Source organism: Jeotgalibaca caeni (assembly GCF_028863945.1).
Taxonomy (GTDB): Bacteria; Bacillota; Bacilli; order Lactobacillales; family Aerococcaceae; genus Jeotgalibaca; species Jeotgalibaca caeni.
In genome coordinates this window covers 1-42,854 of record NZ_JARBEA010000018.1, presented here as the reverse complement: position 1 = coordinate 42,854, position 42,854 = coordinate 1, and the positions used below count along the sequence as shown (strand labels likewise).

Annotated in this window: 41 protein-coding genes and 2 other annotated features; of the genes, 31 read left to right on the top strand and 10 right to left on the bottom strand. The window is 43.6% G+C overall.

Annotated elements, in window-relative coordinates; genetic code table 11:
* The first annotated feature begins 437 nt into the window (after positions 1–437).
* From PVE40_RS05580 to helD, 3 genes are all read left to right on the top strand, one after another.
* Complete coding sequence (locus tag PVE40_RS05580) at positions 438–1,205, top strand: SDR family NAD(P)-dependent oxidoreductase (protein ID WP_274730901.1); 768 nt, start codon at positions 438–440, stop codon at positions 1,203–1,205.
* Positions 1,205–1,822: a sugar O-acetyltransferase gene (locus PVE40_RS05575; RefSeq protein ID WP_274730900.1), complete on the top strand. Its 618-nt coding sequence runs from the start codon at positions 1,205–1,207 to the stop codon at positions 1,820–1,822. Before PVE40_RS05580 ends, PVE40_RS05575 begins: the two co-directional genes overlap by 1 nt.
* Positions 1,823–2,003: 181 nt before the next feature.
* On the top strand, positions 2,004–4,265 hold the full coding sequence (helD, locus tag PVE40_RS05570) for an RNA polymerase recycling motor HelD (RefSeq protein WP_274730899.1): 2,262 nt from the start codon (positions 2,004–2,006) through the stop codon (positions 4,263–4,265).
* Between the two features lie 38 nt (positions 4,266–4,303).
* Here the strand turns inward: helD and PVE40_RS05565 are convergent, their stop codons facing one another.
* Entirely contained in the window at positions 4,304–4,813 is a 510-nt protein-coding gene (locus tag PVE40_RS05565) for an ECF transporter S component (protein WP_274730898.1), read from the bottom strand.
* A 162-nt stretch (positions 4,814–4,975) separates the two neighbouring features.
* On the opposite strand from PVE40_RS05565, the gene PVE40_RS05560 reads away from it, so the two are divergent.
* The 7 genes from PVE40_RS05560 (at position 4,976) to PVE40_RS05530 (ending at position 11,320) form a co-directional block, all read left to right on the top strand.
* Entirely contained in the window at positions 4,976–5,827 is an 852-nt protein-coding gene (locus PVE40_RS05560; RefSeq protein WP_274730897.1) for a pyridoxamine kinase, read from the top strand.
* A 14-nt stretch (positions 5,828–5,841) separates the two neighbouring features.
* A complete protein-coding gene (locus tag PVE40_RS05555) occupies positions 5,842–6,051 on the top strand; it encodes a hypothetical protein (protein ID WP_274730896.1) in 210 nt (69 codons plus the stop codon).
* A 12-nt stretch (positions 6,052–6,063) separates the two neighbouring features.
* Positions 6,064–6,765, top strand: a complete 702-nt coding sequence (locus PVE40_RS05550; RefSeq protein ID WP_274730895.1) for an AEC family transporter — start codon at positions 6,064–6,066, stop codon at positions 6,763–6,765.
* 95 nt (positions 6,766–6,860) lie between these two features.
* On the top strand, positions 6,861–8,681 hold the full coding sequence (gene pepF, locus PVE40_RS05545) for an oligoendopeptidase F (RefSeq protein ID WP_274730894.1): 1,821 nt from the start codon (positions 6,861–6,863) through the stop codon (positions 8,679–8,681).
* A gap of 134 nt (positions 8,682–8,815) precedes the next feature.
* Positions 8,816–9,046: a binding site (T-box leader), on the top strand.
* A 60-nt stretch (positions 9,047–9,106) separates the two neighbouring features.
* Positions 9,107–9,757 (top strand): amino acid ABC transporter permease, encoded by a 651-nt coding sequence (locus PVE40_RS05540; RefSeq protein WP_274730893.1) that lies wholly within the window; start codon positions 9,107–9,109, stop codon positions 9,755–9,757.
* Positions 9,750–10,472, top strand: a complete 723-nt coding sequence (locus PVE40_RS05535; protein WP_274730892.1) for an amino acid ABC transporter ATP-binding protein — start codon at positions 9,750–9,752, stop codon at positions 10,470–10,472. The genes PVE40_RS05540 and PVE40_RS05535 overlap by 8 nt, the downstream gene beginning before the upstream one ends.
* A gap of 17 nt (positions 10,473–10,489) precedes the next feature.
* Entirely contained in the window at positions 10,490–11,320 is an 831-nt protein-coding gene (locus PVE40_RS05530) for a transporter substrate-binding domain-containing protein (protein ID WP_274730891.1), read from the top strand.
* A 201-nt stretch (positions 11,321–11,521) separates the two neighbouring features.
* On the opposite strand, the gene PVE40_RS05525 is transcribed toward PVE40_RS05530, so the two are convergent.
* The 3 genes from PVE40_RS05525 to PVE40_RS05515 form a co-directional block, all read right to left on the bottom strand.
* Entirely contained in the window at positions 11,522–12,073 is a 552-nt protein-coding gene (locus PVE40_RS05525; RefSeq protein WP_274730890.1) for a TIGR01440 family protein, read from the bottom strand.
* 92 nt (positions 12,074–12,165) lie between these two features.
* On the bottom strand, positions 12,166–13,137 hold the full coding sequence (locus PVE40_RS05520; RefSeq protein ID WP_274730889.1) for a permease prefix domain 1-containing protein: 972 nt from the start codon (positions 13,135–13,137) through the stop codon (positions 12,166–12,168).
* Positions 13,121–13,465 (bottom strand): PadR family transcriptional regulator, encoded by a 345-nt coding sequence (locus tag PVE40_RS05515; protein ID WP_274730888.1) that lies wholly within the window; start codon positions 13,463–13,465, stop codon positions 13,121–13,123. Before PVE40_RS05515 ends, PVE40_RS05520 begins: the two co-directional genes overlap by 17 nt.
* Before the next feature lie 203 nt (positions 13,466–13,668).
* Between PVE40_RS05515 and PVE40_RS05510 the strand changes: the two genes are divergently transcribed.
* Positions 13,669–15,060: a uracil-xanthine permease family protein gene (locus tag PVE40_RS05510; protein ID WP_274730887.1), complete on the top strand. Its 1,392-nt coding sequence runs from the start codon at positions 13,669–13,671 to the stop codon at positions 15,058–15,060.
* Positions 15,061–15,086: 26 nt separating this feature from the next.
* On the opposite strand, the gene PVE40_RS05505 is transcribed toward PVE40_RS05510, so the two are convergent.
* Complete coding sequence (locus PVE40_RS05505) at positions 15,087–15,554, bottom strand: YaiI/YqxD family protein (RefSeq protein WP_274730886.1); 468 nt, start codon at positions 15,552–15,554, stop codon at positions 15,087–15,089.
* A 137-nt stretch (positions 15,555–15,691) separates the two neighbouring features.
* Here PVE40_RS05505 and PVE40_RS05500 point away from each other — a divergent pair, with 137 nt between their 5' ends.
* Positions 15,692–16,858 carry a hydroxymethylglutaryl-CoA synthase gene (locus PVE40_RS05500; protein WP_274730885.1) on the top strand — a complete coding sequence of 389 codons (1,167 nt, stop codon included), beginning with the start codon at positions 15,692–15,694 and terminating at the stop codon, positions 16,856–16,858.
* A 42-nt stretch (positions 16,859–16,900) separates the two neighbouring features.
* Here PVE40_RS05500 and PVE40_RS05495 read toward each other — a convergent pair whose 3' ends face one another.
* The 4 genes from PVE40_RS05495 to PVE40_RS05480 form a co-directional block, all read right to left on the bottom strand.
* Entirely contained in the window at positions 16,901–18,232 is a 1,332-nt protein-coding gene (locus tag PVE40_RS05495) for a hydroxymethylglutaryl-CoA reductase, degradative (protein WP_274730884.1), read from the bottom strand.
* 248 nt (positions 18,233–18,480) lie between these two features.
* Entirely contained in the window at positions 18,481–19,875 is a 1,395-nt protein-coding gene (locus tag PVE40_RS05490) for an L-cystine transporter (protein ID WP_274730883.1), read from the bottom strand.
* 54 nt (positions 19,876–19,929) lie between these two features.
* On the bottom strand, positions 19,930–21,417 hold the full coding sequence (gene thrC, locus PVE40_RS05485; protein ID WP_274730882.1) for a threonine synthase: 1,488 nt from the start codon (positions 21,415–21,417) through the stop codon (positions 19,930–19,932).
* A 142-nt stretch (positions 21,418–21,559) separates the two neighbouring features.
* Positions 21,560–22,156: a 50S ribosomal protein L25 gene (locus PVE40_RS05480; RefSeq protein ID WP_274730881.1), complete on the bottom strand. Its 597-nt coding sequence runs from the start codon at positions 22,154–22,156 to the stop codon at positions 21,560–21,562.
* Positions 22,157–22,374: 218 nt separating this feature from the next.
* Between PVE40_RS05480 and PVE40_RS05475 the strand changes: the two genes are divergently transcribed.
* Positions 22,375–23,289, top strand: coding sequence for a DMT family transporter (locus tag PVE40_RS05475; protein WP_274730880.1), 915 nt, complete (start codon positions 22,375–22,377; stop codon positions 23,287–23,289).
* A gap of 167 nt (positions 23,290–23,456) precedes the next feature.
* Here PVE40_RS05475 and PVE40_RS05470 read toward each other — a convergent pair whose 3' ends face one another.
* Entirely contained in the window at positions 23,457–23,807 is a 351-nt protein-coding gene (locus PVE40_RS05470; RefSeq protein WP_338033470.1) for a PepSY domain-containing protein, read from the bottom strand.
* A gap of 213 nt (positions 23,808–24,020) precedes the next feature.
* On the opposite strand from PVE40_RS05470, the gene pepA reads away from it, so the two are divergent.
* From pepA to hemG, 18 genes are all read left to right on the top strand, one after another.
* Positions 24,021–25,097: a glutamyl aminopeptidase gene (pepA, locus tag PVE40_RS05465; protein WP_274730879.1), complete on the top strand. Its 1,077-nt coding sequence runs from the start codon at positions 24,021–24,023 to the stop codon at positions 25,095–25,097.
* An 18-nt stretch (positions 25,098–25,115) separates the two neighbouring features.
* Entirely contained in the window at positions 25,116–25,445 is a 330-nt protein-coding gene (locus PVE40_RS05460; protein ID WP_274730878.1) for a thioredoxin family protein, read from the top strand.
* Between the two features lie 25 nt (positions 25,446–25,470).
* Positions 25,471–26,088, top strand: coding sequence for a YtpR family tRNA-binding protein (gene ytpR, locus PVE40_RS05455; RefSeq protein ID WP_274730877.1), 618 nt, complete (start codon positions 25,471–25,473; stop codon positions 26,086–26,088).
* Between the two features lie 30 nt (positions 26,089–26,118).
* Complete coding sequence (locus PVE40_RS05450) at positions 26,119–26,757, top strand: hypothetical protein (RefSeq protein ID WP_274730876.1); 639 nt, start codon at positions 26,119–26,121, stop codon at positions 26,755–26,757.
* 156 nt (positions 26,758–26,913) lie between these two features.
* Positions 26,914–28,245, top strand: coding sequence for a UDP-N-acetylmuramate--L-alanine ligase (gene murC, locus PVE40_RS05445; protein WP_420828513.1), 1,332 nt, complete (start codon positions 26,914–26,916; stop codon positions 28,243–28,245).
* A 157-nt stretch (positions 28,246–28,402) separates the two neighbouring features.
* A complete protein-coding gene (locus PVE40_RS05440) occupies positions 28,403–28,891 on the top strand; it encodes a MaoC family dehydratase (protein WP_274730875.1) in 489 nt (162 codons plus the stop codon).
* Between the two features lie 10 nt (positions 28,892–28,901).
* Positions 28,902–31,553: a DNA polymerase I gene (gene polA / locus PVE40_RS05435; protein WP_274730874.1), complete on the top strand. Its 2,652-nt coding sequence runs from the start codon at positions 28,902–28,904 to the stop codon at positions 31,551–31,553.
* A 77-nt stretch (positions 31,554–31,630) separates the two neighbouring features.
* The gene (mutM, locus tag PVE40_RS05430; protein ID WP_274730873.1) at positions 31,631–32,491 is read left to right on the top strand and encodes a DNA-formamidopyrimidine glycosylase; all 861 of its coding nucleotides are present in this window, start codon (positions 31,631–31,633) and stop codon (positions 32,489–32,491) included.
* Complete coding sequence (coaE, locus tag PVE40_RS05425; RefSeq protein ID WP_274730872.1) at positions 32,488–33,090, top strand: dephospho-CoA kinase; 603 nt, start codon at positions 32,488–32,490, stop codon at positions 33,088–33,090. Before mutM ends, coaE begins: the two co-directional genes overlap by 4 nt.
* 78 nt (positions 33,091–33,168) lie before the next feature.
* Entirely contained in the window at positions 33,169–33,669 is a 501-nt protein-coding gene (nrdR, locus tag PVE40_RS05420; protein ID WP_274730871.1) for a transcriptional regulator NrdR, read from the top strand.
* Positions 33,666–35,096 carry a replication initiation and membrane attachment family protein gene (locus tag PVE40_RS05415; RefSeq protein ID WP_274730870.1) on the top strand — a complete coding sequence of 477 codons (1,431 nt, stop codon included), beginning with the start codon at positions 33,666–33,668 and terminating at the stop codon, positions 35,094–35,096. The genes nrdR and PVE40_RS05415 overlap by 4 nt, the downstream gene beginning before the upstream one ends.
* Positions 35,096–36,019 (top strand): primosomal protein DnaI, encoded by a 924-nt coding sequence (gene dnaI, locus PVE40_RS05410; protein ID WP_274730869.1) that lies wholly within the window; start codon positions 35,096–35,098, stop codon positions 36,017–36,019. The genes PVE40_RS05415 and dnaI overlap by 1 nt, the downstream gene beginning before the upstream one ends.
* A gap of 344 nt (positions 36,020–36,363) precedes the next feature.
* Positions 36,364–38,298 (top strand): threonine--tRNA ligase, encoded by a 1,935-nt coding sequence (gene thrS, locus PVE40_RS05405; RefSeq protein WP_274730868.1) that lies wholly within the window; start codon positions 36,364–36,366, stop codon positions 38,296–38,298.
* Positions 38,299–38,311: 13 nt separating this feature from the next.
* The gene (locus PVE40_RS05400) at positions 38,312–39,499 is read left to right on the top strand and encodes an amidohydrolase (RefSeq protein WP_274730867.1); all 1,188 of its coding nucleotides are present in this window, start codon (positions 38,312–38,314) and stop codon (positions 39,497–39,499) included.
* A gap of 297 nt (positions 39,500–39,796) precedes the next feature.
* Positions 39,797–39,933 (top strand) — a sequence feature (ribosomal protein L20 leader region).
* Positions 39,934–39,959: 26 nt separating this feature from the next.
* Complete coding sequence (gene infC / locus PVE40_RS05395) at positions 39,960–40,481, top strand: translation initiation factor IF-3 (protein ID WP_274730866.1); 522 nt, start codon at positions 39,960–39,962, stop codon at positions 40,479–40,481.
* 24 nt (positions 40,482–40,505) lie between these two features.
* The gene (gene rpmI, locus PVE40_RS05390; RefSeq protein WP_274730865.1) at positions 40,506–40,706 is read left to right on the top strand and encodes a 50S ribosomal protein L35; all 201 of its coding nucleotides are present in this window, start codon (positions 40,506–40,508) and stop codon (positions 40,704–40,706) included.
* A 55-nt stretch (positions 40,707–40,761) separates the two neighbouring features.
* Entirely contained in the window at positions 40,762–41,121 is a 360-nt protein-coding gene (gene rplT / locus PVE40_RS05385) for a 50S ribosomal protein L20 (protein ID WP_274730864.1), read from the top strand.
* A 181-nt stretch (positions 41,122–41,302) separates the two neighbouring features.
* Positions 41,303–42,724 carry a protoporphyrinogen oxidase gene (gene hemG, locus PVE40_RS05380; protein ID WP_274730863.1) on the top strand — a complete coding sequence of 474 codons (1,422 nt, stop codon included), beginning with the start codon at positions 41,303–41,305 and terminating at the stop codon, positions 42,722–42,724.
* Positions 42,725–42,854 lie beyond the last annotated feature (130 nt).

The window sequence follows — 42,854 nt, the reverse complement described above, 5'->3', positions numbered from 1 at the left end:
CCTGACTGCGAGCCAATTTGAGCCGAAGGCACTCCATTACAAGGAGGAAAAGCGCCGACAAGAAGAAAAAGAAAAAGCCAAAGCGAGTTAGTCTTCGCTTTGACTTTCATTTGGTCCACCAACACTATTTGACATAGAACCCATTTAAAAAGGTTGAAGCGTATGATGATACGTTTCAACCTTTTTTTGTTGCTTCTATATTTAAATGCGTGCAAGTGAGGCTTAAAATAACCCCTCACTTGCACGCATTTAGCATTTTTGGTATAAGTGAGTCTTTTTTTAGAGCCCACTTGCACGCTTTTTGACATTTTGGTATGAGTGAGGATTTTTTTTAGGCCTCACTTGCACGTTTTGTGCTCGAATGGTAATTTGATGGAGGTTCTTCTTGGATTCCTGTATACTTAGTAAAACAACAATGAGTAGAGGAATGTGAAAGAATGAAAAAGGAAACGGTATTACTTACTGGAGCAAGTTCAGGAATTGGTCGGGAGATGGCGAAGCAATTAAGCAGAAAAGGGCACACAGTCATCCTGGTCGCAAGAAGAAGAGACCGATTAGAGGAACTTGCGGCAGAATTGCCTTCTAATAATCACATCATTACAGCCGACTTAGCAGATTTAGATGCTTGCTATGACTTGTATGAGCAGACAAAAGACATGGATGTGTCGATCCTGATCAACTGTGCCGGCTTTGGATTGTTTGGCGAATTCAGCAAATCTGATTTGGACAAAGAATTAGAAATGGTAGATGTGAACATTAAAGCTCTTCTTGTTTTAACAAAACTATTCATGAAAGATTTTATAGCGAAAGATTACGGCTATATTCTCAACGTTTCTTCTGTAGCGGGGCTGATGCCAGGTGGACCGTACATGGCTGCTTACTACGCTTCTAAGGCATATGTAACCAACTTGACGGTAGCACTCAATGAAGAACTGCAACAGCGTTCTAGTAATGTCTATATCGGCGCACTTTGCCCAGGACCTGTAGATACGGAATTTAACCAAGTTGCAGGTGCTGCTTTTGGACTGAAGAGTATTACTGCCCAAGAGTGCGCGATGTACGGAATTGGCCAGATGTTCCGTGGAAAAACGATTATTGTTCCAGGTATGCTTTTGAAAACGGCAGCTGTGTTAGCAAAAGTAGCGCCGCGTAAATTTGTGGTGAAAATGGCAGGACGTCAGCAGAAGAAAAAGGGGCAGGAATGATGAAAAATCAAAAAGACAGAATGCTTGCTGGAAAGTTGTATAAGGCTGAAGGAGCGGACTTGAAGTTGGATTATGACCGGAATCGCCGGTTAACGTACGAGTTCAACGAATCACGTCATAATGAAATGGAAAGACGGAAGCAGCTCCTCAAGCAGTTGTTAGGAAAAATTGGAGAGAATTACTACATTGAGCCTCCATTTCGATGTGATTATGGCAGCAACATCTATATTGGTGATGATTTCTATGCTAATTATGACTGCATCATCATTGATGTATGTGATGTAACAATTGGAAACAATGTTTACTTGGCGCCGCGCGTTCAGATCTATACGGCCAGCCATCCGATTGATGCGGCGGTTCGAAATATGAATGTGGAGTACGGGAAGCCCGTTACAATCGGAAATAGTGTCTGGGTTGGAGGAAACACGGTCATTAACCCTGGTGTCACGATCGGTGATAATGTGGTGATTGGTTCTGGCTCTGTCGTTACGAAAGATATTCCAAGTAATGTGGTTGTAGCAGGAAATCCTTGCCGGGTCCTGCGGGAAATCACCGATGAAGACAAAATTTATTGGGAAAAAGAAGCTTCTGAATATCATTTAGATATGAATCAATAAAGAATAAAGGTCCTCTTTCATTTGTGCGAATCAGCGCAGATGAAAGAGGAATTTTTTTTATGCACACGGTGTCTTTCTATTGCTGCAGCAATGGAAATAGAGCACGGGAAGTGGTATAATTTAATATATTGTCCAGAAACAATAAGAGTGTAATCACTCGATATAAGAAAGGAGATTACCAATGGTAGAGAATAAAGATCTGCAACAAGAACAAGAGCGGATGGATTATGTCATCTCTGTCATCGAACAGGAAGCAGGACGTCTCCAAGACGAATACGTTGATAAACTGGAGCGTCAGAAAGAATTGCTGAAGCAATCCTCTTCCATTCGGATTAACAATAGTTCCAATGAAGCCATGTGGGAATCCTCCGGTGAACTACGCGAATTTGAGCAAAATCTAACGATAAAAAGTAATGAATTAAATCAAGTCCAAACGCGCCGGAAAGTGCTGGAAAAAATGCAAGAAGACCCTTATTTTGGTCGCATTGATTATCATTCGGTGAAGCAAGAGGATGAAGAATTAGAGCAAATCTATGTAGGAATCGGCTCCTTGTTTGACGAAGGAGAGAATCTGGTAGTTGACTGGCGTGCGCCGATTTCGGCACTGTATTATGAAGCAAACGTGGGAGACAAGATTTCATTGCGTTTTGGTGATGAGCTGCAGAAGTTTGAAGTAGACTTGAAGCGCCAATTCCGTGTGAAAGAGGGAACCATTACCGGCATGATTGATACGGATAACGTCATGGGCGATCCTTATTTATTAGAAGTATTAGAAGGTGGAGCGAGTAATCAGATGGCTCCGGTTATTGCTACTTTACAAAAGGAGCAAAACTATATTGTGCGGGAAACGAAAGCGCGCAATGTATTGATCCAAGGGGTTGCTGGATCTGGAAAAACGGTGGTAGTGATGCAGAAGATTGCGTACATGCTGTATGCTTTTCGCGCACATCTGAAAGCAGAAGAAATTTTACTGTTTTCACCGAACCGCATTTTCCAAGCTTATATTTCTCAAGTATTGCCTTCATTAGGTGAGTGGAACGTAGAGGGAACGACCTTTGCGCAATTTGTTAAGCGCCGCATGCCGACATACGAGCTTATTCCAATGGATATTAGCAAAGTATCTCCTTTTACAGCAGTAAAGGGCAGCCTTGCTTTCTATCATGCTATTGAGCGTTACAGCAAGCTATTGAAGAAAAAATACTTGAAGTTTCGTGATATTGTTCTTCATGGGGAAGTTTTAATTTCTAAAGAAGAGCTAGAGGCTATGCAAGGAACCATCGAAAGCAAAGGTTCTTTATCAGCGCAGTTGGAAATTTTACGGCGGATGATTATTTCGCGTTTACGTGAATTAGAAGTAGATGCTGTGAAGTCGAAATGGGTAGACGAAGCGTTACAAAATATGGATGAAGATGATGTTCATTATTTCGAACGCCAAACGCATGATGTGACCAAACTCGAGAACACGATGCGCCGGGAAATCGTTGCGCAAGCGTTTCGAGGAGTCGAACGAAAAGTGAATAATCAAAGTCATTTGCGTATCCTTGCTCAATACATTCATTTCTTGCGTGTTGTTCCTCAATTGATGGACTTGGACGAGTTTGGTGTCTCGAGCGAAAGCTGGGATGAGCATGCTCTTCTCGTTGCAGAATCTCTGAAAGAGAAAAAATTAGGGCTTGATGATATGACTGCCTTTTATGGGTTAATCCTGCAAATGCGTGGGTTATTGAAGCAAGAAACGTATCAATATATCTGTATTGATGAGGTGCAAGACTTCACACCATTCCAATTGCAACTGTTGAAAGATCTCTATCCGCGTGCTCGTTACGTGATGGCAGGGGACTTGAATCAAAATATTTGGCAAAATAAATTAGCGACCAAAGAACTCGGCACAATTTTTGAAGAGGAAGAAATGGAAGAGCACTTGCTGTTAACCAGCTACCGTTCGACCAAGGAAATCATGGCTTTTGCTGATCAATTTGCAAGTCTTTCAGACCGCACTGCTAAGCCGATTCGTTCTCGTATGAAGCCGACTGTCTGGTTCGAGAAGAGTCCCGAATTCCGCAGCAAGCTTGAAAAAACTGTGCAAGAGCATGTCGCTCGCGGAGAACGGATTGCTATTTTAACGCCAAACTTATCTGGAATCGAAGCTTACTCCGAACAACTGAATGAATGGGGAATCGAGCACCAAGTGATTAACCAGGAAGATGATTTCTTGAGTCATCAAGTGATTATCATGCCAATCGGACTAGCAAAAGGGTTGGAGTTTGATATCGTCATCGCGGTTGGAACAGATGAAGTGTTGGCTTTCGTACAAGAGGAGAGCCGCCAACAAATCTGGTACACCATCTTTAGCCGTGCGATGCATCAACTATATGTAGTCGTTTCGGACAAAGAGTCGAAGTTGTTAGAAGGAATCGATGAAAGTACATATGAAATTGAATAGATAAAGAAAGAGGTGGAAAATAAATTCCGCCTCTTTCTTTATATATTAAATTTACTCTTAAAAATAGGTCCAATAATCCGGAATAAAAGGACAGAAACAATTGAACCAGCCAAACCTTGCAGCAAGTTTAATGGGAAGGCGGCAATCGCAGCGGCCAGTCCATATAGAAACCAATCAGTCAATAAGTAGCCGGTTGCCATCCACACGGCAGCGACGCCAACGGATAGGACCGTCTTTTTCGTCCTCATAAAAAGCCAGCCAGCGAAATATCCTTCTAACCCTTTGATAAAAAAGGTAAAAGGCATATACATGGCATAGCCAGCAATCATGTCGGCTAGGGCACTCCCAATACTGCCTACCCAAAAACCAGCAGCTGGTCCCATCACTAATGCTGCCAACATCACTACTCCATCGCCAATATTTAAGTACCCTTGGGCAAAGGGAATGGGAAAGCGAATTAACAAGGTCATTACGACCGTAAGGGAAGCAAAAAGGGCAAAGAGTACCATTTGATGGGTCTTCGAAACCTTGCCATTTGGTTGATGCATTGCATTGCACATCCTCTCGAATTCATTTTCCTTATTATAGCATGGTTCGAAGGCTGTGATGTTTTTTTTTGAAACGATTCTTCACGCACGGCCGGCATTCTTTTGGTACAATAGGAAAGTAGAGATACAGAATCGACAAGAAGAATAGGCGTGAACGACGAGATGCAACAACCAAGAGTACTTGTGCTTCAAGACATATCAGCTAGCTGCCGAATTTCCATGAATGTAGCAGTGCCCGTATTGAGCTGCTTGAACAATGCAGTGAATGTGCTGCCAACCGCTTTATTAAGCACACATACGGGAGTTAGATTCCCAGATTATACTTTTTTAGACCTTACGAGCGAAATCAAAAAAATTATCCAACATTGGAAAGTTTTATCGATTCAATTTGACGGAATTCTAGTCGGATATTTAGGATCGATTGAACAAATTAATTTGGTTCGCGAATTGAAGCGGGACTTCCTGAAAGAGGACGGAATCCTAGTATTAGACCCTGTAATGGGCGATCATGGCTTTTTGTATCCTGGATTTGATACGATGTATGTGGAAGAAATGCGCAAACTGTGCCAAGAAGTCAGTGTCTTGCTGCCAAATATGACGGAAGCGAGCCTGTTAGTCGGAAGAGACTATCAGCCAGCACCGTATACACCGGAACAGATTGAATCGCTGCTAAAAGAATTGGCAAGCTTAAACCGACAAAAGGTGATGCTTACTGGAGTTTCTTTTGAGGCAGGGAAAGTTGGCGCAGCAAGCTATGACTATGAAAATCAAACGATGACCAATGCGTTTGGGCCTCTTCAACCGGGCCTTTTTGATGGGACAGGTGATTTGTTCAGCAGCGTGATTGGCGGGTTCATGTTCCAACGTAAACCTTTGTCTTATGCAATGGAAACAGCGGTGGAATATGTGCACCGGGTAATTATGCGAACGATTGAAAGTGGAGCAGAGTTGCGTTTCGGCGTCCAGTTTGAGACGGACTTACCGTATTTAATCGAACGCTTGTATCAGAAATAAAGGAGGAGAAATAAATGGATGTAAGTGTTGTTTTCCAACAAATGATTATCTTGATGTTGATGGTGGTGATTGGATATGTTGCCGCCTCAGCACGAATTTTCGAGCAGCATTCTTCCATCAACTTCGCAACGTTGATTAACTATATTACGATCCCCGCGATGGTAATTGGTTCAACAGGAAGTGCAGGAGCTGCCGGCTCAAAAGCGGACAGCTTATTAGTATGATTATTAGCGACCATGGTCTATTTATTCACCTTCCTAATGTCTTTATTAACACCCAAGATCTTTCGGGTTTCCGCTGATGAAGTAGGAATCATGCAGTTCTTGACCGTTTTTTCGAACATTGGATTCATGGGTTTTGCCGTAATTGACTCGATATTTGGTGGCGGCGGATTGTTCTATGCTTCCATTTATAATATCCCAAATGGCTTATTGATTTTCTCGTTAGGAATTTACTTGCTCACGAAAGGGCGGACAGAGAACAAGTTTAACTTCCGCAAACTGCTCTTTATGCCGGCGAATATTGCTGCTATTTTGTCGTTAATCTTTTTTCTTTTCGATATCACCTTGCCTTCCACCATCTTGGCTACGGCTTCCAACATAGGCAATATCACGACACCTTTAGCCATGATTTTGATTGGGATGGCGATGGTGAATATTAATATTAAAAAGGCACTGACCGACGTGCGCATGTACTTATTCGGTTTCTTCCGGTTATTGATTTTCCCCGTACTGGTTTACTTTGTATTGGCAAACATCGTAACCAACGACTTGATGCTTGGCGTATTTGCCCTCATGGCATCCATGCCGGGTCCATCAATGGCCGTTACGTTGTCTACGCAATACGGTGGAAATGTAGAGTTTGCGACGAAGTATGTGTTCCTTTCAACGGTTCTATCGGTTGTGACCATTCCCATTATCAGTTTATTATTGAATTAAAAAAATAGCGTACAAAGAAATTTGTGCGCTATTTTTCTCTTTTGTATGTTAGAATTCTAATTATATTTTAAGTTTCCAGATAGGAGAATGCCTTGATGAAAGTGGAAGAAATGAAACACCGTTCGGAAGTACCGGTAGAGCTAACGTGGGACTTGACTGCTTTGTTTGCAACACGGGAAGATTTTGATAGAGCGGTTGAAGAATTGAAAGAGGCTGTGAGCCGATTTACTCAGAATTATGAAGGAACGTTACGTGATAAAGAAACCATATTGAAAGCCATGGCAGATTACGAAGCAATCTTGATTCAGTTTTCCATGACAAATCACTACTCTTTCTTGCCGCAATCAGCGGACGTAACAGATCCAGAAAATACATCCTTATCCCGGAGGATGAACAATTTGACGGCGAATTTGTCTGCAGCGCTGTCTTCATTTGATTCCGAGCTGTCCAAAGTGCCAGATGAAGTCTTGGATGAAGTTGCGGCTACAGAACCAAAATATCAGTCCTTTATTCGAAAAGTAAAAGCAAATAAGAAAATCCAGCTGGATCCAGCAGTGGAAAAGGCTTTGGCTGAACTTGCTCCGACGTTGCATGCGCCAGAAGATGTATTTGAACAAGCTCGTCTAGCGGATATGGACTTTGGCACCTTTACGGTGGACGGAGTGGAGTATCCACTCAGCTTCGTTTTGTATGAAGATCACTACATGTACCACACTGATGCAGCGATTCGTCGTGCTGCCTTTGATAAATTTTCGAGTGTATTGAAGCAGTACGAAAATGTGGTGGCGCAAGCGTACTATACGCAAGTTCAAAAAGAAAAAACGTTGGCAACCATGCGGGGATTTGATTCTGTTTTTGATTATTTGTTGTATGATCAAGAAGTAGACCGCGATATGTATCACCGTCAAATCGATGTCATTATGACGGAGCTGGCACCGGTCATGCAGAAATACATTACGCACGTCAAAGAAGTGCAAGGTCTTGACAAGATGACGTATGCGGACTTGAAAATTGACTTGGATCCAGAATATTCTCCGCCTGTTACAATCGAAGAGTCGGCGAAAATGGTGAAAGAAGCCATTGGGGTTCTTGGTGAAGAGTATACGGAAATGATTATGAAAGCTTATCCAGAACGTTGGATAGATTTTGCCCAAAACAAAGGGAAATCGACTGGTGGCTTCTGTACCGGAATTGCTGCTAACCAAGCACATCCATACATTTTGATGTCCTGGACCAATCACTTAAGCAATGTTTACACGCTGATTCATGAGCTTGGGCATGCGGGACAAATGATTCTGGCGAACGAAAACAATGCAGTCGTTGGTGCTGATCCATCGCTCTACTTGATTGAGGGACCATCTACCTTTAATGAGTTGCTCTTAACCGATTCACTGACACGCAATACAGATGACCCACGTATGGAACGCTTTGCGTTAACCAAAATGTTGGCGGACACGTATTTCCACAATTTCGTCACTCATTTACTGGAAGCTGCCTACCAACGGGAAGTCTATAAGTTAGTGGATGCAGGACAAAGCTTCGATGCGAACAAGTTGAGTGAAATCAAGCGTTCTGTTTTGGAAGCATTCTGGGGCGATGCAGTTGAAATCAATCCAGGCGCAGAACTGACTTGGATGCGTCAAATCCATTACTACATGGGCTTATATTCTTATACGTATTCTGCAGGATTGACGATTGCGACCCAAGCGTTCTTGAAAGTGAAGGCAGAAGGGCAGCCGGCTGTAGAGCGGTGGTTGGAATTCTTAGGAACAGGTGACCAGTATGTGCCTGCTGAAGCGGCAGCTGTAGCTGGAGTAGATATTACGACTGATCAGCCCCTCAAAGATACGATCCAATACTTGGATGATGCAGTGGAACGAATTTTAGTTTTAACAAAAGAAATAAAAAACGTTTGACAAAGGGAAGAAAATCATCTAGTATCATTAAAAACAAGTCGAACCTTTTTATGAAATGACAATAAGATTAAAAAAGGTGTTGACTTTATGATTGAACTCTCATAGAATACAATCATATCAAAAATTACATACATAAAAAATCAATGATGAAGAGAGTAGATTGGAATCTTTTCCTAAAGCGAGTCAGGGTAGAGTGGAAGCCTGGCAGGAAAACTCTGGTTGAAGCGCACTTCATCGATGAAGCGGTGAACCGAATAGTAGCCCCTTCCGCAGATCATGCGTTATTACAATGAGGTGGATGTGTCTTTGAGCACGTCAACTAGAGTGGTACCGCGGATAAAAATAAACTTTGACCCGTCTCTTGCGTAATAGCAGGAGACGGTTTTTTTATTGCCAAAATTTACTAAAGGGAGATTGAACTACACATGTCGATCGAGTTTTTACAAACCTATTTACCCCTGTACTTTCGTGGGGCAGGCTATACCATTGCTTTATCATTTTTCTCTATCATCTTTGGGGTTCTCTTAGGTTCACTGCTGGCGGTCATGAAAATGTCCAAGAAATCTTGGCTAAGAGGTCCAGCTAAAGCTTATATTCAAGTAGTCCGAGGCACGCCATTATTGGTTCAACTCTTTATTATTTATTACGGACTATACACAATGAACATTGAATTGCCTGACTTCATGTCTGGTGTCATTACCGTATCTTTGAACTCAGCGGCGTATATTGCTGAAATTATCCGGGCCGGAATTCAAGCGGTAGACAAAGGCCAGATGGAAGCAGCACGTTCCATCGGGATGAGCCACAACTTGGCCATGCGCCAAATCATTTATCCGCAAGCTTTGAAAAATATCTTACCTGCGTTAGGAAATGAATTTATTACCTTGATGAAAGAGTCCTCGATCATTTCGGTCGTTGGGATGCGCGATTTGATGTTCAACGCGCAAGTGGTAGCAGGAGCGACTTATCAACCGTTTATGCCGTATATTGTAGCGGCAGTGTTCTACTTCTTCATGACGTCGGTTGCTAGCATGCTGCTCACTATGTTTGAAAGGAGATTGAAGCAAAGTGATTAAGACGAAAGCACTAACCAAATCATTTGGTGAAAAGAAAGTATTAAAGGGAATCGATGAAGAAGTTAAAAATGGTGAAGTAGTTGTGGTAATTGGGCCATCGGGTTCAGGAAAGAGCACATTCTTGCGCTGCTTGAACTTGCTGGAAGAGCCAACCAGTGGCGAAGTCATTTTTAACGATCAAGTGATTAATCAAAAAGGAATCAACATTGACGGGGTTCGTACCAAAATGGGAATGGTGTTCCAGAGCTTTAACTTGTTCCCACATCTAACGGTGCTGGAAAATATCACCATCGGACCTTTGCAAATTAAGAAAATGAAACCCGATGAGGCGAAGAAAATTGCGATGGATTTACTGACCAGCATGGGATTGGTAGATAAAGCCGAGGTATATCCAAAGTCCTTGTCAGGCGGGCAACAACAACGGATTGCAATCGCCAGATCATTGGCTATGCAGCCAGAAATGATGTTGTTCGACGAACCAACTTCAGCGCTTGATCCAGAGATGGTAGGCGAAGTTTTACAAGTTATGAAAAATTTGGCCATGGATGGAATGACCATGGTTGTGGTAACGCACGAAATGGGCTTTGCCCGTGAAGTAGGGGACCGCGTTATTTTTATGGATGACGGTCAAGTGGTAGAGCAAGGTACACCAGCCCAGATATTCGACCACCCATCACATCCGCGGACACAAGATTTTCTATCAAAAGTTTTATAATAAGAGGAGGAAATAAGATGAAAAAGCAATGGATTAAAGGAATCGTAGGATTAATGAGCATGTTCACTCTAGCAGCATGTGGAGTAGAAGCAACGACAGATGAGGCAGCTGCTGGAAACAAACTGGAAGAAATTAAAGAAAAAGGCGTATTGACGATTGCCACTACCGCAGACTACCCGCCATATGAATGGCATTTAGTAAAAGAGGGCGAAGACAAAATCGTTGGTTTTGACATCGATATCGCGCAAGCAATCGCAGATGAGTGGGGCGTAGATTTAGAAGTCAAAGATATGGACTTTGATGGCTTGATTCCAGCTCTTTCAACTGGAAAAGTGGACTTGGTGCTCGCTGGAATGAACCCAACGCCTGAAAGAGCGGAGAGTGTGGATTTCACTGATATTTATGTAACGACGCTTGACACGGTCTTGATTAGAAAAGAAGATGCAGACAAATACAATTCGAAAGAGTCCTTGAAAGACGCTAACTGGGCAACACAAAAAGCGACGATTCAAGAAGAATTCCTGCAAGAAGAATTCGCTGATTCCGAACTGCAATCCGTTGGGAAATGGGGAACGGCTATTTTATCTTTGAAAACGGGTAAAGTGGATGCTATTTTGATGGTAGAAACAGTTGCAAACCAATACGCTGTTGAAAACGATGATTTGATGATTGCAAACGTAGATGACTTGGGCAGCACGCCAAACGAAGCAGCAATAGCTGTCCAAAAAGGCAATGAAGAATTCTTGGAAGAAGTAAACGGCATCTTGAATAACTTGCAAGAAGCAGGAACAGTTGACGAATTGATTTTGAAAAACGTTGAATTGATGGAAGAAAATACAATCGAGTAAGCTAAAAAGGTTCTCAGCGGATGCTGGGAACCTTTTTTTTGACCTTGCGTTGCGATAGAGCGTGGAAATGTTTGACTATCGCAACGATAAAGCTAGTATCGTTGTGATAGAGCGCGAATAAACTTCACTATCACAACGCAACGAAGTCTTGCGTTGCGATAGAAGAGCAACTAGCTTCGCTATCGCTACGATAACTGTATCTTATTTCAAACGGTCGTCATATTGTGCGCGCTCGCCGCCGATGGAGCGGGGACGAGTACGAGCTGCTGACAAAATGGCGCCGCCAATTTTTTTAACGGCTAGACGAACGGGAACTACAACCGGAACCATATGCATTCCGATAAAGGTTTGCCCGATATCGATGCCTGCTTTAGCACCCACAGATTCAACGAGCACAGGCTGTTTCATGCCTGCGTAAGCGGCTGTAGCGAAACTTCCGCCTGCTTTCACATGAGGAACGGCATTGACGATTGGATAGCGTTCTACTTTGGCGACACTTTTTTCAATCACTAAGGAACGGTTCAAATGTTCGCAACATTGAGCTGCCATATTCAAGTTGTGTTCAGCTAAAATAGCTTGTGCGGTTTCAAAAATGGCTTGTCCGATTTCTTGACTAGAGCCTGTGCCAATTTTCTCGCTCATCACTTCGCTGGAGGAACAGCCGACAACAACGATATCGCCTTCATCCAAATTGGACACTTCAATCAGCTCGCGAAGTGCACGCTCCGTTTGCTCTTTAACTTCATTTAACATGGATCACGCCTCTTTCTCCTTCATTCTTCGCTTCTATTATCATACAAAATGATGAAAAATACCACCCATTCGCAAATGAGTGGTAGACATCTTTACTTTTTAGATTGAATATTCATGATCCCTTCTGCGATCGCTGCGAAGATTCCAAACCCAATTCCGACAATCGGGAAGACAACCCAAGCTGTATCCCATGCTCCGTTGAAGAAGCCTTGGTATAAATAATAGAGCGTGGCCACAGGGAAAACAATGGATGCCACGGTTTCGGTCAGATTGTTGGTTTTCACTTTCACTCTCGTATGCGAGCCAACGGTCAGCAATTTTTCATAGGTATCATTTTGAATTCCATAATAAACGAACATGAAAACGCCGGTAGCAATGAAGCTCATCAAGAAGACGACGCTTATGATATGATCTTCTCCCAAAAACATAAACGAGAGCATCAGTACAACAACCCCTAAAATACAGAGAACAACTCCAGAAGCGATGGCATAACTGAAACGTTGTTTGAAAGAATCAAATTCGCGCTTCAAACGTGCATACGTGACTTTATCAATCTGTAAAATCTTTTTGTCAAAAGGATAGGCCGACTCGCGCATCCCGAAAATGATAAAAATACCGACTGCCACTGCAATGGTTAGAAGCATAAGGGCAATGGAAAGGAAATCTGCTGCATTGGAAGCAGAGAATACACGTTGGAAGACGCTATCTGTTAGTAAATAAATCGGCACAGCCAGAATACTCAAGAACACGCCAATCGCCATGGCAAAGGAATACTTCTGACGATGCATGATATAAGCTTCCACATCTTCATCATTCATAACAACGACATCTGAATCAACTGTTTCTTCTTCCAGCTGAATTTCGTATTCTTCTAAAATTTCATCTATATTCCCAAAGTCGGAGAGTACAGTCCCAATTGCCTCATTCTCGCTGACCCCACTTTCCTTCAGGTCATGGTACTTGTCCTCCATATTGCGCAACATCTCTTCCTTTAGTTCCTCCATTTGCGGCGTGCGCGGCAGGTTGACAAAAACAGATTCGACATAATTATAAATGGTATTCATGCAGATTCCCTCCTATGAATTTTTTCATTAAGCTTTCAATTTCTTGCCATTCTTCTACCTTTTCGGCATAAATGGTTTTCCCTAAAGGTGTAATGCTGTAATACGTTCGTGGCTTCCCAAATGTTTTTTCCGAAGGGTAGGAGCGAATGAGTTCCTTCTTTTCCAATCGGGCAAACGCAGAGTAGAGCGTTGTTTCTTTCATGACATAAGTGCCGTTCGAGATGTCTTTGATCGTGCTGGAAATTTCATAGCCGTAGGAATCTTCCTTCATCAAGAGCGAGAGGATCAGCAAATCGTTAAACCCCCGCATGACATCACTGGAAATCATCTACTCACCTCACTTTACTTCATCTGTCGTAGTAACCATAGAATACCACGATTACTACGATAGGTAAAGTAATTTGATAAATAAAAAACGTTCGTGTTTGTGAGCTTTACATTTTTATGTAAGCTGATATAATGAAGTCATCATTTACAAAAACGAAATAAAAACCGAATGTTTTAATTAATGTTCGGAAATAGGAGGAAAAGATGGAAGCCAATATGGAAAAGCCAATTGAATTGGCAAAAAAGAATGTCGCAACAGAGGGTCAAACGGACGAGACGGAATTGTATTATGGGATTGATGATACTCCGGATTTGATGACTACAACCGTGTTAGGGTTTCAAAATGTGATCACTGCTTTTGGTGGACTTGTGGCAGTTCCTTTAGTATTGGCAGGAATAGCAGGTTTTGGTGTAGCAGATACCGCTTATCTAGTAAGTGCGGCTTTATTGGTTTCCGGAATTGTTTCGATTATTCAATCAAAAGGGATTGGTCCAAAGGCGTTTCGTGTAGGAGCAGGCGTTCCAACCATTATGGGAACGGACTTTGCTTTCGTAGGGCCTGCAGCAGCAGTTATTGGCCAAGGAGGCATTGCCGCTTACTTTGGCGGAACGATGTTGGCTTCGTTGTTAGAATTTGGAATGAGTTATTTTATTAAACCATTGATGAAATTCTTCCCGCCAGTTGTAACAGGTTCGGTTATTTCTTTGATGGGGATGACGTTAATGTCTGTGGCAATGGATTGGGCTGCAGGAGGAGTAGGGGCGGCAGGATATGGCGCGCCGATTAATATCGGAATTGCGGTCGTTGTCTTTTTAATCATTGCCTTAATCAATCACTATGCCGGCAAACGTTTCGCACCACTCGCCGTCTTAATGGGAGCAGTTATTGGTTACTTGATTTGTATTCCGATGGGGATGGTCGATTTCCAACAAGTACGTGATGCTGCCTGGTTTGCATGGCCACAAGTATTCAAATACGGCATTACGTTCCGCTTGGAATATGCGATTCCGTTCTTGACCGGCTACTTGGTTACCATTATTGAAACAGTCGGGGTAATGCAGACACTTGGTCAAGTTACCAAAACAGAAATGACGGATGAAGCCATCGCAGCTGGGGTTCGTGCGGATGCAGTCGGCTCATGGATCGGACCGGTCTTAGGTTCCGGACCAGCCGCAACGTTCAGCCAAAATGCTGGGTTAATACCTTTGACGAAAAACGCTTCTCGTAAAGTAGCCATCGCAGCTGGTGTGATTATGATTTTAATGAGCTTATTTCCGAAGTTCGCAACGTTAGTATCTATCATGCCGATGCCGGTTCTAGGTGGTGCTGGAATCTTGATGTTCGGTACGGTTGCTGCTTCTGGAATTCAATCCTTATCGCGTGTGAAATTCAATAACCGCAACATGATTATCGTTGCTGCCTCGATCGGGATCGGTCTTGGTGTGGCGTTCCGTCCAGAAGTCACCGCCGCTTTACCAGGTTTCTTGAGCGGCTTGTTCTCTTCAGGAATTTCGGCTGGAACCATCGTAGCACTTGTACTCAACCTTATCTTAAAAGAAAAACCAGAAGAAGCTGCTGTACCAGAAGCAGCGTAAGTCATTAAAAAACCCTCTCATCCACGTTACTGTGGCTGGGAGGGATTTTTTGTGGCTAAGTCCAAGACTTCAATCAATAAGGTTTGAAAAGTTTGAGCATCAGCTTGCGTAAAGGGTTTTGGACCTTTTGTGCGCTTGCCGCTCTTTCTCATCTGCGCACTGAGGTAGCGGGATTCAAGCAAACGTTCAATGTTATACTGGTCGTACTGAAATCCTTTGTGATGAAGGACCGTCACACCTTTCAACAAAGCCATGGATGCAAGGCCGTAGTCCTGAGTAATCAACACATCAGAGCGTTGTGCCAACTGCATGATTTTGTAATCCGCCGCTTCCTTTTCAGAATCAACATAAACGGTTTCCACATGAGAAGGGTGAACTTTGTTGGAAAAATGGGCGAAGCTAGCGACCAAAATAACGTCCAATCCACGTTTTTTCGCTTCTTGAATGACGATTCCCTTGACTGGGCTGGCGTCACTATCAATAATAATCTTCATTTTTATCCTCCTCCTTGTTCTATTCTAACAAAAGTCATAAAGATTCGTTAATTTTTACCCTGTTTCTTGAATTAATTCCTCGAACCACTTAAGATAACTATGTACGAGATGGATCTAAGAAAGAAAAGAGGTCGAACATGAAAATCGGGATTGATAAGATAGGTTTTTATACACCACCCCTATATGTAGATATGAATGAATTAGCTGAGGTGCGCGGTGACGACCCAGCAAAATATACGGTCGGAATTGGCCAATCTCAAATGGCGGTACCACCGTTAAGTCAGGATATTGTCTCCATGGCGGCAAATGCTGCTCTCCAAATTCTGGAGGAAGAAGACAAACAAAAGATTGACCTCGTTATTGTAGGTACAGAAAGTGGCTTTGATGCTTCTAAATCAGCCGCTACGTATGTCCATCAATTACTAGGAATTCAACCAGGTGCTCGCTCCATGGAAATCAAGCATGCCTGTTACGGGGCAACTGCAGGTATCCAAATGGCGAAAGGGCACATTGCTCTTCATCCAGACCGTAAAGCGTTGGTAATTGGTACGGATATTGCTCGTTATGGGTTGGCTACGGGCGGGGAAGTTACACAAGGTGCGGGTGCTGTAGCGATGCTGATCAGCGCAGATCCACGCATTTTAGCTTTCGAAGACGAACCAGCTTATGTAACGCATGACATCATGGATTTCTGGCGTCCTGTTTATTCACCGTATGCGATGGTGGACGGGAAATATTCAAATGAGCAGTATATCGCCTTTTTCCAAGAAGTGTGGAATTTATATAAGGGAAAAAATCAACGTACGTTAGCGGATATGGATGCTATGTGTTTCCACTTGCCTTACACCAAAATGGGTAAAAAGGCATTGAGCCAAGTCTTGGCGGAAGCGGACGAAGAGAAACAAGCAGAGTTGCTTGCGGCATACGAAGCGAGTATCCTCTATAACCGAAACGTAGGAAATATTTACACGGGATCCTTGTATCTCAGCTTCTTGTCGCTGTTGGAAAATAGTACGGAGCTGGCTGAAGGCGACCGCATTGGACTCTTCAGTTATGGTTCAGGTGCAGTAGGAGAATTCTTCGCTGGAACACTTGTAGCTGGATACCGTGAGCAATTAGCGTCTGCTGATTATGCAGATATGTTTGAAAATCGCCGTAAAATCAGTGTAGCGGAGTATGAAGCAATCTTCTCCCACTCACTACCAGAAGATGGTTCAGAGCTGGCAATCGATGGGAGCGAGGATTCCTCCGCAGTTTGTTTGTCGGGAATCAACACACATAAACGGCATTACTTTGTAAAATAAGAAGAAGACAAAACGCAAATTTATGCGTTTTATCTTCTTCTTTTATTTTTTCCCGCGCAATGCAGCTAAAATTTCTTCAGCAGTAGCTAGGTTCATATTTTTTTGTTGCTTCAATTCTTGGGTGACGGCTTCGATTTCTTCGCCGGTAGCGCCAGCACTGATGGCAAGAGAACGCGCATGAAGTCCCATGTGCCCCTTTTGAATGCCTTCCGTGACTAGAGCCCGAATCGCGGAAAAGTTTTGTGCCAAGCCGACCGATGCGATAATGGACTCTAAGGTTTCTGCATCTGGGTGATCCAATAAATGATGGGTCAACTGAGCCCCAGGATGAAAGGAAATCGATCCGCCGACTGCACCTACTGGGAGTGGCAAGGTGAGGGAGCCGACTAGGTCGCCGTTTTCTGCTTTCGCCCACATAGAAAGACTGCGGTATTGACCACTGCGAGCGGCATAAGCATGAGCGCCCGCTTCGATGGCCCGCCAGTCATTTCCACTAGCCAGTACAACCGCGTCAATGCCATTCATGATTCCTTTGTTGTGCGTTACGGCCCGGTACGGATCAACCGTTGCAACCTGTGCCGCCAAAACAATGCGGTCCCGTACTTCCTCGCCGCTCAAGGTTCCTTTGGCAAGAGCTGCCGCTGGAATCCGGCAAGTCGAAGTTACCAAGCATTCGGTCGCATAGTTTGAAAGAATCCCCATCAAAGCCGTGCCTTTTGAATATTCTTCAAGTAAGGGGAGGACCGCTTCCATCATCGTATTGACGATGTTCGCGCCCATCGCCTCCATCGTCTCCACATGGACATGCACAATCAGGAAGTAGGGTGAGCCGATGGATTCATCCGCTGCAATTTCCCAAATGCGAATCGAATCAGCGCCGCCACCTCGTCGAACAATAGAAGGGTGAGCGGCATTTGCTGCCTGCAAAATCTTGGTTTCTTGTTCCTCGATGGTTGCAATAGCAGCTGCTGGATCCGGCACATTCGTAAGGATTGCTTGCCCAATCATCATCCGCTCGGTCACAGCCGTTTCGAACCCGCCATATTGCCCAAACAGTTTAGCAGCCGCACTGGCGGCAGCAATCACAGACGGTTCCTCCACTGCCATCGGAACGGCATATTCCTTCCCGTCAATCAAAAAGTTCAATGCCACGCCATACGGCAGCTGATAAGTCGCAATTTGATTCTCAATCATGCTGTTGGCCATTTCATCTGGCAATACTGCATTTTCTTCTACCGCTTTGCGAAAGGTGGCATCCAACATGCCCACCTGTTCCAAAGCGTCAATCCGTTCGGCGCGGCTTTTTTTATAAAACCCGCTCAACGGATTTCGTTCATATTCATTCATGATTCTCCTCCAAGAGTTTTTCTTCATCTTCGCATCATTATCTTAGCACAATTATGCGAGGAAAGAAGTATTTTTAGAAAGTGGACAAGTGGGGTGTGGTTTCAGCGCTCACTTGTCTGTTTTTGGTAGATTTGGACAAGTGAGCAATCTAGGAAACCCTCACTTGTCCAAAATGAAGAAAAGTGGACAAGTGGGACTAAAAAGAAGCCCCGACTTGTCCAAAACCAATGGAACAACAAAAAAAAGCTGAGCAAATGCCCAGCCTTTTTGGAACATTAAAATCCTTCGCTCTCCACAACTGCCTGTTCGTTGTTGATGACCTTGTCATCAAATTGTCCGATGACCCTGGATGAGACGACGCCAGCAAGAATGGAGTCGTTGACGTTCACCATCGTCCGCATCATGTCAATAACCGGTTCAACCGAGATAACAAGTCCAACAATAGCAATTGGTAAGTTCAGAGCACTTAACACGATCAAAGCAGCAAAGGTAGCACCGCCGCCGACACCAGCAACCCCAAAGGAGCCGATTGTTACGATGGCAATGAGTGATAGCACGAAGCCGATGCTCGTTACATCAATCCCAACCGTTGGCGCAATAATGGTTGCCAACATGGCTGGATAGACGCCCGCACAACCGTTTTGACCAATGGAAACCCCAAAACTTGCAGAGAAGTTGGCTGAAGCTTGGTCTACTCCTAACGCGTCCGTTTGCGTTTTGATATTCAATGGCATCGCACCTGCACTGGAGCGTGCGGTAAAGGCGAAGCTCAAGACAGGGAATGCTTTTTTGAAATACTGCAGCGGGTTCACTTTTTGCGTTACCAAAATGATACTGTGGAACAACAATACAACCAACAATGCAGCGTAAGATGCAACGACGAACAGTCCAAGATTCAAGATTGCTTCGAAGCTGGAAGTTGCCATCATCCGAGTAGTCAAAGCTAGAATTCCAAACGGCGTCAAGCGCAGAACCAAGGTAACGATTCGCATGACCACTGCATGGAGCATATCCATCGCGCGTTTGAACAAGGCCGCGTGATCCGGTTCCTTGCGTCTGATTCCCATGTAGGCAATTCCTACGAAGGAGGAGAAAATAACGATCGCAATCGTTGAAGTGCTCCGCATACCAGCTAGATCCTCAAAAATATTGCTTGGGATAAAGGAAAGGATTTGACCGGGAATCGTTAAGTTGGCGACTTCTTCTTGACGTTCAGCCAAGGAGGCAATTCGGGCTGTTTCAGCAGCACCTTCTGTAAATTGTGCACCATCTAAGTTAAACACCATTACCGCAGCCCAGCCAATAAGAGCAGCAACTGCTGTCGTTCCAAGCAAAGTGATCAGCACCGAAGCACTGATTTTACCTAAATCTTTCGTTTGTTCAATCTTAGTAAACGCACCTACAATCGAAACGAAAATCAGCGGCATAATCAGCATTTGCAAGAAACGTACATAACCTGTACCAACAATATTAATCCAGTCGATAAAAACGGTTGTCGTTTCGCTGTCTGCTCCAAAAATCAATTGAATAACTGCTCCGAAAATCAATCCAATAATCAGTGCTGTGAAAACACGTGTCGAAAACTTTTTATGCTGTTTACCCATCCGGTACAGGAAATAAAGAAACACAAAAAAGACGACTAATAATCCAATAATGACAAGTGTATCCATCATGAAACCTCCTTCTATTAAACATTACTTTTATTATAAAGGATGATGGGCTTGCTAGCTAATATTCAGCTTTTGCCGGACGATTTGTTTCATTGCAGCAACTGGAACGACTGTCTCATGAAGAATAGGATCATCCAGAGCCTCTTTTATTGCAGGCGGGAAGGGGATGTGACTCCACTTTTTCACCGCATGAAGAGAAGAGAGCAGGGACTCGGGTGTGTGGGTTGGATCAATCGCGGCAACTACAGCCTCAGGGAACTTGTAGGGACTTGCGGTTGAAACAACTACCATCTCACTTTGGTCTCTGGTTTCCTGTTGATACTTGTCAGCGACAACCGCTGCAACAGCCGTATGAGGGTCGATGACGTAGCCGGTTTCTTCTTTTACGCTGCGAATCTGTGCTGCAACTTCTTCCTCAGTGGCGAAGTCAGCGTGGAATGTTTGCGCCTCTTCCAACATCGTAGCGGCGACTTCATACATCCCTTCCTTCGACAAAGATTGCATATGAGAACGAACGACTTCAGGACGATTGCCGGAAAGGTGATACAGCAGGCGCTCCAAATTGCTGGAAACTAAAATATCCATGGAAGGGGAGGTGGTTAACAAGAAATCGCGGTTACGGTTGTAGGTTCCGGTTTTGAAAAAGTCGGAGAGCACATTATTCTCATTGGACGCTACAACGAGTTTCCCAACAGGCAAGCCCATTTCTTTCGCGTAATAAGCCGCTAAGATATTGCCAAAATTCCCTGTTGGAACCGTAACATTCATCGGTTCGCCCAGCTGCAACTTTCCGTCTTTCACGAGTTGTCCATATGCATAAAAGTAATACACAATTTGAGGGAGGAGACGGCCGATATTAATAGAATTAGCGGAAGAAAACTGCAAGCCATGTGCGGCCAGTTCTTGCCGCAACTCCTGATCTGCAAACAACTCTTTCACCTTCGTCTGAGCGTCATCAAAATTCCCTTCAATTGCAATAACGTGAACATTATTACCTTTCTGCGTCACCATTTGTCGTTCCTGAATCTCACTGACTCCATTTTTCGGATAAAAAACAATGATTTTTGTATGCGGAACATCGGCGAAGCCAACCAAAGCTGCCTTACCTGTATCGCCGCTTGTTGCAGTCAGAATGATAATGTCGTTTTCCAATTTATTTTTTTGGGCAGCAACGGTCATGAATTTTGGCAGAATAGAGAGTGCCATGTCCTTGAAGGCAATCGTTGGGCCATGGAACAACTCCAAATAATGCACATTGCCAGCAGTGACAACCGGCGCAATCACCGGTGTATCAAATCGGTCATCATATACGCGGATGCAATCCCTTAGTTCCTGCTCCGTAAAGTCCGTTAGAAATTCTTTGAAAATTACGTGGGCTAAGTCTTGGTACGAAAGGCTAGTCAACTCGGCCAAAGGAAGCGGGAAAACCGGCATAAAAGAAGGAACGAAGAGCCCTCCATCGGGTGCGATCCCGCTAAGGATTGCTTGGGAAGGTGAATAGCGCAAGGAAGTATCCCGTGTGCTGTGATAAACTAAATCCATTGAAATCGCTCCTTTTAACAGTTTGTTAATGGAAGTATGGCATAGAAGAAAAGAATATTCAATTGCAAAAAAGGGACGCATTCCTCCCGGTTCCTAGAGCAAATAAAAAAGACTGGAGAAAAATCTCCAGTCTTGTGTGCTCTTATTCGTTTTCTTCGCCGATTACTTCTGGCTCAGCAGCTTCATCTGTCGTTTCTTCCTCAACAGATGGAGCAGATACAACTGCAACCGTTGTTTCGGCATCGGTTAGGACGGTAACACCTGCTGGCACTTTTAATTCGCCAACCGTTAATGTGTCACCAATTGCCATTTCGCCTAATTCCACTGTGATTTCTTGTGGAATGTCGGTAGCAACTGTTTCAATCTCCAACTCGTTCAATGTTTGAGTGAAGACACCTTCTTTAATGTTCTCTGCACCAACAAGGTTAATGGTTACTTCAACCGTAACCGTTTGACCTTCTTTCAGAGCTTGAAGTTCAACGTTGTAAAGTTCAGGTTTAATGTGTGAATGATCGATGTTTTTGATCATTACTTGGGTTTCTTTCCCGTCTACGTCTACGTTAAATACCGCGTTACGGCCTAACTCACGTAGTAATTCCTCGAATTGTTTGCGATCAACCAATACGGATGTTGCATCGAATTCTTTTCCGTAAATGACTGCTGGTACTTTGTTCTCCACTCGAGCTTTTTTTGAGGCAGAAGAACCGACTCTTTCTCTCTTTTGTGCTGTTAATTTCATGAACGTTCCCTCCAGTAGACATTTCTGATGTTCAAAAAACGAACTATCAGATTCATGCACGTAATATAAAGATACTATACCATTAACGCACCAGAATAGCTAATAAGAGCACTTTTACATGGACAAAAATGAAAGGAAAGTGAAAAAACAGTTGTCCCCACGCCTGTCTTTTTGTATACTCACTAAGTATGTTAAAAAACAGAAGGAGTTGATAGAGGATGTGGTGGTTCATACCCGCTCTAGTAGCAACTGTAGCTTGGGGAACAGCTGATTTATTTTATAAGAAAGGTGCCGATCCAGCTGACAAGTACAGCTATATGAAGACCGTTATCATGGTCGGGCTCGTCATGGGACTGCATGCTCTCTATGTCATCGTAATCGAAGGAATTCAATATGATCCGAGTTACTTAATCAAGTATTTGCCGGTATCATTCTTTTATATTGTATCGATGGCCGTTGGGTACGCTGGTTTACGATTCTTGGAATTATCCGTATCTTCACCGGTACAAAATTCATCAGGAGCGATTGCTGGCTTGTTGACCTTTTTATTCCTTGGTCAAACAATGACTGGTATTCAGTTAGCAGCTATTATTTTTATTACAACTGGAGTTATTTTATTAGGCGTATTTGAACAGCGTCTTGCTGAACAAGAACGTCTGGAAAACAAAGAAGAAGTGGACCGGAAATACAAGTACGGCGCCTTGGCTTTGCTTTTCCCATTGATGTACGCACTTTTAGATTCGCTGGGTACATTCGCAGATGCCTGGTTCTTCGATTACTATGCCCCGGTTGATGACGGAACACTTGAAATGCAAGCAAACTTGTCCTATGAATTCACGTGGCTGATCGTAGCAGCACTTGTATTTGTATATGTTGTTGTAATCAAGAAGCAATCATTCAAGCCAAAGGATCAAGTGAACCGCGGCTTAGCTGCTATTTTTGAGACATTGGGTCAGTTCTTCTACGTGTACGCAATCAGCTCAAACGCAGTCGTAGTAGCGCCGATGATTTCTGCTTATTCCGTTGTTTCCGTTATCCTTTCGCGCATTTTCTTGAAAGAAAAACTAACACGCAATCAATACCTTGCCATTGCCGCAATTATTGTGGGTGTTGTTATTTTAAGTATCGAATAGGTGAAAAAATCTCTCGCTATCCTAATGGGATGACGAGAGATTTTTTGTTTTTTCTTTTATCGTTGCGATGTCACAGCGTTTCGTCCGCCTATCGCAACGGAACCCATCCAAAAGTAGATAAAATAAAAAATCCCACCCCATCTAGAACAGACGGAGCAGGAATCATTCTAAAGTTTATAAATATCTAAGATAGTACCTGTATACGCATCGGCAATAAATTCATATTGCACGAGGTCTTCTTCTTCCTTGCGTGAAATTCCCCCGTAGTAGACGTCGGTTTCTGAGGAAAAGCGGGTAAGTGGTACAGGATGCAGTTCAATCCAAGACCCTTCGATTGGGCCGTCTGCTAGAAACATTTTTTTCACATTTTCTAAGATTTGATCACCGTTGACTGCTTTCTTTCTGGTTAAATAGAGAGCGGTAAGCGCAGAGCCGATAACGATACCGGAACCTACCAAAATACCTGCCAGAACTCCTTCTCTATTTCGGTCGTAAAAAGATTCTTCATTAAACATCATTGAGATCCCTCCTAAACATCCAGTTTGCTTCTAGAGCCAGTATAGCATAAAAGCCAAATAACAAGCTATTCAAAGCCGTAGAATTTAAGCCCGTAACATTGCCCGTTTTTGTTGCTTTCGGTATAATGAAAAGAGATACTCGATTTACAAGAGAGAAAAAAGGGGGAAGAAAAGGGGCGAGTCGCTGCCGAGACCTTTTCAAATACAACTACTATGGAAGAAAAAACATTTCAACTCATTAAGGAGCTAACTGAATTACAGGGAACGAGTGGGAACGAATACCGTGTGCGCGAATACATGCGTGAGAAAATGACACCCTTCGTCGATTATGTGGAGACAGATGGCTTGGGCGGTATTTTCGGAGTTCGAGAGAGCAGTGTAGCCGACGCACCAAGAATTATGGTTGCGGCTCATATGGATGAAGTGGGATTCATCGTTACTCAAATTACGAATAATGGAATGCTGAAAGTTACCCCATTAGGCGGCTGGAATCCATATGTTGTTTCTGCCCAACGCTTCACGTTGCAAACACGCGAACAAGATATTCCGGTTATCTCTTCTTCGATTCCGCCACATTTGTTGCGCGGTACCGCAGGAGCGGGTGACGTTAAAGTAGATGAAATTCTTTTCGATGCTGGATTTGATTCGAAGGAAGAAGCGATGGAATTCGGCGTTCGTCCGGGAGATCCAATTGTGCCGCAAGTGGAAACCATCTGGACCGCGAATAAAAAGAAAATCATCGGAAAAGCGTGGGACAACCGCTACGGAAATGTAGTCGTACTAGAAGCGCTGGAAGCCTTGAAGAATGAAACGTTGCCAAACACTCTCATTGCTGGCGCAAACGTTCAAGAAGAAGTCGGCTTGCGTGGGACAAAAGGAGCCGTTCACCAGTTCCAACCGGATCTGTTCTTCGCGGTAGACTGTTCACCTGCCAATGACATTCAGACCAAAACCGGCACATTCGGCCATTTAGGCGAAGGATTCTTATTACGAATCCAAGATCCCGGCATGATCACTCTACGTGGAATGCGTGAATTCTTGTTGGATACCGCTGAAACGCACAACATTCCGTACCAATACTTTGTCTCAAAAGGCGGTACAGATGCAGGTGCGGCACATACGATGAACAACGGTGTTCCAAGTGCGGTAATCGGCGTGAGTGCGCGTTACATCCACACACACCAAACCATGTTCCATATTGACGACTATGCTGCAGCCAAGGAAATGGTGATTCAAGTAGCGAAGTCACTTGATAAGAGTACATACGAAACCATTATGAAACGAAACTAATTCTAGGAGGAATCAATCATGAAAAAATTAACCGATGCGAATGAAATTCCAACATTAATGAGCCACAAAAAAGTTGTCTTTCTCTTCACTGCAACGTGGTGCGGCGACTGTACCTTCATCAAACCGTTCATGCCGGCAGTAGAAGAAACGTTCAACGACTTTACCTTTGTTGAAGTAGACCGTGATGAGCATCTCGGCTTCGCACAAGAACTAGGAATTATGGGAATTCCAAGTTTTGTCGTATACAACGAAAATGAAGTGGTCGGCCGTTTCGTTTCCAAAGACCGCAAGACACAAGAAGAGATTGAAGATTTCCTTACACAAGTAAAACAAAACATCCAAAATTAATGAATCATTCTGAAGGAGTAAGCATATGTGGCTAAGTTTTTATAATCAACACGCAGTAGGGGATACCCTTTTATTAACGAGTGGCGAACTTTCGCGTGACTTAATAGCAAGTGAGTCAAAAGGGAATGTAACGCGTATTTTCAACAAAGAAACCAATGAAACGGTCAGCTATAACGTGTTTGAAATCTCAAGCACCTTTACCCCAAATGGGACCGGACCGGTACAGTTAACCGATGAGGAAGTCGAGCAACTGAATCAACTGATCAAAGATGCAGGGTTCGAAGATACGTTGACGTTTGACTACTCACCGAAATTCGTAGTGGGACACGTGAAAGAATGTGTGCCGCATGAAGATTCTGATCACTTAAATGTGACGCAAACAGAAGTGGACAATGGGGAAGTATTGCAGATTGTCTGCGGTGCCAGCAACATCAAAGCAGGTCAAAAAGTAGTCGTTGCGAAACCAGGTGCAGTGATGCCAGACGGAATGATTATTTGGCCAGGCGAATTGCGCGGGGTAGCGAGCAATGGAATGATCTGCTCTGCAAAAGAACTGCAAGTGGAAAATCCAACCGGCAAGAAAGGCATCCTTGTTTTGGATGCAACAACCGAGACAGGGAAACCATTTTTCCAGCATGGATAAACGAAAAATGGGAAGGAAGGAGTGAACGCTTTGGATCAGACAAAAGGAAAAAAGCCTGAGAAACCAAAAACTTTTCCCAATTACTTGTTGACTAAGAGCGATGAAACAACGGAGAATCGTGCGCCCAAGAGCTCTTCTTTTGTAGCGGATGAGATACTGGATACGACTCCTTCTGTTCCATTTTTGCGCCAAAACAAGGCTGGATTACGTCAACCTGTAGCAAAGGAAACGGGATCAGGCGTTGAGAAAAGTTACTTCATTAAAGAACAAAAACGGTTCAATAAAGAAAAGCAAGCGTATCAAGAACAGCAAAATTGGAAGTTGAACGGAACGTTTTACCAAAGCCGTCGTCCATTTAAGCAAACGGAGTTTCCATCTTTATGGAGTACATACGAAGCGAAGAAAAAAGATCAACCGATTGATTATCAAACGCTAAAATCGGAGTTGTATGTCCCTACCGAAGATTTGATTTTGATTGACTTGAATCCTCCATCAGAAGAACCGGCCGCTCTGGTGACCGAATCGGTAAAACGACCCGCTCCAAAGAAAGCCTTACATCGTTCGCTATTGGGGATTATGGAACAAGAACAGTTGCAAAATAATTGGGAAAACAGGAGTAAACGCCCTGAGAAACCGGATTCTAACGGGTATCGATCCTATTTTGACTGAGAGTTGTTTGTTTTTTTTGCGGAACATGATATACTTTCGTGGTGGAATTTTCTCTTGACGTATCATCGATACGCAGAAAAGAAACGATAACAAATAAACCAATGAACCATACCTGACATTACTAGCAGCTGTTTTTGAAGTAGGTGGAGGAAGATAATGAATAACGAAAAAATCTATCATTTTGTCGGCATTAAAGGCTCAGGAATGAGCGCTTTGGCACTTATCTTGAATGGAAAAGGGTACAACGTGCAGGGATCTGACGTGGATACGTACTTTTTCACACAACAAGGGTTAGACGATGCCAATATTTCAATTTATACATTCGATGAAGCAAACATTAAAGACGGCATGGTCATCATTGCCGGAAATGCATTCCCAGATAGTCATGAAGAAATCGTTCGTGCGAAGGAATTAGGACTAGAAGTCATTCGCTATCATGAATTTATTGGCCAGTTTATCAAAAACTATACGAGTATTGCGATTACCGGTTCGCATGGGAAGACCAGTACGACAGGGCTTCTTTCGCATGTACTGGGCGGCATTGAGCCAACGAGTTACTTGATTGGGGACGGAACGGGCTTTGGCCGCGAAGACGCTGACTTCTTTGTTCTTGAAGCGTGTGAATACCGCCGTCATTTCTTGGCGTATGCACCGGATTATGCGATCATCACGAACATTGACTTCGACCATCCTGATTACTATAAAGATATCAACGATGTCTTCCAAGCATTCGAACAGTTTTCACAGCAAGTTGGGAAAGCGATCATTGCATGTGGAGACGATCCATACATGGGACGCCTGAAAGCTGAACAACCAATTTACCGCTATGGATTTGACGCTGAGAACGATGTAGTGGTTCATGATGTAGAGAAAACAACAGCTGGCAGCACCTTTACCGTTACGATTAAAGGGGAAGCGTTCGGTACGTTCAGTATTCCATTTTACGGTACGCACAATATCTTGAACTCCTTGGCAGTCATTACGTTCTGTTACTTAGAAGGGCTAGATGTAGCTGCCGTTCAAGCGCAACTATTGACGTTCCGTGGTGTGAAACGCCGCTTCACAGAAAAAACGGTAGAAGACATGATTGTGATTGATGACTACGCGCATCATCCACAAGAAATCAAAGCAACCTTGGATGCCGCAAAGCAAAAGTATCCAGACAAAGAAATTATTGCTATCTTCCAACCACACACCTTTACGAGAACGATCGCGTTAATGAGTGAGTTCGCGGAGTCGTTGAGTCAAGCAGATGCTGTTTATCTATGTGATATTTTCACTTCTGCTCGTGAGCAGAGTGGGAATGTATCTATTGAAGACTTGGCCGCTAAAGTAGAAAAAGGGGCAGAAATCTTGTCCTTGAACAATGTTTCTCCTTTATTGCAGTATCATGATGCCGTGGCAATTTTCATGGGCGCAGGCGATATCCAAAAATTCGCTCAAGCATATGAAGAACTGTTGAGCCACAGTGTAAAAAGAGTAAACTAGTAGAACCAGTAGAACCCGAATTTTCCATCCTGTGGAAAGTCCGGGTTTTCCTTTTTTATCAGGGTTGAAACGGGTACGCCTTTAATTCCCGCTTGGGTTTTGCTAAAATGAAACTAAACATGTGTACGGATTTATGTACAAAGAAGGGAAGGGTCTCATGGCACTAAAAGATATCAAAATTGGGAAAACCATTGATGAAATAAAAGAAGGAGATTCTCTTACCGTTACCGAAATTTTTGAATTACGAGATATTTTACTTTATTTAGGTTTAACAAATGATGACAACCCGCTCTACTTGCAATACGATTATTCACAACTTACGAAGTATAAACAACCTGTCGTGCCACCGGTATTGGTCATGGGAATTTTAACGAGCAATGTCTCGAAGTATTTGCCGGGTCCGGGGTCTAACGTGGTCGATCTATCGGTGAATATCGTTGAACCGATTTATCATCATATGACGGTGACGTTTGATTTTGTTGTGAAGCGAATCGATGAACGCCGCGGATTGGTGACGATTTATGTAGAAGGAATGATCTTGTCGGGCGAACGGTTAGTGGAAGCAGAGTTAATTGTGGAAGCACCGGAGAAGATGGAATTACCTCAGACAGAAGCGTTGGTCATTCCCCAAGAAATAGGAGAGTAGGTTAGATCAAATGGCAGAGAAAAAGAAATTATTATTACTAGATGGCAGCAGTTTGGCGTTCCGCTCCTTTTATGGCTTGTTGGACTTGAGCCGTTTCCAAAATCAGAACGGCCTTCATACGAATGCTCTCTATGCATTCCACCGAATCATTCATACATTATTTGAAACTGAAAATCCAACACACATGTTGGTCGCCTTCGATGCTGGAAAAACAACGTTCCGTACTGAATTTTACGATGACTATAAGGGCGGGCGTCAGTCTATGCCGGCTGAGCTAGCAGAACAATGGCCGTATTTCAAAGTCCTCTTATCGGCAATGGGCGTGAAGAGTTATGAACTGGCGAATTATGAAGCAGATGATATTATTGGAACCTTGAGCCGCCAAGGAGAAGCAGCTGGTTTTGATGTGGTCATTATTTCAGGAGACAAGGACTTAACCCAGCTAGCAACTGATCAAACACGTGTTGATATTACCGTCAAAGGTGTCTCAGAATTGAAGTCGTATACGCCGGAATCGATTCGGGAGGAAATGGGAATTGATCCGCTCCAAATCATTGATTTAAAAGGATTAATGGGAGATTCTTCCGACAACTATCCAGGTGTCCGGAAGGTTGGCGAGAAGACAGCCTTGAAGTTACTCAAGGAATACGGTTCGATTGAGCAATTGTATGAGCAAATTGATGCGATGAAAGAAAGCAAGATGAAAGAAAACTTGGTGACAGACAAAGAGAATGCCTTCTTAAGTAAAAGATTGGCGACTATCGATGTGGAAACACCAATTGAATTGACGTTGGAGGAGCTAGCGATAGCGGAGAAAAAGGAAGAAGAGTTAATCGCCTTTTACCGCGAGATGAATTTCAACAGCTTCTTGCGCGACCTGAATTATGAAGAAGAAGACCGATCGGAATCATTTGCTGACATCACGTTTACCGCTCTTGATGAGATCAAAGCCGAGCACTTCAGCGATGAGATGGCTTTGTATGTGGAGATGCTCGAAAATAACTATCACTTTGGTAAGATTGTAGCGCTCAGCTGGGGCAACGGCACACACATTTATACCGCTAAACCAGAAGTTGCCTTGCAGAGTGAAGCGTTCAAAAAATGGGCAGAAGACGCTTCAATGAAAAAACAGGTCTATGACGCGAAGCGAACGAAGGTTATGTTGCATTACGCAGGAGTCGAGTTAGCTGGAATTGACTTTGATATGCTGTTGGCGTCCTATATCATTAATACCAAAGACAGCGGTCGAGATGTAGCAGCCGTGGCACAAGAGTACGGCCATCAGGAAGTTTCCTTTGATGAGACGATTTATGGCAAAGGGGCGAAAACCGCCGTGCCGGCAGATTGGAATGTGGTCTATGAGCATCTTGCTCGCAAAGTAGCAGCCATTCATCAACTCATGCCAACTCTGAATGAAGAATTAGAAAAAAACAACCAACATGAGTTGTACTATGACATGGAACTTCCACTTGCCATCATTTTGGCAGACATGGAAATCGCCGGTATCCGAGTAGAACCAGAACGATTGGAAAAAATGAAGATTGAATTCTCGCAACGATTAGAAGAAATTGAAAAACAAATCCACGCTGAAGCAGGCGAAGCGTTCAACATTAACTCACCCAAACAACTAAGCGTAATCTTGTTTGAGAAGATGGGACTTCCGCCAATTAAGAAAACAAAGACTGGCTATTCGACTGCGGTAGATGTGCTGGAGAAGTTAAGCGAGACAGCACCGATTGCCCAGATGATTCTGGATTACCGTCAGTTGGCCAAGCTTCAGTCCACCTACGTGGAAGGGCTGCTCAAGTTCATTAAGCCAGAAACCGGAAAAGTGCACACCATCTATACGCAAACACTTACGCAAACGGGACGCTTAAGTTCAAATGACCCGAATCTGCAAAACATTCCGATTCGTATGGAAGAAGGACGGAAAATCCGTCAAGCCTTTGTACCGTCCCAACCAAGCTGGAAGATTTTTGCTTCCGACTATTCGCAGATTGAACTGCGCGTGTTGGCTCACATTTCGAAAGACGAGCACATGCAAGCAGCGTTTATCGAAGGCCAAGACATCCATACTTCAACGGCCATGCGGGTATTTGGTATTGCGGATGAAGCTTCGGTAACGTCAAACGTCAGACGTCAGGCGAAGGCAGTAAACTTTGGAATTGTTTATGGAATTAGTGATTATGGTCTGTCCCAGAACTTAGGAATTACCCGTAATAAAGCCAAAGACTTTATTGACCGCTACTTTGAAAAATATCCAGGAATTAAGCAATTCATGGAAGACATTGTGGTAGAAGCACGTGAAAAAGGGTTTGTAGAAACCTTGTACCATCGTCGTCGTTATTTGCCTGATATTAATAGTCGCAACTTTAACTTGCGCTCTTTTGCGGAACGGACTGCGATCAACTCGCCTATCCAAGGTACCGCGGCAGATATTTTGAAAGTAGCGATGATTCGGATGCAGAAAGCCTTGAAAGAACAAAACCTAAAAGCGAAAATGCTGCTCCAAGTACATGACGAATTAATTTTCGAGTGTCCTGCTGAGGAAGTGCCTCTATTAGAAAAATTAGTGCCGGAAATGATGGAAAATGCGGTAGAACTATCCGTTCCATTAGAAGTCGACAGCAATTTTGGAGACAACTGGTACGAAGCAAAATAATACAGGGTCACTCAAACGTTGAAAGAGAGCGTTTGAGTGATCTTTGCGCCTATTTAGTAGAAAAGGAGGATTTATCTATGCCAGAATTGCCCGAAGTGGAAACCGTTCGCCGCGGCCTAAACCAGCTTGTTAGTGGAGCGGTCATTACGAGTGTGGATGTTTTTTGGAATAAGATGATTACACCGCCTTTTTCCTCCGAGAAGTTTAAGGAAGTACTGGTGGGAGAACAAATTCACACCATCGAACGAAGAGGGAAATACTTAATCTTCTTGATGGATCATTGGGCGATGGTCTCGCATTTAAGGATGGAAGGAAAGTATGAAGTTGTTTCCCAAGAAGAACCATACAAGAAACATACACATGTGGTCTTTCATCTGAGTGACCGAAGAGATTTACGCTATCTGGATGTCCGCAAGTTTGGCCGTTTTACCTTGCTGCCAATCGACAAACGAATGGATTACGAACCGATCCGGAAACTTGGTCCAGAACCGATTGCCAAACAGTTCCAAGTAAACAACTTTCATCAGAAGCTAGCTAAAACAAGCCGTGCCATCAAACCGGTTATCTTAGATCAAACCATCGTGGCGGGTGTGGGGAATATTTATGCCGATGAATCACTTTTCCTGGCAAAGGTAAATCCCTTGAAACCAGCCAATCAATTGAATGAAAAAGAAACCGGCGAGCTTCATGCGGCCATTATTGAAGTGATTCAGAAGGCGGTAGAGTTAGGCGGCACCACGGTTCGGAGTTATGTGAATAGTACCGGCGAGAAGGGAAGCTTCCAAGTAAAGTTAAACGTATACGGTAAAAAGAACGAACCGTGTCCTCGTTGCGGAACGCCGATTGAGAAAATAAAAGTTGCCCAACGTGGCACGCACTTTTGCCCCAATTGCCAACGCTATTCGGGTGAGATAATAAAAGTGGGGCCAAAGAAATGAGTATTCTCGTAGGGTTAACCGGCGGCATTGCCACGGGAAAGTCGACTGTTTCGAAATACCTGGCTGCCAAGGGGATTCCCATTATCGATGGGGACAAGGCTGCTCGGTACGTGGTAGAAGTAGGGACGCCGGGGCTGCAGAAGTTGGTGAAACATTTCGGTACATCTATTTTACTGCCAGATGGTTCCCTAGACCGGAAGAAGTTAGGCGCTATTGTTTTTTCTGACAAAGAAAAGCAGCAGCTCCTAAATGAATTGCTCCATCCTGCTATTTATCAGTGGATGGACGAGGAGCGGGAACGCTTGGAGAAGGAGCAGGTCCCTTTGATTGTTTTCGATGTTCCGCTTCTTTTTGAAACGAAAGTAAAACGGCAGTATGATCATATCTTGGTTGTCGCTGCGGATGAAAAGATTCAGTTGGAGCGGTTGATGAGACGAAACCAACTCAGCGAAGAAGAAGCGAAGCAACGAATGGACAGTCAAATGCCCCTCGCAGAAAAAATACGACAAGCAGACGATGTCATTGATAACAGTTTTGACTTGGAGACAACCTACCGTCAAGTGGATAAATGGTTAGAAAAAGTTAAAAAAAGCCAATGACCCTCTTGAAACTGGGTAAATTCACCCTCTAGATATGGTATACTTACAGAAGAAAATAAGAAGAAAGGGGTAGAATACATGCAATGTCCCAAGTGTCATCACCATGGAACAAAGGTAGTGGACAGCCGCCCCGTAGAAGCAAATCAATCCATTCGGCGCCGCAGAGAATGTGAAGAGTGCCATTATCGCTTCACGACTTTTGAGCGCATCGAACAATCACCGCTATTAGTGATCAAGAAAAATGGAACGCGTGAAGAATTCAGCCGTGAGAAATTGTTGCGCGGGTTGATCCGCTCTTGTGAGAAACGGCCGATCGCCCTGGAACAATTAGAAGAAATGGTCACAGAAGTAGAACGTGAAGTACGTGCACTCGGAGAGAATGAAATCTCCAGCATGGTCATAGGTGAATATGTTATGGACAAATTAGCCGATTTGGATGATGTCGCATATATTCGGTTCGCTAGTGTGTACCGCCAGTTTTCCGACCGAAAAACGTTCCTGGATGAACTGAGAAAATTAGAAAATAAAATACCAATCGAACAACCGATACCGTCGGAAGAAGAAGGTCATGAAGAATGAATTATCCTTGGAAAGAATTAAGCCCTAAGGACTCCTTTCTCATTCAAAAAACACAATTTATTACCGACATCGACAAAAATGTAGTGACTTTGCTGTACCAACCGATCATTGGTCCCCAAGCTTATAGTTTGTATATGACGCTTCTTGCAGAAGTAGAAAACGGATCGTATCAGAGCCCAGAGCTTTTGCATGCCGAACTCCTTACCTTGTTAGGGATGGGGATTCCTGAATTTTATCAGGCACGGATTCGCTTGGAAGGGATCGGTTTGCTGCATACGTACTTGAAGCAAGAACCGGAAAAGTCATACGTGTATCAACCGGCACCGCCGCTTAGTAGCGAAGCGTTTTTCAAAGAAGACTTGTTGCGATTGTTGTTATTGGAGCATGTAGGGGAGAAGCAGTATACAACCTTGCAGAACCGCTTCAGCATCAAAAAGTTGGATCAAACGAATGTGGAAGAAATTACGAAGTCCTTTTTGGATGTGTATCATTTCGCACCTTCCGCACATCAGCCGAATGAAGCGCAACTGGATGGAAACCGTACCTATGTGAAGACAGGAGAAGGTACCGTACCGAACATTCAGGCAGATGGATTCAATTTTTCTTACTTGAAGGACTTGATGCAGCGTGAATTTTTCAGTCCGGAAGCCTTAACCAAAGAATTGAAGCATAGCGTCCAAGTGCTCCATAAGCTCTACGGCATTGATGAAGTAGAGATGTCGCAGTATTTGCTTCGGGCAACCAATCTGGAAACGGGGAAGGTCGACGCAGACGAACTGACGAAGACGGTTGCGGAGTCTTACGGCAATACGGGTCGCCCCGGCAGAAGGTTAACCGATAAGGTAGAAGTACAACAGCAACGTACCGAAGAGGAAAAGGAACAACGGAAGAAACAGCTGGAACAAGCTGGCTACTCAGCTAGTGAAGTGAAACTGATTTTGTTGAGTGAAAAACGCACCCCGTATGCCTTTATTACCAATATTAAGAAACAGAAAAAGGGAAAGGTCACCGAAAGTGAACGCCTGCTTCTGAACCGATTGATGGAGCAGTATAACTTGACTCCTGCTATTTTAAATATTTTGATTTATTATGCTTTGGTTATTCAAGACCACTCCAAGCTTGGGAAGGATTTCGCGGAAACATTGGCCGATAACTGGATGCAAGCAGAAGTGGTAACGCCAGAACAAGCGATTGAACAAACCAAGATGTTTGTCGGAAAAGTCAAAGCCGCAACCGAAAAGCGCAAGGAAAACCGTGCGAACCGCTACTATGGGAAGAATGTCGTTCGCAAGGTAGAGAAGTTGCCGGAATGGGCAAAGGATGAACAGCAACCGGTTGAAGAAGAGATGATGTCAGAAGATATGCAAAAAGAATTTATGGAACGATTGAAACGATTCCGCGAAAAGGGAAAGGCAGGGGATGAATAATGGATCACATCAGCAGAGGGTTTAATCGCTATATGAAACAACCCGATATTCGTAAACAATATGAAGAAATGGTCCAATCTGTTCTAAACGATCCAGACGTCCAGCTTTTCCTAAAAAAAGAGGAAGACCAAATCTCTCAAGAGATGATTCAAAATAGCTATTCGAAGCTCTATGAATTTGTACAAGAGAAGAACAAGTTGGCACGGGGAGAACAAGGGCAGAACCCGGGATACGAACCGAAACTTGCGCTGAACTCTGGGTACATTGATGTTGTTTACTTGCCGACACCGGAAACGGTGCAACGCGAAAAAGAGCGGGAACTAAGAAGTCGGATCAATGCCATGAACATTTCAAAGGATGCCCGAACCGCTACGATGGACAAAATCATCATGACGCAGGACCGCAACAACGTATTGATGATGGCGTACGCATTTATGGATGAATACACAGAGTCACCGAAGGATTATCATCAAGGGTTTTATCTCTATGGTCCCTTTGGCACAGGGAAAACGTATTTACTAGGTGCGATGGCTCACGAGTTATCGAAACGCGGACATGTCATCACGATGATGCACTATCCAACTTTCACTCAGGAAATGAAGGCCGCCATTGCAGACGGTTCCGTTTCAGACAAGCTGAATGCGGTGAAAAATAGTGAAATTTTGATGCTGGATGATATTGGTGCAGAAGTAAACTCCACGTGGATTCGAGACGAAGTATTGGGTGTTATCCTGCAGCACCGGATGCAAGAGAAGTTGCCGACGTTCTTCTCCTCCAACTTTAACTTCAGTGAGTTAGAGGAGCATTTGCGGATGGGAAACCGCGGCGATGATGAACCGATTAAAGCGAAGCGTTTGATGGAACGAATCAAGTACTTGGCGAAAGAAGTTGCCTTAACTGGGAAAAACCGCCGCTTCGATTGATAAGTTCTTGCCTTTTGGCGAGGTTAGTGGTTTAATAAGCATATTCATAAGAGAAAACAATGAGAAAGACATACAGAAGAAGCGAGCATTCCAAGCGAGAGATGGGTGGTGTGACATCTCAATGCCCTTTTGGCTGGACCACTTTCGAGTGACATTGGTGAACAGTGTCCGGGTACGCCCGTTAACGCGTCTGAAGGACTACTTGTTTCAAGTAGTTGAAGTAGGGTGGAACCACGTAATGATTGAACGTCCCTTCTTAAGTGCAGTTGCATTTAAGGAGGGACGTTTTTGCGTTCTGATTTACTTTTCCTTTGTTCTCAAAAATAAAATTGGAGGTAAAAAACATGGCAGAAATTCAAATCACGTTTCCAGATGGAGCGATCAAAAATTTTGAACAAGGCATTACTGTTGAAGAAGTTGCGAAAAGCATCAGCAATAGTTTAGCCAAAAAAGCTCTAGCAGGTAAATTTAATGGGGAGCTGGTTGATTTCACACGGCCGCTTGAAGAAGATGGAAGTTTAGAAATCGTAACAGCTGATCACGAAGATGCATTAGGCATTTTACGCCACTCATCGGCGCATTTATTGGCCCATGCATTAACACGTCTATTCCCTGGTATTCATTTCGGAGTGGGCCCAGCAATTGAAACAGGATTCTACTATGACACGGACATGGCACAACAATTGACGGAAGAGCAATTACCGCTTGTAGAAGCAGAAATGCAAAACATCATCCGTGCCAACTATCCAATTGTCCGTGATGAAGTAACACGTGCAGAAGCGCTGGAAATTTTCAAGAATGACCCGTACAAAACAGAACTGATCAACGAACTTCCTGAAGATGAAGTCATCACGGTTTACACACAAGAAGATTTCACAGACTTGTGCCGTGGCATTCACGTTCCTTCTACTGGGAAAATTCAGGTTGTAAAACTATTATCCCTGGCAGGTGCTTATTGGAGAGGAAATTCTGACAATAAAATGATGCAACGGGTATACGGGACAGCTTTCTTCAACAAGAAAGACTTGAGCGAATTCCTAAAAATGCGTGAAGAAGCGAAGCAACGCGATCACCGCAAACTTGGAAAAGAACTAGACTTGTTCATGGTTTCTCCAGAAGTTGGTTCCGGCTTGCCATTCTGGTTGCCAAAAGGCGCAACCATTCGCCGTACAATCGAGCGTTATATCGTAGATAAAGAAACAAGCCTTGGCTATCAACACGTTTATACGCCAATCATGGCAAACGTAGACTTCTACAAAACATCTGGTCACTGGGATCACTATCATGAAGATATGTATCCACCAATGGACTTGGGCGATGGAGAAATGCTGGTACTTCGTCCAATGAACTGTCCACACCACATGATGATTTACAAAAACGATCTGCATAGCTACCGTGAATTGCCAATCCGGATTGCGGAACTTGGAATGATGCACCGTTATGAAAAGAGTGGAGCACTATCCGGTTTGCAACGAGTACGTGAGATGACGTTGAATGACGCACACGTATTTGTTCGCCCAGACCAAATCAAGGACGAATTCAAACGTACGTTGGAGTTGGTGTTGGCTGTTTACAAAGACTTCCACATTACCGACTACCGTTTCCGTTTGAGCTACCGTGATCCAGCAGACAAAGAGAAGTACTTTGATGACGATGAGATGTGGGAAAAAGCAGAATCCATGTTGAAAGAAGCGATGGATGACATGGGATTTGACTACTACGAAGCAACAGGCGAAGCAGCTTTCTACGGTCCAAAATTGGATATCCAATTCAAGACAGCGATTGGAATCGAAGAAACAATGTCTACCATTCAGTTAGACTTCCTATTGCCAGAACGCTTTGACTTAACGTATGTAGGGGAAGACGGCGAAAATACACATCGTCCAGTCGTTATCCACCGAGGCGTTCTTTCAACAATGGAACGTTTTGTGGCATACTTAATTGAAGAGTATAAAGGAGCATTCCCAACTTGGTTGGCTCCTGTACAAGCGACAATTATTCCAGTCCGCCTTGATTTACATGCTGACCGTGCGTATGAATTGAAAGCACAAATGGAACGCTTGGGCATGCGCGTAGAGGTAGACGACCGCAATGAGAAAATGGGTTACAAGATTCGTGCTTCTCAAACTCAAAAAATTCCCTATCAAATCGTAATTGGTGACAAAGAGGTCGAAGAAGGAACTGTAACGGTTCGCCGCTACGGCTCAAAAGAAATGGAATCGATGTCCGTTGAAGCATACTTGAATGCAGTAGAAGACGAAATTAAAAACTTTAAGTAAAAGGTGGGAAATTATGGTGCGTGAGCAATTAATGCAGCTACTGAGTGAACGGGAAGAGGAAATGATTGCACTGCGCCGTCATTTCCATGAGAATCCTGAAATTTCATTTGAAGAAAAACAAACAGCAGATACGATTGCTGAATTCTACGCTGGAAAAGACGTTGAAGTAAAGCGCAACGTCGGAAATGGGTACGGAATAATCGTAACCATCAAAGGAAGTAAACCAGGTCGTACGGTCGCCTTGCGGGCTGACTTTGATGCCCTGCCAATCGAAGAAGCGACCGGCTTGCCGTTTGCTTCCAAGAATCCGGGCGTGATGCATGCGTGCGGACATGATGGGCACACAGCCTATTTAATGATTCTAGCGGACTGCTTGATTCAGTTAAAAGACGAATGGGCAGGGACAGTCAAGATTGTCCATCAAAACGCAGAAGAATTAGGACCTGGCGGCGCGAAAAGTATGGTTGACTCCGGTGAGTTGGATGATGTGGATGAAATTTATGGAATCCATTTTTATCCAAGCTTCGAAGTAGGCGAGATTCAATATGCGAATGGTTGGGCGTATGCTGGATGCAGTGAATTCAAATTAAAAATTCAAGGCAACGGCGGGCATGGTTCTATGCCGCATTTGAGTAACGATGCAATCGTAGCAGCTGCTTCTTATGTGATGAACTTGCAAACCATCGTGTCACGCCGGATCGATCCTTTCGATATGGCTGTTGTGACGGTTGGTTCTTTTGAAGGCATGGGTGCAACGAATGTAATCAAGGATAATTTGATTATCCAAGGAGACGCTCGTTACATGGACATTGAAGTCGGCAAGAAGATTGAAGAAGAGATGCGCAAGTTGGCACGCGGCTTGGAAGAGTCCTTTGGCGTTACAACAGAATTCGAATACCACTGGGACTATCCGCCGGTTTACAATCACCCGGAACAAACAGAGAAAGCAGCCAAAGCTTTGCAAGAAAAAGGAGTTGGCAACTATCTAACGAATGTTGTGTCGGCGCCGCCAAATAATGGGGCAGAAGACTTCGGCCAATACTTGCTCAAAATTCCTGGTTCATTCATGAATGTCGGAGCGAAGCCAGATGCAGACGAGTATTTCATGAATCACAATCCGAAATTTGATATCAATGAAAAAGCCTTGCTCGTAGCTGCAAAAGCTGTGGCAGACATTACCTTGACTGCACTGGAAAGATAATGACAAATAGAAGACAGGGAAAATGGGAGTGTACTCTTTCATTTTTCCTGTTTTTTTCAAATAGCAGTTCGACCAAGTGAAGCACCTTTTCCAGTCTCACTTGGCCGAACAAGAATAAGTTCGGACAAGTAGGATGTGTTCAGTAGTCTCACTTAGCCGAACTGTGGGGGCATTCTTTTGCCGCACATAAAAAAGGGTTGCTATTTTTGAACAAGCAACGTATAATTCTTGATTGTGGAAGTCATACGAAAGTATTTGACATTGAAGGAAATACGTAGTACAATATGATAGTTGAGAAATTCAAAGCAGAAGCACCCGCTTCTCGCCTAAGTTGACCTATATGTCCTTGGGCTAGATATGTACACATTCGTTGCAGTAGGAATTACTGTGATTATTGTAGGCGGGTACTTAGGTATCCGCCTATTTTTCTGCGCTTTTCTCGCAAAAATCATGGAGGTGAATGACCATAGCTAAAGATATGATGGTAAACGACGGAATCCGAGCACGCGAAATTCGAGTAATCGGGAGCAATGGTGAACAAATCGGAGTTAAAACGAAAGTAGATGCTATACGCTTAGCTGAAGCAGAAAACTTGGATCTCGTGTTAGTATCGCCAAATGCTAATCCGCCAGTAGCCCGTATTATGGACTACGGAAAGTACCGTTTCGAGCAACAAAAACGTGAGCGGGAAGTCCGTAAGAACCAAAAAGTGGTCAACATCAAAGAAGTGCGCTTAAGTCCTTCCATCGATGAGAATGATTTCCAAACAAAATTACGTAGTGCACGTAAGTTTTTGGAAAACGGCGATAAATTGAAAGCTTCGATCCGCTTCCGTGGTCGTGCAATCACCCATAAAGAAATTGGACAGAAAGTCCTGGATCGCCTTGCATCTGAACTTTCAGATATTTCTTCGATTGAGACCCATCCACGTATGGACGGCAGAAGCATGTTCTTGATGCTGGCTCCAAAAACTGACAAGTAACGATTTATTTAGGAGGAAAGACTAATGCCAAAACAAAAAACACACCGCGGCTCTGCGAAACGCTTCAAGAGAACTGGTAATGGCGGATTGAAACGTTTCCGTGCGTTTACTAGCCACAGATTCCATGGAAAAACAAAGAAACAAAGACGTCAACTGCGTCATGGCTCAATGGTTCATGTTTCTGACATGAAACGTATCAGCCAACAACTTTCACAAATGAAATAATCGATTTACAATGAAATTAGAAGAGAACAGAGTGTTCTCATAAGGAGGAATTACCATGCCACGTGTTAAAGGTGGAACAGTAACGCGCCGTCGCCGTAAAAAAGTCTTAAAATTGGCGAAAGGCTATTATGGAGCAAAACATAAATTATTCAAAGTAGCAAAACAACAAGTGATGAAATCTAATATGTACGCATACAGAGACCGTCGTCAAAAGAAACGTAACTTCCGTAAATTGTGGATTGCACGTATCAACGCTGCAGCACGCATGAACGGTTTGAGCTACAGCAAATTGATCCACGGTATGAAAGTTTCTGGAAATGAAATGAACCGTAAGATGCTTGCTGACCTAGCTGTTACAGATCCAGCAGCTTTCACTGCAATCGCAGAACAAGCTAAAGCAGCTTTGAACCAATAATTGTTTGATAGAGGAAGACTGTGACTCGTGTCATGGTCTTTTTTTTGTCATCTAATTTGACTTGTTTTGTAAACGTTTTGTCAATATTTGTCATAAACTGTTCACAGTTTTATTGGTAGGACTAGTATATGATTAGGTAAAGAAGCTATCTGTCGAACGGATAGATGAAGAAGGTGTAAAAATGGAACGTGCAAAGAAGAGGATTGCGATTGTCGGCGGTGGCTTGAGTGGTCTTGTTGCTGCTTATGAGATAAAAAAAGCAATTATGAAAGAAAACTTACCATTCGACTTTGTCGTTCTAGAGCGAATGAGTTTTTCTGGCGGAATGATTCGAACGTTTCAGACAGAAGACGGTCCAGTTGATGTGGGTGCGAGTAGTTTCGACCTGCGTAGAGGTGACGAGCGTTCTTTCCTGGCGGAGCTGGGGTTAGAAGATCAGATTCAGTACAGCCAAGGCGGGAAGTTGGACCGCTACAGCAATCATGAATTTGTTTCTTCAGATAAACCGACCTATCACGGAATTCCTCTGCGGATTGTCGATCTTTTTTACGACAAAGAGTTATCTACCGGGGACAAGTTAAGAGCCTTGTTTAATTACTCATCCAATCAAGCTCGTTCTTGTGAGAAGAAACAATTAACTACAAAAGAATTCTTAGATTTACGTTTTTGTTCCGAAATAAGCAATCTCATCGCTCTCCCACATTATCCAGAAAACATTTATGGTTCTATGGAATTATGTGCGCCACCTTTTTTTGATCCAAACCTTTTGTCTTTATTTGAAAAGGGGACAGCTAGGAAAGTGGACGTTGCCGAACGAGAAAGATTGATGGATCGATCGGGGCAGGAATATACACTGGTCGGAGGTATGGCAACTCTGGTTCATCGTTTGCTGGAGTTTGTTGGCGATCATGTGGAAACAAATCGGCAGTTAACGGATGTTTCGCGTTTAGAACAGGGCGTATTATCGCTGGAATTGAACAAAGAAGATGAGATTCGAGTCGGTAGCATCATTTCTACGGTGTCGATATCAGAACTTACCCATATTATGAAGGAAGGGAAACGAGGGTCTGGGCTGTTGCCCGTGACTTCTAATTCTGATATGGGAACAATCCTATTCCAATTTCCGAAAGGTGCAATTACCCGCTATCCGTCTGGCTTTGGGTTTGTGATTCCTAAACGTAGTGTGTTCCATATTAGTAAAGCTACCTTTTTGAACCGCAAATGGGAATCGCTAGCCGATGCGAAATATGATTACTTGTTAGTAGAAGTTGGAAGAAGACAAGAAGATATGCTCATCCAATTGCCGGATGAGGCCATTTTACCAATCATTGAACAAGAGCTGGAAGAAATTCTGGGACTAAGAGAATCGTACCATTCTGCTTCTGTATTCCGTTGGCAACAAGCGACTCCGCATGTAACAAAAGAAGCAAGAGAAGCGATGGTCCAAAACGAAGAACGCTTTAAGAATAGCTTCAGCAAACGAGGCATTTTTATCGGTGGGAATGGATATCATGGTTACGGGATGCATAATGCCATCAAGGAAGGAAGAACCTTGGCAGCAAACGCTCTTGCTTATATGAAGACTATTACACCTGTTAAATAAAAACTTTTTGAACTGTTTTGTTTTAGCAAAACAATCAAAAAGTTTTTTTGTTTTTTGATTTGTCAATTTAAGCTAGACAAAGTAGATTCGTCTAGGTAACTCAAAAACACTTCTAGTGGCGTCTGGTAAT

What these genes read in the sequence shown, in the direction of transcription:
- PVE40_RS05580 (WP_274730901.1), top strand. Translation starts at nt 438, where the DNA reads ATGAAAAAGGAAACGGTATTACTTACTGGAGCAAGTTCAGGAATTGGT.
- PVE40_RS05575 (WP_274730900.1), top strand. Translation starts at nt 1,205, where the DNA reads ATGAAAAATCAAAAAGACAGAATGCTTGCTGGAAAGTTGTATAAGGCT.
- helD (WP_274730899.1), top strand. Translation starts at nt 2,004, where the DNA reads ATGGTAGAGAATAAAGATCTGCAACAAGAACAAGAGCGGATGGATTAT.
- PVE40_RS05565 (WP_274730898.1), bottom strand. Translation starts at nt 4,813, where the DNA reads ATGCATCAACCAAATGGCAAGGTTTCGAAGACCCATCAAATGGTACTC.
- PVE40_RS05560 (WP_274730897.1), top strand. Translation starts at nt 4,976, where the DNA reads ATGCAACAACCAAGAGTACTTGTGCTTCAAGACATATCAGCTAGCTGC.
- PVE40_RS05555 (WP_274730896.1), top strand. Translation starts at nt 5,842, where the DNA reads ATGGATGTAAGTGTTGTTTTCCAACAAATGATTATCTTGATGTTGATG.
- PVE40_RS05550 (WP_274730895.1), top strand. Translation starts at nt 6,064, where the DNA reads ATGGTCTATTTATTCACCTTCCTAATGTCTTTATTAACACCCAAGATC.
- pepF (WP_274730894.1), top strand. Translation starts at nt 6,861, where the DNA reads ATGAAAGTGGAAGAAATGAAACACCGTTCGGAAGTACCGGTAGAGCTA.
- PVE40_RS05540 (WP_274730893.1), top strand. Translation starts at nt 9,107, where the DNA reads ATGTCGATCGAGTTTTTACAAACCTATTTACCCCTGTACTTTCGTGGG.
- PVE40_RS05530 (WP_274730891.1), top strand. Translation starts at nt 10,490, where the DNA reads ATGAAAAAGCAATGGATTAAAGGAATCGTAGGATTAATGAGCATGTTC.
- PVE40_RS05525 (WP_274730890.1), bottom strand. Translation starts at nt 12,073, where the DNA reads ATGTTAAATGAAGTTAAAGAGCAAACGGAGCGTGCACTTCGCGAGCTG.
- PVE40_RS05520 (WP_274730889.1), bottom strand. Translation starts at nt 13,137, where the DNA reads ATGAATACCATTTATAATTATGTCGAATCTGTTTTTGTCAACCTGCCG.
- PVE40_RS05515 (WP_274730888.1), bottom strand. Translation starts at nt 13,465, where the DNA reads ATGATTTCCAGTGATGTCATGCGGGGGTTTAACGATTTGCTGATCCTC.
- PVE40_RS05510 (WP_274730887.1), top strand. Translation starts at nt 13,669, where the DNA reads ATGGAAGCCAATATGGAAAAGCCAATTGAATTGGCAAAAAAGAATGTC.
- PVE40_RS05505 (WP_274730886.1), bottom strand. Translation starts at nt 15,554, where the DNA reads ATGAAGATTATTATTGATAGTGACGCCAGCCCAGTCAAGGGAATCGTC.
- PVE40_RS05500 (WP_274730885.1), top strand. Translation starts at nt 15,692, where the DNA reads ATGAAAATCGGGATTGATAAGATAGGTTTTTATACACCACCCCTATAT.
- PVE40_RS05495 (WP_274730884.1), bottom strand. Translation starts at nt 18,232, where the DNA reads ATGAAGAAAAACTCTTGGAGGAGAATCATGAATGAATATGAACGAAAT.
- PVE40_RS05490 (WP_274730883.1), bottom strand. Translation starts at nt 19,875, where the DNA reads ATGGATACACTTGTCATTATTGGATTATTAGTCGTCTTTTTTGTGTTT.
- thrC (WP_274730882.1), bottom strand. Translation starts at nt 21,417, where the DNA reads ATGGATTTAGTTTATCACAGCACACGGGATACTTCCTTGCGCTATTCA.
- PVE40_RS05480 (WP_274730881.1), bottom strand. Translation starts at nt 22,156, where the DNA reads ATGAAATTAACAGCACAAAAGAGAGAAAGAGTCGGTTCTTCTGCCTCA.
- PVE40_RS05475 (WP_274730880.1), top strand. Translation starts at nt 22,375, where the DNA reads ATGTGGTGGTTCATACCCGCTCTAGTAGCAACTGTAGCTTGGGGAACA.
- PVE40_RS05470 (WP_338033470.1), bottom strand. Translation starts at nt 23,807, where the DNA reads ATGATGTTTAATGAAGAATCTTTTTACGACCGAAATAGAGAAGGAGTT.
- pepA (WP_274730879.1), top strand. Translation starts at nt 24,021, where the DNA reads ATGGAAGAAAAAACATTTCAACTCATTAAGGAGCTAACTGAATTACAG.
- PVE40_RS05460 (WP_274730878.1), top strand. Translation starts at nt 25,116, where the DNA reads ATGAAAAAATTAACCGATGCGAATGAAATTCCAACATTAATGAGCCAC.
- ytpR (WP_274730877.1), top strand. Translation starts at nt 25,471, where the DNA reads ATGTGGCTAAGTTTTTATAATCAACACGCAGTAGGGGATACCCTTTTA.
- murC (WP_420828513.1), top strand. Translation starts at nt 26,914, where the DNA reads ATGAATAACGAAAAAATCTATCATTTTGTCGGCATTAAAGGCTCAGGA.
- PVE40_RS05440 (WP_274730875.1), top strand. Translation starts at nt 28,403, where the DNA reads ATGGCACTAAAAGATATCAAAATTGGGAAAACCATTGATGAAATAAAA.
- polA (WP_274730874.1), top strand. Translation starts at nt 28,902, where the DNA reads ATGGCAGAGAAAAAGAAATTATTATTACTAGATGGCAGCAGTTTGGCG.
- mutM (WP_274730873.1), top strand. Translation starts at nt 31,631, where the DNA reads ATGCCAGAATTGCCCGAAGTGGAAACCGTTCGCCGCGGCCTAAACCAG.
- coaE (WP_274730872.1), top strand. Translation starts at nt 32,488, where the DNA reads ATGAGTATTCTCGTAGGGTTAACCGGCGGCATTGCCACGGGAAAGTCG.
- nrdR (WP_274730871.1), top strand. Translation starts at nt 33,169, where the DNA reads ATGCAATGTCCCAAGTGTCATCACCATGGAACAAAGGTAGTGGACAGC.
- PVE40_RS05415 (WP_274730870.1), top strand. Translation starts at nt 33,666, where the DNA reads ATGAATTATCCTTGGAAAGAATTAAGCCCTAAGGACTCCTTTCTCATT.
- dnaI (WP_274730869.1), top strand. Translation starts at nt 35,096, where the DNA reads ATGGATCACATCAGCAGAGGGTTTAATCGCTATATGAAACAACCCGAT.
- thrS (WP_274730868.1), top strand. Translation starts at nt 36,364, where the DNA reads ATGGCAGAAATTCAAATCACGTTTCCAGATGGAGCGATCAAAAATTTT.
- PVE40_RS05400 (WP_274730867.1), top strand. Translation starts at nt 38,312, where the DNA reads ATGGTGCGTGAGCAATTAATGCAGCTACTGAGTGAACGGGAAGAGGAA.
- infC (WP_274730866.1), top strand. Translation starts at nt 39,960, where the DNA reads ATGACCATAGCTAAAGATATGATGGTAAACGACGGAATCCGAGCACGC.
- rpmI (WP_274730865.1), top strand. Translation starts at nt 40,506, where the DNA reads ATGCCAAAACAAAAAACACACCGCGGCTCTGCGAAACGCTTCAAGAGA.
- rplT (WP_274730864.1), top strand. Translation starts at nt 40,762, where the DNA reads ATGCCACGTGTTAAAGGTGGAACAGTAACGCGCCGTCGCCGTAAAAAA.
- hemG (WP_274730863.1), top strand. Translation starts at nt 41,303, where the DNA reads ATGGAACGTGCAAAGAAGAGGATTGCGATTGTCGGCGGTGGCTTGAGT.